Origin of the sequence: Streptomyces sp. NBC_01549 (assembly GCF_026339955.1) — a bacterium.
Classification (GTDB): domain Bacteria; phylum Actinomycetota; class Actinomycetes; order Streptomycetales; family Streptomycetaceae; genus Streptomyces.
Genome location: NZ_JAPEPW010000001.1, coordinates 5,405,423 through 5,463,093, shown reverse-complemented (window position 1 = coordinate 5,463,093; position 57,671 = coordinate 5,405,423). Strand labels below are relative to the sequence as shown.

45 protein-coding genes, 1 tRNA gene and 3 pseudogenes (1 of these 49 cut by a window edge) are annotated in these 57,671 nt (G+C 70.4%); 18 read left to right on the top strand and 31 right to left on the bottom strand.

The window, feature by feature from the left end; genetic code table 11:
- The first annotated feature begins 4 nt into the window (after window positions 1-4).
- Window positions 5-1,942, top strand: a complete 1,938-nt coding sequence (locus OG819_RS24275) for an ABC transporter ATP-binding protein (RefSeq protein WP_266634240.1) — start codon at window positions 5-7, stop codon at window positions 1,940-1,942.
- A gap of 12 nt (window positions 1,943-1,954) precedes the next feature.
- Here the strand turns inward: OG819_RS24275 and OG819_RS24270 are convergent, their stop codons facing one another.
- From OG819_RS24270 to OG819_RS24230, 9 genes and pseudogenes are all read right to left on the bottom strand, one after another.
- Window positions 1,955-2,128, bottom strand: a complete 174-nt coding sequence (locus OG819_RS24270) for a hypothetical protein (protein ID WP_095855250.1) — start codon at window positions 2,126-2,128, stop codon at window positions 1,955-1,957.
- Between the two features lie 197 nt (window positions 2,129-2,325).
- Window positions 2,326-3,015, bottom strand: a complete 690-nt coding sequence (locus tag OG819_RS24265) for a DUF899 domain-containing protein (RefSeq protein WP_266623932.1) — start codon at window positions 3,013-3,015, stop codon at window positions 2,326-2,328.
- Between the two features lie 85 nt (window positions 3,016-3,100).
- Window positions 3,101-4,273, bottom strand: a complete 1,173-nt coding sequence (locus OG819_RS24260; protein ID WP_266623934.1) for a cytochrome P450 — start codon at window positions 4,271-4,273, stop codon at window positions 3,101-3,103.
- 81 nt (window positions 4,274-4,354) lie between these two features.
- Window positions 4,355-4,504, bottom strand: a pseudogene (locus OG819_RS24255) (amidohydrolase); the annotation flags it as partial.
- A gap of 16 nt (window positions 4,505-4,520) precedes the next feature.
- Window positions 4,521-6,398 carry an FUSC family protein gene (locus OG819_RS24250; protein WP_266651150.1) on the bottom strand — a complete coding sequence of 626 codons (1,878 nt, stop codon included), beginning with the start codon at window positions 6,396-6,398 and terminating at the stop codon, window positions 4,521-4,523.
- A 610-nt stretch (window positions 6,399-7,008) separates the two neighbouring features.
- On the bottom strand, window positions 7,009-7,740 hold the full coding sequence (locus OG819_RS24245; RefSeq protein WP_054235966.1) for a hypothetical protein: 732 nt from the start codon (window positions 7,738-7,740) through the stop codon (window positions 7,009-7,011).
- 41 nt (window positions 7,741-7,781) lie between these two features.
- Window positions 7,782-8,588 carry a nucleotidyltransferase domain-containing protein gene (locus OG819_RS24240; RefSeq protein ID WP_266651149.1) on the bottom strand — a complete coding sequence of 269 codons (807 nt, stop codon included), beginning with the start codon at window positions 8,586-8,588 and terminating at the stop codon, window positions 7,782-7,784.
- A 123-nt stretch (window positions 8,589-8,711) separates the two neighbouring features.
- Window positions 8,712-9,673, bottom strand: a pseudogene (gene pip / locus OG819_RS24235) (prolyl aminopeptidase).
- A 9-nt stretch (window positions 9,674-9,682) separates the two neighbouring features.
- Entirely contained in the window at window positions 9,683-10,504 is an 822-nt protein-coding gene (locus OG819_RS24230; RefSeq protein WP_266651148.1) for a uracil-DNA glycosylase, read from the bottom strand.
- 234 nt (window positions 10,505-10,738) lie between these two features.
- Between OG819_RS24230 and OG819_RS24225 the strand changes: the two genes are divergently transcribed.
- Window positions 10,739-11,212: an RNA-binding S4 domain-containing protein gene (locus OG819_RS24225; protein WP_266415122.1), complete on the top strand. Its 474-nt coding sequence runs from the start codon at window positions 10,739-10,741 to the stop codon at window positions 11,210-11,212.
- 206 nt (window positions 11,213-11,418) lie between these two features.
- Here the strand turns inward: OG819_RS24225 and OG819_RS24220 are convergent, their stop codons facing one another.
- Complete coding sequence (locus tag OG819_RS24220) at window positions 11,419-12,318, bottom strand: acyltransferase domain-containing protein (protein WP_266634242.1); 900 nt, start codon at window positions 12,316-12,318, stop codon at window positions 11,419-11,421.
- Window positions 12,319-12,526: 208 nt separating this feature from the next.
- On the opposite strand from OG819_RS24220, the gene OG819_RS24215 reads away from it, so the two are divergent.
- Entirely contained in the window at window positions 12,527-12,793 is a 267-nt protein-coding gene (locus tag OG819_RS24215) for a DUF6343 family protein (RefSeq protein ID WP_266651147.1), read from the top strand.
- A 31-nt stretch (window positions 12,794-12,824) separates the two neighbouring features.
- Here OG819_RS24215 and OG819_RS24210 read toward each other — a convergent pair whose 3' ends face one another.
- The 5 genes from OG819_RS24210 to rpsA form a co-directional block, all read right to left on the bottom strand.
- Window positions 12,825-13,205, bottom strand: a complete 381-nt coding sequence (locus OG819_RS24210) for a tetratricopeptide repeat protein (RefSeq protein ID WP_266415119.1) — start codon at window positions 13,203-13,205, stop codon at window positions 12,825-12,827.
- Between the two features lie 50 nt (window positions 13,206-13,255).
- A complete protein-coding gene (gene coaE / locus OG819_RS24205; RefSeq protein WP_266623951.1) occupies window positions 13,256-13,864 on the bottom strand; it encodes a dephospho-CoA kinase in 609 nt (202 codons plus the stop codon).
- 87 nt (window positions 13,865-13,951) lie between these two features.
- Window positions 13,952-14,890 (bottom strand): PAC2 family protein, encoded by a 939-nt coding sequence (locus tag OG819_RS24200; RefSeq protein WP_266415115.1) that lies wholly within the window; start codon window positions 14,888-14,890, stop codon window positions 13,952-13,954.
- Window positions 14,891-15,055: 165 nt separating this feature from the next.
- Complete coding sequence (locus OG819_RS24195) at window positions 15,056-16,582, bottom strand: flavin monoamine oxidase family protein (RefSeq protein ID WP_266634244.1); 1,527 nt, start codon at window positions 16,580-16,582, stop codon at window positions 15,056-15,058.
- A 341-nt stretch (window positions 16,583-16,923) separates the two neighbouring features.
- Window positions 16,924-18,423, bottom strand: coding sequence for a 30S ribosomal protein S1 (gene rpsA / locus OG819_RS24190; RefSeq protein WP_266415113.1), 1,500 nt, complete (start codon window positions 18,421-18,423; stop codon window positions 16,924-16,926).
- Window positions 18,424-18,789: 366 nt separating this feature from the next.
- Between rpsA and OG819_RS24185 the strand changes: the two genes are divergently transcribed.
- Complete coding sequence (locus tag OG819_RS24185; RefSeq protein ID WP_266652830.1) at window positions 18,790-19,641, top strand: class I SAM-dependent methyltransferase; 852 nt, start codon at window positions 18,790-18,792, stop codon at window positions 19,639-19,641.
- Window positions 19,642-19,645: 4 nt separating this feature from the next.
- Window positions 19,646-22,207 (top strand): ATP-dependent helicase HrpB, encoded by a 2,562-nt coding sequence (gene hrpB, locus OG819_RS24180; protein ID WP_266651146.1) that lies wholly within the window; start codon window positions 19,646-19,648, stop codon window positions 22,205-22,207.
- Here hrpB and OG819_RS24175 read toward each other — a convergent pair.
- From OG819_RS24175 to OG819_RS24165, 3 genes are all read right to left on the bottom strand, one after another.
- Window positions 22,197-23,189: a DUF3068 domain-containing protein gene (locus OG819_RS24175; protein WP_266651145.1), complete on the bottom strand. Its 993-nt coding sequence runs from the start codon at window positions 23,187-23,189 to the stop codon at window positions 22,197-22,199. The genes hrpB and OG819_RS24175 overlap by 11 nt on opposite strands.
- 39 nt (window positions 23,190-23,228) lie before the next feature.
- Window positions 23,229-23,363 carry an SPW_0924 family protein gene (locus tag OG819_RS24170; protein WP_107096558.1) on the bottom strand — a complete coding sequence of 45 codons (135 nt, stop codon included), beginning with the start codon at window positions 23,361-23,363 and terminating at the stop codon, window positions 23,229-23,231.
- Between the two features lie 153 nt (window positions 23,364-23,516).
- A complete protein-coding gene (locus OG819_RS24165) occupies window positions 23,517-25,244 on the bottom strand; it encodes a lytic murein transglycosylase (protein WP_266651144.1) in 1,728 nt (575 codons plus the stop codon).
- Between the two features lie 256 nt (window positions 25,245-25,500).
- Here OG819_RS24165 and OG819_RS24160 point away from each other — a divergent pair, with 256 nt between their 5' ends.
- Window positions 25,501-26,355 (top strand): DUF4184 family protein, encoded by an 855-nt coding sequence (locus OG819_RS24160; RefSeq protein WP_266651143.1) that lies wholly within the window; start codon window positions 25,501-25,503, stop codon window positions 26,353-26,355.
- On the opposite strand, the gene OG819_RS24155 is transcribed toward OG819_RS24160, so the two are convergent.
- Both OG819_RS24155 and polA read right to left on the bottom strand, forming a co-directional pair.
- Window positions 26,276-27,238, bottom strand: a complete 963-nt coding sequence (locus OG819_RS24155; protein WP_266581892.1) for a serine hydrolase — start codon at window positions 27,236-27,238, stop codon at window positions 26,276-26,278. The genes OG819_RS24160 and OG819_RS24155 overlap by 80 nt on opposite strands.
- A 1,070-nt stretch (window positions 27,239-28,308) precedes the next feature.
- A complete protein-coding gene (polA, locus tag OG819_RS24150) occupies window positions 28,309-31,038 on the bottom strand; it encodes a DNA polymerase I (RefSeq protein ID WP_266651142.1) in 2,730 nt (909 codons plus the stop codon).
- 122 nt (window positions 31,039-31,160) lie between these two features.
- Here polA and OG819_RS24145 point away from each other — a divergent pair, with 122 nt between their 5' ends.
- The 7 genes from OG819_RS24145 (at window position 31,161) to OG819_RS24115 (ending at window position 40,701) form a co-directional block, all read left to right on the top strand.
- A complete protein-coding gene (locus OG819_RS24145; RefSeq protein WP_266623962.1) occupies window positions 31,161-33,440 on the top strand; it encodes an FdhF/YdeP family oxidoreductase in 2,280 nt (759 codons plus the stop codon).
- Between the two features lie 50 nt (window positions 33,441-33,490).
- Window positions 33,491-33,976: a PaaI family thioesterase gene (locus tag OG819_RS24140; protein ID WP_266623963.1), complete on the top strand. Its 486-nt coding sequence runs from the start codon at window positions 33,491-33,493 to the stop codon at window positions 33,974-33,976.
- Window positions 33,977-34,824: 848 nt separating this feature from the next.
- Window positions 34,825-36,045, top strand: coding sequence for a branched-chain amino acid ABC transporter substrate-binding protein (locus OG819_RS24135; protein WP_266651141.1), 1,221 nt, complete (start codon window positions 34,825-34,827; stop codon window positions 36,043-36,045).
- 174 nt (window positions 36,046-36,219) lie between these two features.
- Entirely contained in the window at window positions 36,220-37,152 is a 933-nt protein-coding gene (locus OG819_RS24130) for a branched-chain amino acid ABC transporter permease (protein WP_266651140.1), read from the top strand.
- A gap of 5 nt (window positions 37,153-37,157) precedes the next feature.
- Window positions 37,158-38,954: a branched-chain amino acid ABC transporter permease gene (locus tag OG819_RS24125; protein WP_266651139.1), complete on the top strand. Its 1,797-nt coding sequence runs from the start codon at window positions 37,158-37,160 to the stop codon at window positions 38,952-38,954.
- Window positions 38,951-39,988 carry an ABC transporter ATP-binding protein gene (locus OG819_RS24120; protein ID WP_266651138.1) on the top strand — a complete coding sequence of 346 codons (1,038 nt, stop codon included), beginning with the start codon at window positions 38,951-38,953 and terminating at the stop codon, window positions 39,986-39,988. The genes OG819_RS24125 and OG819_RS24120 overlap by 4 nt, the downstream gene beginning before the upstream one ends.
- Complete coding sequence (locus OG819_RS24115) at window positions 39,985-40,701, top strand: ABC transporter ATP-binding protein (RefSeq protein WP_266415080.1); 717 nt, start codon at window positions 39,985-39,987, stop codon at window positions 40,699-40,701. Before OG819_RS24120 ends, OG819_RS24115 begins: the two co-directional genes overlap by 4 nt.
- A 105-nt stretch (window positions 40,702-40,806) precedes the next feature.
- Here OG819_RS24115 and OG819_RS24110 read toward each other — a convergent pair whose 3' ends face one another.
- Entirely contained in the window at window positions 40,807-41,190 is a 384-nt protein-coding gene (locus OG819_RS24110) for a DUF2267 domain-containing protein (RefSeq protein WP_266651137.1), read from the bottom strand.
- Window positions 41,191-41,309: 119 nt separating this feature from the next.
- Entirely contained in the window at window positions 41,310-41,960 is a 651-nt protein-coding gene (locus tag OG819_RS24105; RefSeq protein ID WP_266651136.1) for a response regulator, read from the bottom strand.
- A gap of 100 nt (window positions 41,961-42,060) precedes the next feature.
- Between OG819_RS24105 and OG819_RS24100 the strand changes: the two genes are divergently transcribed.
- Window positions 42,061-42,133 (top strand) — tRNA-Leu (locus OG819_RS24100).
- 107 nt (window positions 42,134-42,240) lie between these two features.
- Entirely contained in the window at window positions 42,241-43,017 is a 777-nt protein-coding gene (locus OG819_RS24095) for a transcriptional regulator (protein WP_266651135.1), read from the top strand.
- Between the two features lie 17 nt (window positions 43,018-43,034).
- Here the strand turns inward: OG819_RS24095 and pyk are convergent, their stop codons facing one another.
- Window positions 43,035-44,471 carry a pyruvate kinase gene (pyk, locus tag OG819_RS24090; RefSeq protein ID WP_266651134.1) on the bottom strand — a complete coding sequence of 479 codons (1,437 nt, stop codon included), beginning with the start codon at window positions 44,469-44,471 and terminating at the stop codon, window positions 43,035-43,037.
- Between the two features lie 150 nt (window positions 44,472-44,621).
- Entirely contained in the window at window positions 44,622-45,335 is a 714-nt protein-coding gene (locus OG819_RS24085) for an SIMPL domain-containing protein (RefSeq protein WP_266651133.1), read from the bottom strand.
- 138 nt (window positions 45,336-45,473) lie between these two features.
- Here OG819_RS24085 and OG819_RS24080 point away from each other — a divergent pair, with 138 nt between their 5' ends.
- Window positions 45,474-47,288, top strand: coding sequence for a 5'-nucleotidase C-terminal domain-containing protein (locus OG819_RS24080; protein WP_266651132.1), 1,815 nt, complete (start codon window positions 45,474-45,476; stop codon window positions 47,286-47,288).
- Window positions 47,289-47,381: 93 nt separating this feature from the next.
- Here the strand turns inward: OG819_RS24080 and OG819_RS24075 are convergent, their stop codons facing one another.
- The 7 genes and pseudogenes from OG819_RS24075 to OG819_RS24045 all read right to left on the bottom strand — a co-directional run bounded on the left by OG819_RS24075 (window position 47,382) and on the right by OG819_RS24045 (window position 56,077).
- Window positions 47,382-48,803, bottom strand: coding sequence for a lysine N(6)-hydroxylase/L-ornithine N(5)-oxygenase family protein (locus tag OG819_RS24075; protein ID WP_266623978.1), 1,422 nt, complete (start codon window positions 48,801-48,803; stop codon window positions 47,382-47,384).
- Window positions 48,800-50,227, bottom strand: a complete 1,428-nt coding sequence (locus OG819_RS24070) for a pyridoxal-dependent decarboxylase (RefSeq protein WP_266651131.1) — start codon at window positions 50,225-50,227, stop codon at window positions 48,800-48,802. Before OG819_RS24070 ends, OG819_RS24075 begins: the two co-directional genes overlap by 4 nt.
- Before the next feature lie 437 nt (window positions 50,228-50,664).
- Entirely contained in the window at window positions 50,665-53,253 is a 2,589-nt protein-coding gene (gene pepN / locus OG819_RS24065) for an aminopeptidase N (RefSeq protein WP_266651130.1), read from the bottom strand.
- 115 nt (window positions 53,254-53,368) lie between these two features.
- Window positions 53,369-53,872, bottom strand: a complete 504-nt coding sequence (locus OG819_RS24060) for a response regulator (RefSeq protein ID WP_266651129.1) — start codon at window positions 53,870-53,872, stop codon at window positions 53,369-53,371.
- A 173-nt stretch (window positions 53,873-54,045) separates the two neighbouring features.
- Complete coding sequence (locus tag OG819_RS24055) at window positions 54,046-54,441, bottom strand: chorismate mutase (RefSeq protein ID WP_266634250.1); 396 nt, start codon at window positions 54,439-54,441, stop codon at window positions 54,046-54,048.
- An 11-nt stretch (window positions 54,442-54,452) separates the two neighbouring features.
- Window positions 54,453-54,791 (bottom strand): annotated as a pseudogene (locus OG819_RS24050) (helix-turn-helix domain-containing protein); the annotation flags it as partial.
- A 503-nt stretch (window positions 54,792-55,294) separates the two neighbouring features.
- Window positions 55,295-56,077, bottom strand: coding sequence for a serine protease (locus OG819_RS24045; RefSeq protein ID WP_323136966.1), 783 nt, complete (start codon window positions 56,075-56,077; stop codon window positions 55,295-55,297).
- 230 nt (window positions 56,078-56,307) lie between these two features.
- Between OG819_RS24045 and OG819_RS24040 the strand changes: the two genes are divergently transcribed.
- Both OG819_RS24040 and OG819_RS24035 read left to right on the top strand, forming a co-directional pair.
- Window positions 56,308-57,204, top strand: a complete 897-nt coding sequence (locus OG819_RS24040; RefSeq protein WP_266651127.1) for a hypothetical protein — start codon at window positions 56,308-56,310, stop codon at window positions 57,202-57,204.
- A gap of 71 nt (window positions 57,205-57,275) precedes the next feature.
- Window positions 57,276-57,671, top strand: partial view of an ankyrin repeat domain-containing protein gene (locus tag OG819_RS24035; RefSeq protein WP_266623988.1) — the 5' end (the start) only. Its footprint extends 648 nt past the window's final position; only the first 396 of its 1,044 coding nucleotides appear in the window; its start codon is at window positions 57,276-57,278; its stop codon lies off the right edge, out of view.

The window sequence follows — 57,671 nt, the reverse complement described above, 5'->3', positions numbered from 1 at the left end:
CGACATGGGCTGGTCGCAGCACTCCGAAGCGTTCCTGGAGTTGAACTTCCGCGCGATGGTGACACGGCTGCCGTCCCTGCTCGCGTCCAGTTTCCGGCTCGCCTGGACCGCGGACCGCCGCGCCGCCCGGATCGTGATGTCCGCCGAACTGGCCAGGGGCGCCGCGCAGGCGGTGAGCCTGCTGGCCGTCAACAGCGTGCTGGGCCGGCTGATGACGAGCGGTCCCGTCGCGGACCGGATGCGCGGCGCGGTCCCGGCGCTGATCACGGTCGCCGCCGTCATGCTGCTCGGCGCGCTGCTGAGGGCGGCCTCGACGTACGCCACCGGGCGCCTGGAGCCCAAGGTGGAGCGCGTCGCCACCGAGCTGTATCTGGAGCGCGCGGCGGCCGTCGAACTGTCCGCGATCGAGGACGACGCCTTCCACAAACTGCTGGACACCGCGCAGTACGGTGCCTCCTCGGCCCGCCGCATGATCGCGATCGCCACCCGCGTGGTGAACGCGATGATCTCGCTGATCGCGGCCGCGGGCGTGCTGACCGTGCTGCACCCCGCCCTGCTGCCGCTGCTCGTGACGATGACCCTGCCGAGCGCCTGGAGCTCCCTGACCATCGCCCGGCGCCGCTACGAGTCCTTCCACACCTGGGTGCAGCACGCCCGCGCCGGGCACCTGATCAGCAACCTGCTCACCGAGCCCGCGGCGGCACCGGAGATCCGCGTGCACGGCGTCGGCCCGTTCCTGCTGCGCCACTTCCGCTCGATGTCGGAGACCGCCGAGGCCGAACAGGCCCGGCTGGCCCGGCTCTCCGCCCGCACCGGCCTGATCGCGGCGGCCTGGACCGGCATCGCCACCGTGGCGACGTACGCGACGCTCGGCGTGCTGCTGCTCACCGGTGCGATGGCGCTCTCCGTCGCCGGTACGGCCGTGATCGCGATCCGCACCGGCTCCGCGAGCCTGGACACACTCGTCCTGGAGGTCAACTCCCTCCATGAGGAGGCCCTGTTCGTGGGCGATCTGCAGCGCCTGTACGTGGAGGCGGCCGAGCGCGCGATCCCGGTGGGCGGCGAGCCGCTCCCTGACGATCCGAGCGAGATCCGCTTCGAGAACGTCACGTTCACCTATCCGGGCGCCTCGACCCGGCCGGCGCTCGCGGACGTCACCCTGCGCCTGCCGCTCGGCAAGATCGTGGCGCTCGTCGGTGAGAACGGCTCGGGCAAGACGACCCTGGTGAAGCTGCTCGCGGGCCTGTACGCGCCCGAGCGGGGCCGGATCCTGTGGGACGGCGTCGACGCGGCGGCCGCGGATCGGCAGCAACTCGCCGAACGCATCGCGATGGTGGCGCAGGACTTCAAACGCTGGCCGTTCACGGCCCGCGTCAATGTCGCGGTCGGCCGCGCCTCGGCGCCGCTGACGGACGAGCGCGTCAACTCGTCGGTGGCGGAGGCCGGTGCCGAGGACGTGGTCGCCGACCTGCCCCGCGGCCTGGACACGCTGCTGGCCCGCGGGTTCAGCGGCGGGCACGAGCTGTCGGGCGGGCAGTGGCAGCGGCTGGGCATCGCGCGGGCCGCGTACCGCCGTGGTCGCATCCTGATCGTGGACGAGCCGACCGCGGCGCTCGACGCCCGGGCCGAGCTGGAGGTCTTCGACAAGATCAGGGCCCTGGCGGGCAGCGGCCAGACGGTCGTCCTCATCACCCACCGGCTGGCCTCGGTCCGCCACGCCGATCTGGTGCACGTCCTTGATCAGGGCCGCCTGGTGGAGTCCGGCAGTCCGGACGAACTGCTGGCCAAGGGCGGCGTCTACGCGGAGCTGTACTCCTTGCAGGCCGAGCAGTTCACGACGAAGGTGTCCACGAAGGCGCCTACAAAGGCGCCTACGAGTGTGCCCACAAAAGCGTCCACGAAAGTGCCCGCTCCGAAGGCATCCGCTCCGAAGGCGGGCTGACCTCGGCGGGCCTCACTCGACGAGCTCCCCGGCACGCACGATCACCAGGAACGCGTCCGAGGCGAGGTCCATGACGACCTCGGCGGCCTGTCCCTGAAGGCGGCACGCCTGCGCGAACTCCTCGGCGGGCCACGAACCGCGCGGCCCACCGGCGGGAAAGCGCTCCAGCACCATTCGCCCGTTCACCCTGCACCTCCATGTAGCGCCGTACTCATGACGCGTACTCATAGAGTTAAACGCCAAAGGCGGGGTGAAGGGCTCGGTCAGTGACGGTACTGAGACATAGTCAACACTCGGTCACCACTCTGGTGTGGGGGAACTCTCGGCCGGTGCGCGTTTCATTCCGTGAGTTTTCGTGAGTTTTCCTTTCCCGCATTTTCTTGTCAGTCCTCGTACTCGTCGTGGTACCGGATCCGCTCGCTGCCCGCCGGCGCCCCGAGCGCCGAGGCGCGCCCTCGCGGCTCCTCCCACGCCTCCTGCCGGCCGAGTGCCGTGAGATCCAGCAGGGTGGTCGTCGAGCCGAGCCCGTCGAGGCCGCGCTCGTACGTCGAGTAGGTGTGGAAGACCCGGTCGCGGTCCCGCAGGAAGCAGCTCACGCCCGGCCGCTCGTAGGGCTCGTCGTCGACCTCGACGGACACCCGGAAGTCGTGGTTGAAGTCGCTGTCGTACGACGAGTACCAGGGCACCGTCCAGCCCATCCGGGCCTTGAAGGGCAGGATCTTCGTGTACGGCGCCCGGGACACGGCGGCGAACTCCGTATCCCGGGCCCGTAGATGGGCGAGGTGGCCGATCTGGTCGAGGAAGGCCGAGCAGCTGCGGCAGCCCGCCTCCCACTCCGGCGCGAACATGAAGTGGTGGACGACGAGTTGGTGGCGCCCCTCGAAGAGGTCGAGCAGCGTCGCCTTGCCGTCGCCACCCTCGAACACGTACTCCTTGTCGATCTCGACCATCGGCAGCCCGCGCCGCTCCGCGTTGAGCGCGTCCCGCGCGCGGGTCGCCGTCTTCTCCTTGATCAGCAGTTTCGCGCGCGCGGCGCGCCACTCCTCGCTCGAGACGATCTGCGGAAGCGTCATGTGCCCCTCCTACGGAACGGTGTCTTCGCAGTGGTGACCGGGCGTGGGAGGGGAACTCATCGGTGCCGGCGGAGAATTTCCGGATTCAGTACGTCACCGGGAGCGCGAGCAGGCCGCGGGCGCGCAGGGAGGGCCGCCACCGCAGCTCGGCCGGGTCGGCGTCGAGCGCGAGGTCCGGAAGGCGTTCCAGGAGCGCGGACAGGGCGATCTCCGTCTCCAAGCGGGCCAGCGGCGCGCCCACGCAGTAGTGGATTCCGCGGCCGAGGGCGAGATGGCCGGAGGCGTCCCGGTCGAGGTCGAGGCGCTCGGGGTCGAGGAAGCGGGCCGGGTCCCGGTTGGCCGCGGCCAGGGACAGCAGGACGGTCTCGCCCGCGGGCACGGTGACCGCGCCGATCGTCACGTCCTCGACGGGGAAGCGCCGGATGGCGAGCAGCGCGGGTCCTTCGTGGCGTGCGAACTCCTCGACCGCGTGGGGGAATCGCTCCGGGTGCGCGCGCAGGGCGGTCAGCTGGTCGGGGTGGGTGAGCAGCCCCAGGATGGCGTTGCCGATGAGCTGCACGGTGTTCTCGTAGCCCGCGAAGAGGATGAGGAAGGCGAGTGACATCAGCTCGTCCTCGGTGAGCCGGTCGCCCTCGTCGCGCACCGCGATCAGGTCGGAGAGCAGGTCGTCCGCCGGTGTCTTCCGTTTTTCCGCGAGGAGTTGGGTGAGGAACCCGAGCATGGCCACGACCGCCTCCTTGGCGGCCCCGGGACGCGTCGGGTCCGGCGCGACGAGCACGTCGGTCCAGGCCCGGAAGTCGCGGCGGTGCTCCACCGGAATGCCGAGCAGGTCGCAGATGACGGTGATCGGCAGGGGCGCGGCGTACGCGGCGATCAGGTCGGCGTTGCCGTGCGGTCCGAGGGCGTCGAGGAGTCGGTCGGCGGTTTCCCGTACGGGAGTGCGCAGTTGTTCGACGCGGCGCGGTGTGAAGGCGCGGACCACCAGGCGTCGGATGCGGGTATGGTCGGGCGCCTCCATGTTGAGGAGGTTGGCGTCGAGGGCGGGCGGCAGCGATAACCCCTGGTAACTCCCGGGCAGCGCGTGCCTCTTGTCCACCGAGAGCAGTGGGTTGGCGAGCGCCTCGCGGACGTCGTCGTACCGTGTGACGAGCCAGGCGGGGTTGCCGTCGGTACCGGCGACGCGATGTACGGGCGCGGTGTCGCGCAGGCGGTCGTAGACGGCGTACGGGTGGTCGATGAGGCCTTCTGCGGGGTCCATGCCCTCCACCCTAGGCAGAGTGGATCAGGTGTCGTACTCCTGAATCCGTCTGTCGTGGTCCCGGTCGACGAGCGCGGGCAGTCACTCCCCCAGCTTCCTGACCGTGGCGGGCAGATCGAGCGTCAGCAGCGCGCGGTCGCGCATCAGGACGCGTCCGTCGACGATCGTCGTCGTCACGTCCGCGGAGCGGGCGCTGTGGACGAGGGTGGCGGCCAGATCGTGCACGGGCTGGTCGGGCTCCCGGTGCTCAGCCCGCGAGCGGGACCGTGGGCTCCTGCCCCTCCTTCGCCACCAGCCCCGCCCGTTCACGTGCCTCGGCCAGTTCGTCGAGGAGTTCGGCGATGCGTTCGGTGTGCTGGGGGGTGAGCCGTCCGTTGTCGTCGAGCTGTACGGCGCACGCGGTCGTGGTGTCGACGAGGCGTTCGAGGGTGGCCGCGACCTCGTCCGTGCCCTCGGCGTGCCGGGCCAGTGCGGGGAGTTCGGCGGCGGCCAGGTCGATCGCGGCGCGGGCCTCGGCGAGCGCGCGGTAGGCCTCGCGGCGCAGGGCCCAGCGGCCGGCCCGGTCGTCGGTCGTGCCGTCGTCCAGTACGTGGGCGAGGTACGTGTGCGCGGCCTCGGTGGCGCGGGTGAGGCGGGCCCGTACCCCTCCCCCGCGCTGCCCGAGTGCCGGCAGGTGTCCGACGAGCAGCACGATCGCGCAGGCCAGCAGCGTCTCCCCGATCCGGCTCCAGGAGGCCCCCGGCTCGCCGCCCACCATCACGAGGGAGAGTACGAGGACGGTGACGACAGCGGTCTGCGCCGCGAAGTGCCGGGTGGCGACGGGGATCAGGGCGCCGCACAGCGCGACCAGGGCGACCAGTCCGGCGGGGCGCGGCAGCAGCGCCGCGAACCCGGCGAAGAGGACGGCGCCGAGCACGGTCCCCGCCGCCCGGCAGATCACGCGCGAGACGAGCGGCCCGAGGTCCGGCTTGACCAGGAAGACGGCGGTCGCGGGGAGCCAGTACCAGTGGGAGTGGTTGCCGTACCAGCGGGCGTGGTGCAGGGCCTGCGCCACGGCCACGGCGGCGCCGAAGCAGAGGGCGACGCGCAGCCCGTACTCGCGCCCTCCGGAGCCGAGGGCCGTGCGGGCGAGGGGCGCGGCGGTACGCCGCCGCGTGTGCAGTGCGTTGTCGTCGCCACCTCCGTCGAAGGCGTCGGCAGCGTGCAGGAGTGCGTCGTCGAGGGCTCGCAGGGCTGGTGCCGAGCGGGCGGGCGCGGGCAGCGGCCCGGTGTGCGTGCTGGTCCATACGGCGACGGCGAGCCGCCGCGGCCCTTCGGCGGCCCTCGCGGGCACCGCCTCGCCCGCCCAGGCGAGCGCGGTGGCGGCTTCGGCGAGCGGGAGCGCGGCGGCGTACTGCGCGTGCAGTCGCCGCTCGGCCGCGGAGCTGGCGTAGCGCCGCAGCCGGGGCCCGCCGAGCGCGTCCTGGGCGTGGTCGAGCGCGGCGGTGAGGGCGACCCGGCGAGCGGGCGCGTCCGACCCCCCGACCGCTTCGAGCAGCGCGGCGACGGCGTCGTACACACCCCCGACGGCGTCCCGCTCCCCGTCGAAGCGGTAGTCCCCGGCGGTGGCCCCGGGGGTGGGCAGCGCGAGCCGCAGCACGAGCAGCCAGCCGGCCCCGCCGACGAAGAAGAGCGCACGCTGCCAGCCGGGCTCGGGCAGCGGCATCCCGGCCCCGATGGAGGCGGCGACGAGCAGTTGCGTACCCGCTCCGCTCGCGACGGGCCCGACGGCGCTGACGGCTCCGGCGAGCAGCCCGAGCACGGTGAGAAGGAGGGTGAGCGTCACCGCGCCGACCTGCTGTCCCGCGTACGACCCCACGAGCAGCCCACCGGCTCCCGCGAGCGCCGGCACCCCGAGCCGCCTGACCGCGGCCCTGCGACTGCCCGGCCGGTCGTTGACCCCGGCGAGCATGGCCCCCAGAGCGGCGACGACACCGACGGACGTGCGCCCGCTCAGTACGGCCACGAGCAGCAGCGGCCCGGCGGCCAGGGCGCCCCGCACGACCGCGCTCCAGGGCACGGGGCCGCGCTGTGCGCGCAGGGCATGGGCGAGCCAGGGCGGTACGGCGGCGCTGAGGCGGGACACGGGGCTCCTGTCGGGCGAGGGCGGGGCGCCTTCGGGCGACGTCGGCCGGGCGGTGTACTGCCTACGGTAGATCGCGTTGCTGGAGGAAATGGAACGTATGTATTTCCGGAAGGTGACGCATCACGGGGATGCCGCGTTCTTTATGAACGCAACTGCCGGCCGGGGATGAACTGTCGGCCGGGAATGAAAGGGAGCGGGTCCGAGGGCGTAGCCGGCCCCCGGACCCTTGTGATGCCACCCATGTCACACGCCGGCACGCTTGAGAACCCAGGTCAGTCGTTATGTCGCCGCGTCCTGCCTTTGGACCACCACGCATCGAGCTGCGCGGACTGGACTTGAACCAGCATTTCGGCGTCCCGGGGCCTGGGCCCGGTCGATCCGGCGATCGGCGGCGAATGCTGAGTCTGGAGCAAGAGTCTGAGATTGATCACGGTCTGCCTCTGCCGAATTGGGCTACCGCGGCGCGTGGGCACTCGGTGGAGTGCCGTGTGGTGCCGCGGGGAGGACTCGAACCTCCACTGGAACCGTGCATTCACGACAAGCTTCAGGTTCAGCTTGCGCTCCTCGCGCACCCCGGCCGTGGTGCGTTGTGGCCGGGGAGTTCTTGAGGCTACCCGAACAGGTAGCCGAACACGGAGTCTCCGACTCGCTGGTCGACGACGTCCACGCCGTTCGCCTCTTCCCGGGCGAACTTGACGGCCTGCTGCAGCTTCTCGACCCGGTCGAGCAGCTCGTTCACACGCCGCGCGGGCAGGGCGCCGGAGAACTTCACGGTCGTCCAGTACCCGACGGGAATGTCCTCGTAGTACACCTCGACCTGGGCGGGATGCTTCTCGGTGGCCTCGGCCTTGACGTGGTTGCGCGGCACTTTCTTCGTCCGCAGCGTCCGCACGGGCTCGGTCTTCCACGCGTCCGTCGACGGGTCCTGCACCCACGACTCTGAGGCGTCGAGGACGGGCAGCTTCCGCACGAAGGTGTTGAGATCGGTGAGCTGCTTCTCGAGAAAGAGCAGATACGACACGGGCACGTCAGCGACGAGGACCCGTCCGTCCACCTTCACATCCGCCCGGGCCGTGCAGTTCGCCCAGTCCTTGGTGGCGGTCACGTCGAACAGCCGGGTGAGCGTCCCCGCGGTCTCCCGCAGCACGTCCTCGGCCTGCACCTGCACCCGCGTCGACTCGGGGGGCAACTGCTCGCCCTCCTCGTCCTTCGGCTGATAGGTCCGCGAGATGCCGGCCAGCAATGCGGGCTTCTGCAGCCCGTGATGAGCGGCCGTCAGGTCCTGATGGGACTTGGACTTGATGCCCTTCTCCACTGCGATGATCTGATTGAGTTTCGCCACGTCGGTGACGGTAGCAGTGACAACAGGCGCTTTTCGAAGGGTTATTCGGCGCCGGATTCCCGGGCCCGGGCGACCGCGGCGTCCAGGACCTCCGCCGCCCGCCCGAGCATGTGCACCAGCCCTTCCGGCTCGTTCACCCCGCCGCGCACGACCTCGTCGATCCCTCTCAACCCGGCCCGCTCCAGCAGCCGCTTCTCGTTCGTCACCCACTCCCCGCGCGCCGCGAGCACCGCGTGACCGGTCTGCAGGGCGGCGGTCGCCAGTGCTCCCACGACCTCGGTGAGGCGACCGGCGAGTGCGTGGTTGGCCTTGGCGTAGGCGAGAGTGGCGTGGGCGGTGCCGTGCCAGTGGGCGGTGGCGGAGGCGCGGAGTTTCGCCGGATAGGCGGCGGGGCGGGGCAGTTCACCGCGCAGGACACGGTTGACGGCGAGCTCGGCGACGACGAGGTAGCTCGGGATGCCGACGAGATGGAAGAGGAGCGGCTCCACATGGAACCGTCCCTGCTCCGCCCTCGCCAACTCCCTTTCCAGCACGTCGAGATCGCGATAGTGGACGTCGACACGACGCTCTTCGACGGTCAGCCAGGCCCCGCCGTTGAACACACCGCCGCCCCAGCCGCCGATCTCCGAGACCTCACCCTGCCAGCCGACGGCCCGCAGGTCGTCAGGGTCGAAGGCGCCCCGGTAGTAGATCGCCACGTCCCAGTCACTGCCGGGACCGTGCGTGCCTTGCGCGCGGGAGCCACCGAGGGCGACGGCCCGGACGGCGGGGAGGGCGGCCAGGCGGTCGGCGACCTGGTCGAGGAACTTCTCGTCGTCGATGTGCGGCGGTCGGGTCGGTGTGGGCATGGGGTGAGGATGCAGTGGAGTGGCGGGGCTGTCGAGCCGATATCCCGCGGTGGGGGGTCCACCTACCGGTCGACCGTGCGGCACCTCTTCGGCGAAACAGAGGCTCACCGAACCTGAAGTTGCCTAGCGCAAGGCGTACTTGTCCGTCGCCGCCACCAACGCGTCCACCACACCACTCGCCCCCATGGTGTGCCCCACGTCGTCCACGACGACCAACTCGCTGTCGGACCAGCCGTGGTGGAGCCGCCACACCGTGCCCAGCAGGTTGCCGAAGTCGAGACTGCCCTGGACGAGGGTGCCGGGGATCCCCTTCAGCAGGGGCGCGTCGCGGATCACGACGCCCTCGTCGTTGTCCTCCCCCAGGAAGTGGTCGTTGCCGAAGTAGTGGGTGACGGTCCGCGCGAAGCCCATGCGGAACTCCGGGTTCTCATAGCGCTCCACCGACCTCGGCGGCGCCGGAACGATCGCCGTCTCCCAGTCGGTCCAGGCCCGCGCCGCCCGCGCCCGTACCTCGGGGTCGGGCGATTCGAGCAGCCGGTTGCAGGCGGCCGCGAGGTTCCCGTCCCGCTCCCCGTCGGGCAGTTCGGCGAGGAACCGCTCGAAGGCCTCGGGGAAGAACTGCCCAAGCCCCCTGGTCAGCAGGGCCACTTCGGCGTTCGAGCCGGTGGCCACCGCGGTCAGCACCAGTTCGGAGACGACGTCCGGATGCGTCTGCGCGTACCGCAGCCCCAGCACCGACCCCCACGACACGCCCCACACCAGCCACCGCCGGATGCCCAGGTGCTCTCGCAGCAGCTCCAGGTCGCCGATCACATGCGCCGTCGTGTTGACGGCCATGTCCGTCCCGTACACGGCGGCGTGCGGCGTGGAGCGTCCGCAGCCGCGCTGGTCGAGCAGCACGATCCGTACTTGGCGGGGTCGCAGTAGCGCCGGAACCAAGGACCGCAGCCGGACCCCGGGCCGCCGTGCAGCATGACGGCGGGCTTGCCGTCGGGGTTCCCGCAGACCTCCCAGTACACGCGGTTGCCGTCGCCGACGTCGAGCATGCCGTGGTCGTACGGTTCGATCTCCGGATACAGGCCCATCGGGCGAGGTTAACCGTCGTACGGTCGTGTCGTCAGCCCCGCCGCCCCGGCCGCCGTACGCAGCACGTCCCGCAGCATGGCGGGCGTCAGCCGTCCGGTGAACGTGTTCCGCTGGCTGACGTGGAAGCACCCGAAGAGCTCGAGGGAGCCCGACACCGGACCGTCCTGCGACTCCAGAGAGGCCCTCGCCCCGTGTGCGAACACCGGCCTGGGCCGGGGCACCGTCCACCCCGCCGCGGCGAAGGCCGGCAGTGCGGCCTGCCAGCCGAAGGCTCCCAGCACGATCACCGCCCGCAGCGTGGGCCGCATCAGCTCCAACTCCCGTACGAGCCACGGTCGGCAGGTGTCCCGCTCGCCGGGTGTCGGCTTGTTGGCGGGCGGGGCGCAGCGCACGGGCGAGGTGAGGCGTACGCCGTACAGCTCCAGTCCGTCGTCCGCGCTCACCGAGGTCCCGCGTGAGGCGAGCCCCACGTCGTGCAGCGCCGCGTAGAGCACGTCTCCGGAGCGGTCCCCGGTGAACATCCGCCCGGTGCGGTTCGCGCCGTGCGCGGCGGGTGCGAGCCCGACGATGAGCAGCGAGGCGTCGGCGGGTCCGTAGCCGGGGACCGGGCGGCCCCAGTACGTCTGGTCGGCGAAGGCCGCGCGCTTGGTGTGGGCGACCTCCTCGCGCCAGGCGACCAGTCGCGGACAGGCCCGGCACCCGGCGATCCGTGCGTCCAGATCATTCAGTGCGCCCACCGCACCCAGGTCGTCACGATCACCGGATGCACCCGGGTCGTCCAGGCCGCCGTCGATACTGGGATCGCTCCTGCCGGCCGAGCTGTTGTCCATGCCCCCACCGTACGAGCCTCGGCGCTCACCAGGGCGGTCGCGTCCGGCGTGGGCTGTTCGGCGGGGCGCGGCCCGGCGTCGAAAGCGTGCCGCATACCGATGTAGAGCGTGCCGCACACCGAGGGTGCGGGCGGTGACTCCCACCCCGATGCCGACGCTCTCTGTCGCAGCTTCAACCGGTTCGCAGTACAGCCACCGGGACATGTCGGGCCGGGACTCTTCTAGAGTCGAGGCATGGCTTCTGAGGGTGCGGACGTCGAGCGCGACGACGACAAGATCGACGAGGAGAGGGCGGTGGCGACCGCCGAGGCCGCCCGTCCGGCGGGCGGCGAGAGCGTACGGGTCGACAGCTGGATCTGGTCCGTACGTCTGGTCAAGACCCGCTCGATGGGCGCGACCGCCTGCCGGGGCGGACACGTCCGGGTGAACGGGGAGCGTGTCAAGCCCGCGTACGCTGTGCGGGTCGGTGACGAGGTGCGCCTGCGCCAGGGGATCCGGGAGCGGGTCGTCGTCGTGAAGCGGGTGATCCGCAAGCGGGTCGGCGCGCCCGCCGCCGTCGAATGCTACGTCGACAACAGCCCGCCGCCCCCGCCGCGCGAGGCGGTCGCCCCGGCCGGCGTCCGCGACCGTGGAGCGGGCCGCCCGACCAAGCGCGACCGCCGCGAGATGGAACGCCTGCGGGGCCTCGGCGGCCCCGAGACCCCCTGAACCCGGGTCCCCCGAGCCCGAGGGCGTCGCGTACGGCGTCGAGGGCTCCCCGTGTCACTCGGGGAGCCCTCGACGCCGCAGGGCCGTCATGCGCGGTCATCGGTCATGCCTGTCGCCGCAACCGCCGGACCAGAGCGGTACGCGTTGCTGTCGCAGGGGTGGACCGGGGGCGCGTCCGGGACTCATCGCCGTGGACCGGAAACGGGCTACAGCGCGAACCAGCCGTGCCCGACGTACCAGTGCCCGCCCCCGCGCAGATGGTCCCCCACCGCACGCTCCACCGCGCTCCGCCGCGGCAGTGCCCGCGTGGGCAGCTCCGGATCGCCGAAGACGAAGCCGACCGGCACCCCGTCGTCCGGGGTCGTCTCCTGGTACGCGATCCGGAAGCGTTCCTGGAAGCGGACGATGTTCGAGTCCGCCGGGAGATACCGCCCGAGCTGTGGATCGAGCAGCCAGGAGTGGCAGACGGCGATTTCGTAGCGCTCGTCGGGATAGTGCCGGGCGAAGAACTCCCGGGCCAGCGCGAGCGACCGTTCGCAGGCGGCGGGCGACAGCGGCCCGCGGAAGTCGGGTATGTGCAGGCTCAGACAGGGGTCGCCGGGGCCCGCGTCGAGGCCCGCCGCCGCGACGGCCCGCCCCGTGCGCCGGCCGAGCCGCGACCGCTGGAACTGCAGCCGGCCCAGCTGGAACAGCTCTCCGTGGAAGTGCAGGGCGATCCACCAGGGGAACAGCAGCCCCGGCGTCCCGAGCCGTCTGTGGTGCACGGACACATGCCGTCCGAGGTCGGCCAGGGTGCGTCGGGACACCTCGTCGGGGATGCCGCGCCCGCGGTGGTAGGCCCGGACGTACGGAAGCGCCGCGACGAAGACGTACAGGTGGAAGCAGCGCCCGAGCGGCCCCGCCGACTCGGGGAAGGCGGGCGGCTCCCAGCCCTTCCCGATCTCCCCCATGTCCCGTACGAAGCGGCCGACGCACCGGGCGAGAAGCGTCATCGCCTCCGGGTCGGCCACCAGCCGGTCGCGCAGCGCGACGAGTTCGTTGATGTGCTCGTGGGCCACGGTCAGGTCGAGCAGGACGTCCGGCAGCTCGTCCGCGTCCGGGAGCACCGCCTCCAGCCGGGGAGCGCCCTCGCTCTCCAGGTCCCTCAGCCACTCGGCGAGCCTCGCGTCCGCCCGCAGCGCCTCCAGCAGCACCCGCGCCTCCCGTCGGTCCGGCCGCTGCCCGCTCGCGGCCCCTTGGTCAACGTGCACGACGAAGAGTACGTTTCCCGTAGGAGCGATGGTCACGGATCGGCGTCACGGAGTAGTGATCCGTATGCGTACAGGCAGTGAACCGACGACGGCGCGCAGCGCGCTGCGCATGCGCTTCTGGCTGAGTGTCTGGGGCCTGGTCTGGACGATCTTCGGTACGGCCGCGTTCGCGCTGGTCGGACGCCCCGGCTGGGCGGCCGCGTGCGGGGTGCTGTGGCTGGTCGTCACCTTCGACATGGCCATGATCCTGCGCCACATCCATCAGGGGCCGCACTACCAGCCGGGCCGCGACGTCCCGCCGTACCGGCCTCCGGAGCACCGTCACCCGTAGCGGACCGGCGACGGCCACGACGAGCCACGCGTCACGAGTCGAAGCGCGCCGCTTCCAGGTACTCAGGGTTGGGGTCGAGCGCGGCGGCCAGCCGGAAGTGCCGCTTGGCCTGGTCGGGGCGGAGCTGGCGCTGATAGGTGCGGGCGAGCGCGAAGTGCGCGAACGCGTTGTCCGGCTCGCGCTCCAGGACGATCGTGAACTCCAGCTCGGCGGGCCGCAGTTGCGCGGCGGCAAAGAAGGCACGCGCGCGCAGCAGCCGGGCGGCGGTGTTCTCCGGATGCGCGGCGATCACTGAGTCGAGGAGCTTCACCGCACCCCGCGGGTCCCGCGCGGCGAGCAGTTGCTCGGCGGCGCGGAAGTCGATGACATGCGTCTCCGGAGTACGTCCGGTCGATCCGCTGGTCTCGGGCACGGCAGAGTCCTTCCCTCACTGAAAGGGTTCAACGCGCCCGCCGAGGGCGGCTATTCCTTTCGAGCGTGCGCCCGGCGGACAAGATCCGCCCAAACCTCCCGTACCCGCCCCTCGAGCTCTTCCAGAGGTACGTCGTTGTCGATGACGACGTCCGCGATGCGCAGTCGCTTCTCGCGGGTGGCCTGGGCGGCCATGCGGGCGCGGGCGTCCGCCTCCGCCATGCCGCGCAGCCTCACGAGACGGTCGAGCTGGGTCTCGGGGCTGACGTCGACGACGACCACGAGGTCGTACAGCGGTCCGAGGGCGTTCTCGGCGAGCAGCGGGACGTCGTGGATCACGACGTCGTCCTCGGCCGCGGCGCTCTCGAGCTCGCGGGAGCGGGCACCCACCAGGGGGTGCACGATCGAGTTCAGGACGGCGAGCTTCTCGGGGTCGGCGAAGACGACCGAGCCCAGTTTGGGGCGGTCCAGGCCCCCGTCGGCTGTGAGCACGTCCGGTCCGAAGGCCTCCACGACGGCCTCGAGCCCGGGAGTGCCGGGGGCGACGACCTCCCGCGCGATCAGATCCGCGTCGATCAGCACCGCGCCGTGCCGCACGAGCAGCCGTGACACCTCGCTCTTGCCGGCGCCGATACCGCCGGTCAGGCCAACCCTCAGCATGACCGAGAGCTTAGGGCCTGCCGATGACAAGCCCCCCACGGCCCCCGAAAGGGCCACGCCTCACCCTCGCCTCATGCGTCGCTCGCCCTAGGCGTCGCCCTCGCGCTCGGCCAGGAATCGCTCGAACTCCAGCCCGATCTCGTCCGCCGACGGGATGTCCACCGGTTCCGCGAGCATGTTGCCCCGCGTCTCGGCGCCCGCGGCGGCGTCGTACTGGTGCTCGAGGCCCTGGACCAGGGCCACGAGCTCCTCGTCGCCCTCCTGGATCTGCCGGTCGATCTCCGTCTGGGTGCGGTGCGCCTCGGTGCGCAGGGAGTGCGCGATGCCGGGGAGCACCAGGCCGGTGGCGCCCGTGATGGACTCCAGGACGGTCAGCGCGGCGTCCGGGTACGGAGAGCGGGCGATGTAGTGCGGGACGTGCGCGGCGACGCCCAGGACGTCATGCCCCGCCTCCATGAGACGGTACTCGACGAGAGCCTCGGCGCTGCCGGGGACCTGCGCCTCGTCGAAGGGGCTGCGGTGGCCCGGCACCAGGTCGGTGCGGTTGCCGTGCGGGGTGACGCCCACGGGGCGGGTGTGCGGGACACCCATGGGGATGCCGTGGAAGGTCACGGACAGCCGTACGCCGAGCCGCTCCACGATCTGCTGGACCGCGGCGGCGAAGCGCTCCCACTCGACGTCCGGCTCGGGTCCCGACAGCAGCAGGAAGGGCGCGCCCGTGGCGTCCTGGACGAGCCGCACGTCGAGCGTGGGCTCCTCGTAGTCGGTCCAGCGGTCGCGTTTGAATGTCAGCAGCGGGCGGCGCGCCCGGTAGTCCACGAGCCGGTCGTGGTCGAAACGGGCCACGACCTGGTGGGGCAGTGAGTCGAGCAGGCGGTCGACGATCTGGTCGCCCGTTTCGCCCGCGTCGATGTATCCGTCGAAGTGGTAGAGCATGACCAGACCGGCCGACTCCTGGGCGAGTGCCATGTCCACCACGGCCAGGCCCTTCGGCTCCCATGCGTACAAACCCTGCGGATCAAGCACTGTGACCGCTCCTCCTCGTGTTCGTACTCCACAACGTGGTGCGGAGCGCGGGCATTCCCCACCCGCGCTCGATCACCAGTGCTTTTTGCCGAAGTGCTTCTTACCGGTCTCCCGGCCCCTCAGCCACCGGCAGAAGCCTGTTCGCACACAAGGAGCATGCTCGTTCTACGCCGACAGCACGCGTGTGTGCAGCGCGCTGACCGCCTTGCGGGCTGAGGTGAACGCGCCGTGCTGCCAGGCGTCGGTGTAGCTGAGCCAGTCGCCCGCGAAGTAGACGCGCCCCGTGGGCTCGTTCAGCGGTTTGTAGCGGACGTCGTCGGGGCCGCCGGGGGTACTGTGCCAGGCGGCCTCCAGGTGCGGCGTCTGACGCCAGTGGTGCGAGAAGGAGGACGCGAGTTCCGTGCGGTACTTCTCGCCGTAGATCTTCACTCCGGCCGCCACGGCGCGCTTCTCGCGGTCCTTGGGGGTGAGCTCGGCGTACGAGTCGGCGTCGTCGCCATAGTTGTAGTAGCCGATCATCACGCCGCGCGTGCCGTGGAAGCCGTACGAGGGGTGCCAGATGTGCGTGACATCCTGGTCGGTCTCGGTGATACCGCCGTAGATGTGGTGATCGAGCTCCCACCAGCGGGAACGGTATTCGAGCCCGATCTTCGCCGCCGACGAGGGAGTGATCGCCTCCAGGGCGCTCTGCACTCCGGAGCCGAGGTTGTGCGGGATCCTGGCGAGGATGTTGGGGGGGAGGGCGCCGATGCAGTAGTCGGCGTCGATCACCTTCGTACGGCCCGACTGGGTGTAGGTGACCGAAACACCGCTCCCCTTGTCGGTGATTTTGGAGACCACGGCCCCTGTACGGATGCGGTGGGCGCCTATCGCCTTGGTGAGCGCGTGCGGTATCCGGTCCATGCCGCCCACCGGCTGGAACATCAGCATCGCCTGGTCGAAGCCGAACTCGAAGGAGAAGTAGCGGCCGACACCGGACGCGAGGACGTCGGAGGCCGAGGGGATGTCGCCGAGGAGCACTCCGGGGGTGCCCGCGGCGGCCGGGACGGTCGTGTACCCGCGGCGCTCGCCGCCCTCGTATGTCAGTTTGTCGCCCAGTTCCCCCCAGTCCTTGAGGAACTCGACGAGCTTCTCCTGGTCGGTGGTGGTCAATTCCTTGTCCAGGGCGCCCTTGTCGGTGGCCTTGGCCAGCAACTCGGAGACATAGCCGTACACATCGGCCTTCGCGGTGCGGTACCGCACGGGCTTCTTCATCCCGGTGGACTCGTTGAAGAGGTACGCGTCCGCGTTGACGTTGGTGAACACCTCGATGGGGACGCCGAGTTCGCGACAGTAGTCGAGGGTGATCATCCACTGGGGGATGCGGGCGGGGCCGCAGTTCATGTACTGGCCGTCGCTGAAGCGGGCCGTCTGTGTGGTGCCGTGGAGGTCGGTGGTGGTGTCGCCGCCGCGGACCGTGAAGTTGCGGCCACCGGTGCGGCCTCTGGCTTCCAGGACCGTACAGTCGTAGCCCGCTTTGCCGAGTTCGTACGCGGAGGCCAGGCCGGCGATGCCGCCGCCGACGATGACCACCTTGGCGGCGCCACGGCCGGTGAGGGTGAAGTCGCCCGGCCGCGGGGCGCGGAAGGGCTGTTCACGCTGGGCCGCCTCGGCCGTGGGCGCGAGGCCGAGGGCTCCCATGGTGGCGAGCATGGTGCCCGCGCCGCCCGTGAGACCCACGTTGCGCAGGAAGGAACGCCGACTCGTGCCAGGACCGCTCTGAGGTTGTGCCATGACGGGGGGCTCCCCTTTCGATCTTGAACGACCGGGGAAGCCTCCCAACTACGGGTTACGGCCCGTCAGTTACTCGTGTATCCCGCACGTTTCTGCAACCGCACACGTGCAGCCCGCTGGACGCCCAAGGGGACGACGGGGAACGACTGGGGACGATGGGGGAGGAAACGCGCTGAGGGCCCGCACCCAGACGGGTGCGGGCCCTCAGTCATGCACTACTGCCCGGCAGTCACGTTCGACTGCCTAGCGGTGAGCTGCGTTCAGCTCTGGCCGCCGGCGAGCTTCTCGCGAAGCGCAGCCAGGGCCTCGTCCGACGCCAGGGCGCCGGAGGTGTCGTCCGACTCCGAGGAGTACGAACCGCCACCGGAGGCGGCCGGAGCCGCACCCGTGGAGGTGGCACCCTCGGCCTCGGCCTGAGCGTCGGCCTCGCGGGACTTGATGACCTGAGCCTGGTGCTGCTCGAAGCGCGACTGCGCCTCGGCGTACTGGTGCTCCCACGCCTCGCGCTGCGTCTCGTAGCCCTCGAGCCAGTCGTTGGTCTCGGGGTCGAAGCCCTCGGGGTAGATGTAGTTGCCCTGGTCGTCGTAGGACGCGGCCATGCCGTACAGGGTCGGGTCGAACTCGACCGAGGCCGGGTCGGCACCGAAGGACTCGTTGGCCTGCTTCAGCGAGAGGCTGATGCGGCGGCGCTCGAGGTCGATGTCGATGACCTTGACGAAGATCTCGTCGTTGACCTGGACGACCTGCTCCGGGATCTCCACGTGGCGCTCGGCCAGCTCGGAGATGTGGACCAGACCCTCGATGCCCTCGTCCACGCGGACGAACGCACCGAACGGAACGAGCTTGGTGACCTTACCCGGGACGACCTGACCGATCTGGTGCGTACGGGCGAACTGCTGCCACGGGTCTTCCTGCGTCGCCTTGAGCGACAGGGAGACGCGCTCGCGGTCCATGTCGACGTCGAGGACCTCGACGGTGACTTCCTGGCCGACCTCGACAACCTCGGAGGGGTGGTCGATGTGCTTCCAGGAGAGCTCGGAGACGTGCACGAGACCGTCGACGCCACCCAGGTCCACGAAGGCACCGAAGTTGACGATCGAGGAGACGACGCCGGAGCGGACCTGACCCTTCTGGAGGGTGGTGAGGAACGTCTGGCGGACCTCGGACTGGGTCTGCTCGAGCCAGGCACGGCGGGACAGGACCACGTTGTTGCGGTTCTTGTCCAGCTCGATGATCTTGGCCTCGAGCTCCTTGCCCACGTACGGCTGGAGGTCGCGGACGCGGCGCATCTCGACGAGGGAGGCCGGCAGGAAGCCACGGAGGCCGATGTCGAGGATGAGACCACCCTTGACGACCTCGATGACGGTACCGGTGACGATGCCGTCTTCTTCCTTGATCTTCTCGATCGTGCCCCAGGCACGCTCGTACTGAGCGCGCTTCTTGGACAGGATCAGGCGGCCTTCCTTGTCCTCCTTCTGGAGAACCAGGGCCTCGATCTCGTCGCCGACGGCGACGACCTCGTTCGGGTCGACGTCGTGCTTGATCGAGAGTTCGCGGCTCGGGATCACGCCTTCGGTCTTGTAACCGATGTCGAGCAGGACCTCGTCCCGGTCGACCTTCACGATGACGCCGTCGACGATGTCGCCGTCGTTGAAGTACTTGATCGTCTCGTCGATCGCGGCGAGGAAGGCTTCCTCGTTACCGATGTCGTTGACCGCTACCTGCGGCGTGGTAGAGGTGGTCTCGGTGCTGCTCGTCATGTGGGAAAGGGCTCCGGTACGGACAGTGAGTCGTAGGTACTGCTTACGCCGGGAGCCCGTTTCGCCCTGTAGAAGCCGGACAGCCAAGGAAGCGTCGATCCGGTGACCCGGAGGCGCCTCGAAAACCGAGGGGACATACATACAGATGCGAGCGCAGCCTGCTACGTCTGAGGAGCGCAGGCCCGCAGCGCAACTTGTAGCATACGGGGGCAGCCGGGCAGGGTCAATGCGCGAAGGCGCACACCCGGGGCGGATCGCCGCATACCCGGCACAAAACCTGTCTCACGAGGCCACGCGCGCCATAGGCAACCCCTGCCGTGACACTCCCGAGACCGGTTGGAGCCGCAGACTAATACGAGGGAGCCGATCATCCAAGAGCCCCAGATCCAAGAACCGGACCACTCCGAGGACCAGAAGCCGGATTCCGCCGAACCGGAGGCGACACGGCGTGTCGCGGGCGCCACGGAGAGCTCCCGCGCCAACCGCGGCTGGTGGGACCGGAACGCGGACGACTACCAGACGGAGCACGGCACGTTCCTCGGGGACGACCGTTTCGTGTGGGGCCCCGAGGGCCTCGACGAGGTGGAGGCCGAGCTGCTCGGCCCGCCGGAGGACCTCAAGGGCAAGGACGTCCTGGAGATCGGCGCCGGCGCGGCCCAGTGCTCGCGCTGGCTGGCCGCCCAGGGGGCCCGTCCGGTCGCCCTGGACCTCTCCCACCGCCAGCTCCAGCACGCGCTGCGCATAGGCGGCCGGGTGCCCCTCGTGGAGGCCGACGCGGGCGCCCTGCCCTTCGCGGACGGCTCCTTCGACCTCGCGTGCTCGGCGTACGGCGCGCTGCCGTTCGTCGCCGACCCGGTGCGCGTCCTGAAGGAGGTCCACCGGGTGCTGCGCCCCGGCGGCCGCTTCGTCTTCTCCGTGACACACCCCATCCGCTGGGCCTTCCCGGACGAGCCCGGCCCCGAGGGGCTGTCCGTCTCCTCCTCGTACTTCGACCGCACTCCCTACGTCGAGCAGGACGAGGAGGGCCGCGCGGTCTACGTCGAGCACCACAGGACGGTCGGCGACCGGGTGCGGGACGTGGTGGCCGGGGGCTTCCGGCTGCTCGACCTGGTCGAGCCGCAGTGGCCCGCCTGGAACACCCAGGAGTGGGGCGGCTGGTCCCCGCTGCGCGGAAACCTGATCCCCGGTACGGCGATCTTCGTGTGCGTACGAGACTGAACGGGTGATCCGTTACGACGCCCTGGACGCGCTGCCCGTACGCGGCGCCCTGCCCGCCCTGGACGACGCCCTGGAGGGCGGCGGCAGCGCCGTGCTCGTGGCGCCGCCCGGGACCGGCAAGACGACCCTCGTGCCGCTGGCGCTCGCCGGGCTCCTGGACGACGCACGGCCGGGGCGCGGGGTCGTGGTCGCCGAGCCGCGGCGGATCGCCGCCCGGGCCGCCGCACGGCGGATGGCGTGGCTGCTCGGCGAGAAGGTCGGCGAGAGCGTCGGGTTCACCGTGCGCGGGGAGCGGGTGGTGGGGCCACGCGCGCGTGTGGAGGTCGTCACGACGGGCGTCCTCCTCCAGCGGCTCCAGCGGGACCAGGAGCTCGCGGGCGTCGACGTGGTGGTGCTTGACGAGTGCCACGAACGTCATCTGGACGCCGACACCGTCGCCGCGTTCCTCCTGGACGTACGGGCCGCGCTCCGTCCCGAGCTGCGGCTCCTGGCCGCGTCGGCGACGACGGACGCGGCGGGGTGGGCGCGGCTGCTCGACGACGCGCCCGTCGTCGCGGCGGAGGGCGTCTCGTATCCGGTGGAGGTGGAGTGGGCGCCACCGGCACGTCCGGTACGGCCGCCGCACGGCATGCGTGTCGATCCGGCGCTGCTGACGCATGTCGCGTCGGTGGTGCGGCGCGCGCTGGCGGAGTGCGAGGGGGACGTCCTGTGTTTCCTCCCCGGGGTCGGGGAGATCGCGCGGGTGGCGGGTCTGCTGGGAGATCCGGGCGGCCGGGTCGACGTGCTCCAGGTGCACGGGCGGGCGCCCGCCGCCGTCCAGGACGCGGTGCTGTCACCGGGGACCGGGGACCGGCGCCGGGTGGTCCTGGCGACCTCCGTGGCGGAGTCGTCGCTGACGGTTCCGGGGGTACGGGTGGTCGTCGACTCCGGGCTGGCGCGGGAGCCGCGGGTGGACCACGCGCGCGGGCTGAGCGCGCTGACGACGGTACGGGCCTCGCAGGCGGCCGGGCGGCAGCGGGCGGGGCGGGCCGGGCGTGAGGCGCCGGGACGGGTGTACCGCTGCTGGGCGGAGGCCGAGGACGCCCGTCTGCCGCGTTTCCCCGCTCCGGAGATCAAAGTGGCCGACCTGACGGCGTTCGCCCTGCAGGCGGCCTGCTGGGGCGATCCTGGGGCGACGGGGCTGGCACTGCTGGACCCGCCGCCGGGCGGGGCGATGGCGGCGGCGCGGTCCGTCCTGTCGGCGGTGGGTGCCGTGGACGCGGCCGGCCGGGCCACGGAACGCGGTGTCCGCATGTCCCGGCTGGGTCTGCACCCCCGGCTGGCCCGCGCGCTGCTGGACGCGGCCCCCGTGGTGGGCGCCGACCGCGCCGCCGAAGTGGTCGCCCTGCTGAGCGAGGAGCCGCCCCGCGAGTACGGCGACGACCTGGCCGGGGCCTGGCGCCTGGCCCGACGCGGCGGCGACCCCTACACGGCCCGCTGGCGCACCGAGTCCCGGCGCCTGCGCTCGGCGGCGACGGGACTCTCCAGCCCGTCCGCCCTGGACAGCGCCCGCGGTGGCGGGGTCGAGGGTGGTCCGTGGCCCGCCGGTGGCGGCGATGATCGCGTGGTCGGGCTTGTGGCTGCCCTGGCGTACCCCGAGCGGCTCGCGCGGGCCCAGGGCGGCTCCTGCCTCATGCTCAACGGCACCCGTGCCGACATCGGCGACGGCTCGGCGCTGCGCGGCGCGCCCTGGCTGGCGGTCGCCGTGGCCGATCGGCCCGTCGGGGCCGGGCACGCGCGCGTGCGGCTTGCCGCCGTGGTCGACGAGGAGACGGCACGGCGGGCCGCGGCGCCCCTGCACAGCGAGGGCGACGAGGTCCACTGGGCCGACGGCGACGTCGTCGCGCGGCGGGTCGAACGGCTCGGGGCCGTGGAACTGGCGGTGCGTCCGCTGAAGAACGCCGCCCCCGGGCTCGTACGGGAGGCGTTGCTCGAGGGGCTGCGGGAGCACGGGTTCGGGCTGTTGCGGTGGTCCCCGGATGCCGAGGGGCTGCGTCGGCGGCTCGGGTTTCTGCGGCTGCACCTGGGTGAACCCTGGCCCGACGTGTCCGACGACGCGCTCCACGCGCGCGTGGACGAGTGGCTGGAGCCGGAGCTCGGCCGTGCCCGGCGGCGGGCCGATCTGGCGCGGATCGACGCCGGGCAGGCGCTGAACCGGCTGCTGCCGTGGGCCACGGGAGACGCGGCCCGGCTGGACGAGCTCGCGCCCGAGCGGATCGAGGTGCCCAGCGGGTCCAGGATCCGGATCGACTACGCCGACCCCGAGCAGCCGGTGCTCGCCGTCAAGCTGCAGGAGATGTTCGGGCTGCACGAGTCACCGACGGTCGCGGGTGTGCCCGTGCTCGTCCATCTGCTCTCGCCCGCCGGGCGCCCCGCCGCCGTCACCGCCGACCTCGCCTCCTTCTGGAAGGACGGGTACAGGGCGGTGCGGGCGGAGCTGCGGGGCCGCTACCCCAAGCATCCGTGGCCCGAGGACCCGGCGATGGCCGAGCCGACCCGGCACACCAACGCGCGGCTCAGGCGCTGACCGGCTCCGGTTCCGCCGCCTCCGTGGGGGCCGGGTCGCCCGGGCGGCGGCTGCGCGCCTCCAGGTAGAGGGAGAGGGACAGCAGAGCCGCGCCCAGGAGCAGGAAGCCCCACGGCAGATACGACGTCAGCAGCAGGATCAGGGTGCGGTTGGACTTGACGAGGGCGACGGTGTGCTTGATGTAGTCCTCGCGCATCTTCACGTGTCCGGCGAAGGCGGTCACCTTGTCGCGGTCCCCGAGGAGGGTGCCGCCCCGCAGTTCCTCCTTGTGGATCTCCTCGCCGTAGACCGGCGCCCCGGTGACCGGTTCCACCCAGAACTTGCGGACGGTCGTGTACCAGCGTGTCGTGCCCGTCTTGGCGACCGACTCCGCAGTGATGCCCTGGACCGGCATGACCTTGGGGAACTTGACCTTCGTCCAGGGGATGGTCTGCTCGAAGTAGTACACCTTGACGCCACGGAAGGTCTGGGTGCCCTTGTAGTGGATGGGGGCCGAGGTGCGGGTCTGCGCGTCGAAGTACTCGTAGTCCCGCTTCTCCGTGTGGAAGGGCCACTTGAACTCGATGCCCTCGCGTGTGACGGGGTCGCCGTCGACGGACTCGCCGGTGGCGTGGACGGGGTCCTGGCTGTGCGCGTCGAAGATGTAGCGCTCGGGGAGCTTGGAGACCATCTTCCCGTCGGGGCCCTGTACGTAGGAGAGGCTGTCCCAGACGACGACGTCACGGCCCGCGGTCTTCTCGATGCGATCGGAGGCCTCGACGTTGCCCTTGAGGGTCTGCACGATGGTGACCTTGGGGACCTTCTTGGCCTGCATGGTGCCGTAGTCGAGCAGGGTCGCGTCCTTCGCCTCCAGGACCATGTCCTGGTACTGGTTGGCGGGGATCTTCGCCAGCCGCGGGAAGGCGTACCAGCGCAGCAGCGGGGACAGCGCCGCGAAGAACACGGCGAAGGCGAGCAGGATCAGGCTGGCCTTGCGACGCATCTCGGCGTCCCTCCCTGAGAGTTACGGCTGCCCTGCGGGCTACGGGTGCGCGGGCACGGTCGTCAGCAGCGGCTTGGGCGAGGTCTTGCCGGCCGGTGAGCCCATGGCCGTGATGGTGAGCACCAGGGCGAACGCCACGGCGAGACCGGTCGCGGCGGCGATGAGGGCGCGCATGCGGGGCCTCCCGGGGGACGGCGGATCGAGAACTGATACCTCGTCAGATCCGGCACCGTAGCAACGGCGGGGCGAGATGAGAACACCTTGCGCACACAGACGAGGGCGCCCCTCCGCCGGGAAGCGGAGGGGCGCCCTGGACGCGTGTACGGCCTACGAGGCGGCCTCGGCGACCTTCAGCTCGACCGTCAGTGCCGCGCCGCCCGTGGTGTTGATGCGCAGCAGGAACGTGCCGGTCGCGTCGTCCGCGTACAGCTTGGGGAGCTTGAGCACGCCGTCGGCGTCCGTCGTGAGGTCCGTGAGGGTGCGGATCACCTTGCCGTCCGCGTCCTTGAAGTACGGGCCCTTGTCGTCCTCGGTCGCGTCGTCCGCCGACTTCACGAGCGTCGCGGTGGCCGCGACCTTGCCGGCGACGGCGCCCTTGTAGGTGGCCTTCACCTCGACCTGGTCGGCGAACTCGCCGCCCGGCACGCAGGTCAGCTCGGTGTCGCCGGTGCGGGTGAGGGTGTCGGCCTGGCGCGGGGTGACGGTGGCCGTGTAGTCGAGGCCGCCCAGGACGCGGCCCACGACGGTGGCGCGGACGGTGAAGTCACCGGTCTTCTCGCCCGCCACGAGTGCGGGTGCGGTGGCCGTGCCCGTGCTGCCGGTGACGACCGTGGCGACGTTCTCGCCGCCACTGAAGGTGGCGTCCGTGTCGCCGATGATCGTGAACCGTACCCGGACCTTCGCCACGGCCTTGTCCGCCTTGGACTCGGCCCGCACGGCGACCTTGGCGTCGAAGGCGCCGCCCGCGGTCGCCGTGAGCTTCCCGGTGTTCGCGTCCTCCAGATGGTCCACCGTCTGGGTGGGCGTGGGCGGCGTCGGGGTGGACGAACTCGGCGGGGACGACGGCGGGCTGGGGCTCGTCGAGCCGCCGCTGCCCGGCTTGGGGGTGCCCGGCTTGGACGTGCTCGGCGCGCTCGGCGTACTCGGCGTGCTCGGCGCACTCGGCGTCGAGGTCGCGGGCGCGGACGGACTCGGGTTCGCCCCGGAGTCGTTGCCGCTGCTGTGCGAGGGCAGCGTGCCCGTACCGTCCGGGACCTCGTGGGTGCCCTTGCGGTAGTACTCCAGCCACGACAGAACCGTGTTGAGGTACGCCGTCGAGTTGTTGTAGTTCAGGATCGCGGCGTTCATCTGCGACTGCACGGACAGGTCCCGGTCGAACCGGCACAGGTAATGGCCGGCCGCGAGCGCCGCGTCGTAGACGTTGTTGGGGTCCTTCTTGCCGTCGCCGTTGCCGTCGCGGCCCGCCCACTCCCAGGTGGACGGGATGAACTGCATGGGGCCCACGGCCCGGTCGTACGCCGGGTCGCCGTCGTACGCGCCGTTGTCGGTGTCGGCGATCAGAGCGAAGCCGTTGCCGTCGAGCTTGGGGCCGAGGATCGGCGAGTACGTCGTGCCGCTCGCGTCGACCCGGCCCCCGCGGGCCTGACCGGACTCGACCTTGCCGATGGCGGCGAGGAGTTGCCAGGGCAGGTTGCAGCCCGGCTTGGAGGCGCGCAGCTCCGCCTCGGCCTTCTTGTAGGCATCGAGGACGGTCGCGGGTATGCCGGCCTCGGTCTCGCCCACCGAGACGGGCGTGCCCGTGGTCGGGCTCGCCGACGGGCTCGGGTTGGGGCTCTTCAGCGGCGGAAGGTCGGTGTAGTACGGCGAGTCGCCCGTCGCGCCGCCGCCTTCGCCGCCGGTGCTCGCATCCGCGGAGGGCTGGGCGCCGGCGGCCTGTCTGCCGAGGTCGTCGGTGGTCACTCCGGGTGCCTGGGAAGCGGACAGGGCCGCCACCGCGGCCGCGGCCACGGCGGTGGTCGCCGCTCCCTTGCGCAGTCTGCCGAAATGCGCCGCCATTGAGTGAACCCCTCCCGTGGACGACCGTCCGCGCTCCGCGCGTTCGCTGGCTCTGTGACCCAGGCGACCCTACGACAACTTCCGTCGCCCGGGCACCCGTTCGTGCCCGTTTTTCACCGGTTGGCCATGTGGGATTGTCCGAGAGAACACGCACCCCGGGGTGGAGCCCGCGGACATTTTCACGCGTCCCTCATACTGGGCGTCGGCGATCAACGAGGCCGACATATCCGACCAACGTCTGCCACAGGGGGATGCTTTGCCCTTCACCCTCAGCCACGCGGCGGCCGTACTGCCCGCCCTGCGCGGCGACGGAAGCGGCCGTGGCCGACTGGTTCCCGCGGCACTTGTGGCCGGTTCCTTCGCCCCCGACATGACCTACTACGCGGCGAGTGTGGTCCCCGGAGCGATGGAGTTCGGCGATTTCACGCACTCCTTCACAGGTGTCTTCACCTTCGACGTGCTCGTCGCCTGGGCGTTGGTGGGTGCCTGGCTGATACTGCGTGAACCCTTGGTGGCGCTGCTGCCGCGGACCCGTCAGGGCCGTCCCGCGGCTCTGCTGCGCTGCGGGAGCCCGCGCGGGCAGGCGCGTTCCTCGGCTGCAGCGTGGTGGTACGCCTCCGCGGTGCTCGGCGCGCTGACGCACGTCGTGTGGGACGCGTTCACGCACCACGACCGGTGGGGGGTGCGGCTGATCCCCGTCCTGTCGCGCGACGCCGACGGCACGCCGGTGTTCACCTACGCGCAGTACGGCAGTTCGCTGGTGGGGGCCCTGGTGATCGTGGCCTTCGTGGTCGTCGCGCTGCGCCGGACGCCCTCGGCCGAACCGGTGGGAGTGCCGGTGCTGTCGCGTTCCGACCGGTGGCTGGCGGTCGCCGTCATCGGCGGCTGCGGGCTGATGGGCGCCGTGCAGCGGGCTTCACGCTGGTGGGCCTACTGGGGCACCCGCGCGAAGCCCTGGGAGTTGATCCCGGCACTGTGCTTCGGCGCGGGAGCGGGTCTCGTGCTCGGCCTCGCGCTGTACGCCGTCGGGGTCAGGGTGTGGCGTCCCGCTCCGGCTCGTCCCAGCCCGGCACCGGCCCGTACGGCGCCGAAGCGTCCGACGCCTCGCTGATCCTGTTCTCCGGAGTGGCGCCCTGGACGGCGCCGCGTCCGGGGTTGAGGCCGCGGTGGACCGCCTGGGCGATGCGCTCGATGGTGCGGACCCCGTACGCCATCGTCGGGTTGTCGTGCGACAGGACGACGATGCGGTACGTGCGGTCGGAGCCGGTGAACACGCCGACGCTGTGGACGCGCCAGCCGTGGGTGGACCGGGGCAGCCAGCCGTTCTTGATGTGCGCCTTCAGGCTGCGCGGCATGCCGGCGGGGACGCCCCAGCGCTGGTCGCTGCGGACCTTGCTGAGCAGTTTCAGGCCGAAGGTGCGGCTCTTCAGGAAGGAACCGGCGTCTGTGAGCACGCCCAGCAGCCGCATCTGGTCGGCGGCCGTGGTGCGCGTCAGGCCCCAGTAGCCGGCCGGACCGAGCTCGGTGCGGCGGGTTCCGACGCGGTCCAGGAAACGGCCGAGGCAGGTGCGGCCCAGGTCGTTCCACAGATGCTGGGCCGCGGTGTTGTCCGAGGCGGTGATCATGGGACGTACGTTGGCGAGCTCCCAGTCCGTGAGGGTGCGCTGCAACTCGTCCGCGCGGCGCAGGGCGGCCTCCATGATCGTGACCTTGACGACGCTCGCCGCGTCGTACCGACGCTCGCTCGCGAGGGCGCAGGTCAGGTCGCTGTTGTCGTCGCGCACCGCCACGGCGACGGTGCCCCGGCGTGACGACAGCGCCGCCCTGATGTCGCGGGACATCCGGGCGGCGAGGTCCGGGTTCTGAGTGGAACGGCAGGCCGCGGGCACCTGGGCGGTGCTCGCGCCCGCGGCAACTGCGGGTACCGGCGCGAGCAGCGCCGAGACGACGGCTGTGGCCATGGCTGTACGACGGTTGAGCATGCGTATACCCATGCCCGCATCCTTACGGTCCCCTTGCACGGGGGGCGTCTTTGCGAGGGCCACGCGAGTGAACGGTTCCCTCCGGGGGGCGAGCGGACCCCGCCCCCTGCGCCTCCGGCCCACCGGAGAGGCCTCACGCCTACGGCCACCCGACAAAAAATCTCCGCCCTGCGGACGGCTCGCGAGGCGGGCGGGCGCTGCTTCACGCAAGGCGGGGCAGAGCCCGACTTTCCCCACGGGCGGCGCGCACGGCGAAGCACGGACCAACTTTCCCCGCGGCCGGCGCGCACGGCAGAGCGGGGCCGACTTTCCCCACAGCCGGCGCACAGGGCCGAGCCGGGGGGACCGCTTTCCCTGCGGGCGGCGCGCACGGCAGAGCCATGGGGCGGCTTCCCCGCAAGCGACTGTGAGGCGGGTGCCCTGTGGGCGGGGGCTTCCCCCGAGCGGGGTAGGACGTCGGTCCACACCGCCGCACAAGCCGCCCGCAGGGGACCCGCCGCCGAGCCGGTCGGAGCCGCAAGCAACTCCCCCGGGAACCGAACCGGCCCGAAGCCGGGGCCGGGACGAGAATCCAAGAGGCCCGGGGCCCGAGACCGGGGCCGGGGCCGGGGCCCGAGACCGGGGCCCGAGGCCAGGCCCGAGGCTAGAGACCGGAGCCGGAGGCCGGAGGCCGGGGCCGGGGCCGGAGGCCGGGACCAGAGGCCGGGGCCGGGGCCGGAGGCCGGAGGCCGGGGCCGGGGCCGGAGGCCGGAGGCCGGGGCCGGAGGCCGGGGCCGGGGCCGGAGGCCGGAGGCCGGGGCCGGAGCCCGAGGCCCGGGCCCGAGGCCCGAGGCCCGGGCCCGAGGCCCGAGGCCCGGGCCCGAGGCCCGAGGCCCGGGCCCGAGGCCCGAGGCCCGGGCCCGAGGCCCGAGGCCCGGGCCCGAGGCCCGAGGCCCGGGCCCGAGGCCCGAGGCCCGGGCCCGAGGCCCGAGGCCCGGGCCCGAGGCCCGAGGCCCGGGCCCGAGGCCCGAGGCCCGGGCCCGAGGCCCGAGGCCCGGGATCGGGAGCCGAGGCCCGGGACCGGGGGCCTCGTTCGCCGGGGGCTAGTGGGCTGCGGATTCCCAGTCGGGGCCCGCCCCGACGGACACGTCGAGGGGTGCCCGGAGATGGACGGCGGACGCCATCTCGCGGCGGACGAGTTCCTCGGTCCTCTCGCGCTCCCCAGGGGCGATCTCCAGGACGATTTCGTCGTGGACCTGGAGGAGCATGCGGGACTTGAGGTCCGCCTCCCGCAGCGCCCGGTCCACGTTCAACATCGCGATCTTGACGATGTCCGCCGCCGTGCCCTGGATGGGCGCGTTCAGCGCCATGCGCTCGGCCATCTCGCGGCGCTGACGGTTGTCGCTGTTCAGGTCGGGAAGGTAGCGGCGACGGCCGAAGAGGGTCTCCGTGTAGCCCGTGGCGCGGGCCTCGTCCACGACCCGGCGCAGATAGTCCCGTACGCCTCCGAAACGCTCGAAGTACGTGTCCATCAACGCACGCGCCTCACCCGCGTCGATGTTCAGCTGCTGGGACAGACCGAACGCCGACAGCCCGTAGGCCAGGCCGTACGACATCGCCTTGATCTTGCGGCGCATCTCCGCGTCGACCGCCGAACGCTCGACCGAGAACACCTGCGACGCCACCGTCGTGTGCAGGTCCTCGCCTGACGTGAACGCCTCCAACAGGCCCTCGTCCTCGGACAGATGGGCCATCACGCGCAGTTCGATCTGGCTGTAGTCGGCCGTCATGAGGGACTCGAAGCCCTCGCCGACCACGAAGCCGCGACGGATCGCGCGGCCCTCCTCCGTACGCACCGGGATGTTCTGCAGGTTCGGGTCGACCGACGACAGTCGGCCGGTCGCGGCCACCGTCTGGTTGAACGTGGTGTGGATGCGGCCGTCCGCGGCGATCGTCTTGATCAGGCCCTCGACCGTCACCCGCAGCCTGGCCTGCTCACGGTGGCGCAGCATGATGACCGGCAGCTCGTGGTCGGTCTGCGTGGCCAGCCACGCCAGCGCGTCCGCGTCCGTCGTGAAACCGGTCTTCGTCTTCTTCGTCTTGGGCAGGTCCAGCTCCCCGAAGAAGACCTCCTGGAGCTGCTTGGGCGAGCCGAGGTTGAACTCGTGACCGACGGAGGCATGGGCCTCCTTCACCGCCTGCTGCACGGCGCCCGCGAACATCTGCTCCATGGCTTCCAGGTGCGCCCGGTCCGCCGCGATGCCGTGCCGCTCCAGGCGGGCCAGCAGCGCCGACGTGGGCAGCTCCATGTCACGCAGCAGCTCGGCCGCGCCAACCTCCTCGAGCCTCTCGCCGAACGCCTCGCCCAGGTCGAGGATCGTGCGGGCCTGTACCATCAGCGCCTCGGCCTCGGCCTGGTCGTCCGCGCCGAAGGCCAGCTGACCGTCGGCCGCGGCGGCGGGCCCCAGCTCCCGGCCCAGGTACTCCAGGGACAGCGCGTCCAGCGCGAAGGAACGGCGGCCCGGCTTGACCAGATACGCGGCGAGCGCGGTGTCCATGGACACGCCCTCGATCGTCCACCCGTGCTCGGCGAAGACACGCATCGCGCCCTTGGCGTTGTGCAGCACCTTGGGCTTCTTCGGGTCGGCGAGCCACTTCGCGAACGCGTTCTCATCCGCCTCGTCCAGCTGCGAGGGGTCGAACCACGCCGCCGCACCGTCCGCCGCGGCCAGCGCGACCTCGGCCACCGAGCCCGAACCCAGCGCCCAGGTGTCGACGGTGGCCAGACCCAGCACCGCCTTCCCGTCGTGCTCGGCGAGCCACGGCTTCAGCTCACCCGCACCCAGCACCACCCCGTCCAGCTCGACACCCTCGACGACCGGAGCGGCCGCCTCGGCCTCCTCCGTCCCGGGGTCGACGGCGTAGAGCCGCTCACGCAGGGAGGGGTTGCGGATCTCCAGGGTGTCCAGGACCATCGCGACCGCCGTACGGTCGTACGCCGCGCGCTCCAGGTCGGTGACCGTCTTCGGAAGCTCGACGTCCTTCACCATCTCCGTGAGACGGCGGTTGAGCTTCACCGCCTCCAGGTGGTCGCGGAGGTTCTGCCCGGCCTTGCCCTTCACCTCGTCGACGCGCTCGACGAGGTCCGCGAACGAACCGAACTGGTTGATCCACTTCGCGGCGGTCTTCTCACCGACCCCGGGGATGCCCGGCAGGTTGTCCGACGGGTCGCCGCGCAGCGCCGCGAAGTCGGGGTACTGCGCCGGCGTCAACCCGTACTTCTCGACGACCTTCTCCGGAGTGAACCGGGTCAGCTCCGAGACGCCCTTCGTGGGATACAACACCGTCGTGTGCTCGGACACCAGTTGGAAGGAGTCGCGGTCACCAGTGACGATCAGGACCTCGAAGCCCTCGGCCTCGGCCTGCGTCGCGAGCGTGGCGATGATGTCGTCGGCCTCGAAGCCGTCGACCGCGAACCGCTGCGCGTGCATCGCGTCCAGCAGCTCGCCGATCAGCTCGACCTGCCCCTTGAACTCGTCCGGGGTCTTCGAACGGTTCGCCTTGTACTCGGTGAACTCCTCGGAGCGCCACGTCTTGCGTGAGACGTCGAACGCCACCGCGAAATGCGTGGGCGCCTCGTCGCGCAGCGTGTTCGCCAGCATCGACGCGAAACCATAGATCGCGTTCGTCGGCTGACCCGTCGCGGTCGTGAAATTCTCCGCGGGCAGCGCGAAGAACGCGCGGTACGCCAGCGAGTGCCCATCCATGAGCATCAGCCGCGGACGGCCCGCACCCGTGGTTTTCTCGGTCTTCTTCGATGCTGTTTCTGCCACGCCCCCGATCCTGCCACGCCCCACTGACAGTGCGGACCTCCCGGGACCGGCCACCCTCGCCGTCACCGGCACGTGCGAGGATCGCCGACGTACTTCACACGTATATGCGAGGGGGTCCCCTGATGGCCAGCAAGCCGCCCAAGAGCGATCCGGTCCAGGACACGCCGCAGATCGCCGAGCCGAAACGCGCCGCGGCCGGGCTGCCCGCCATCGGACACACCCTGCGCATCGCACAGCAGCAGATGGGAGTGAAGCGCACCGCGCTGACCCTCCTGCGCGTCAATCAGAAGGACGGCTTCGACTGCCCGGGCTGCGCCTGGCCCGAGCCGGAGCACCGGCACACGGCGGAGTTCTGCGAGAACGGCGCGAAGGCGGTCGCCGAGGAGGCCACCCTGCGCCGGGTCACCCCGGACTTCTTCGCCGCGCACCCGGTCACCGACCTGCACGGCCGCAGCGGCTACTGGCTCGGCCAGCAGGGTCGCCTCACCCACCCCATGTACCTGCCCGAGGGCGCCGACCGCTACGAGCCGGTCTCCTGGGAGCGCGCCTTCGACATCGTCGCCGAGGAGCTCGCCGCCCTCGGCTCCCCCGACGAGGCCCTCTTCTACACCTCGGGGCGCACGAGCAACGAGGCCGCGTTCCTCTACCAGCTCTTCGCCCGCGAACTCGGCACGAACAACCTGCCGGACTGCTCGAACATGTGCCACGAGTCCTCGGGCTCCGCGCTCTCCGAGACCATCGGCATCGGCAAGGGCAGCGTCCTGCTCGAGGACCTCTACAAGGCGGACCTGATCATCGTCGCCGGGCAGAACCCCGGCACCAACCACCCGCGCATGCTCTCCGCCCTGGAGAAGGCCAAGGCCAACGGCGCGAAGATCATCAGCGTCAACCCGCTGCCCGAAGCGGGCCTGGAGCGCTTCAAGAACCCGCAGACCCCCCAGGGCATGATCAAGGGCGCCGCCCTCACCGACCTGTTCCTGCAGATCCGCCTCGGCGGCGACCAGGCCCTCTTCCGCCTCCTCAACAAGCTCATCCTGGAGACCGACGGCGCGGTCGACGAAGACTTCATCGCCGAACACACCCACGGCTACGAGGAGTTCGCGGCCACCGCCCGCGCCGCCGACTGGGACGAGACCCTGACCGCCACCGGCCTCACCCGCGAGAAGATCGATGAGACCCTCCGCCTCGTCCTCTCCTCCCGGCGCACCATCGTCTGCTGGGCCATGGGACTCACCCAGCACAAGCACTCCGTGCCCACGATCCGCGAAGTGGTCAACTTCCTGCTGCTGCGCGGCAACATCGGCCGGCCCGGCGCGGGCGTCTGCCCGGTCCGCGGCCACTCGAACGTGCAGGGCGACCGCACCATGGGCATCTTCGAACGCCCCGCCCCGGCCTTCCTGGACGCCCTGGAGAAGGAGTTCGGCTTCACTCCGCCCCGCGAGCACGGCTACGACGTCGTACGGGCCATCCGTGCCCTGCGCGACGGCGACGCGAAGGTCTTCTTCGCCATGGGCGGCAACTTCGTCTCCGCCTCCCCCGACACCGAGGTCACCGAGGCCGCCATGCGCCGCGCCCGCCTCACCGTGCACGTCTCGACCAAGCTCAACCGCTCCCACGTCGTCACCGGCGCCCGCGCCCTGATCCTGCCCACCCTCGGACGCACCGAGCGCGACCTCCAGGACAGCGGCGAGCAGTTCGTGACCGTCGAGGACTCCATGGGCATGGTCCACGCCTCACGCGGCCGCCTGGAGCCCGCGAGCGAGCACCTCCTGTCCGAGCCCGCCATCGTCTGCCGCCTCGCCCGCCGTGCACTCGGCGAGGCCTCCCGCACCCCCTGGGAGGAGTTCGAGAAGGACTACGCGACGATCCGCGACCGCATCGCGCGCGTGATCCCCGGCTTCGACGACTTCAACGCACGCGTCGCCGACCCTGCCGGCTTCGCCCTCCCCCACGCCCCCCGTGACGAACGACGCTTCCCCACCGCCACCGGCAAGGCCAATTTCACCGCCGCGCCCGTCGAGTACCCGAAGCTCCCCGAAGGCCGCCTCCTCCTCCAGACCCTCCGCTCGCACGACCAGTACAACACCACCATCTACGGCCTTGACGACCGCTACAGGGGCATAAAGAACGGCCGCCGAGTGGTCCTCGTCAACCCCGAGGACGCCCGCGCGCTGAACGTCACCGACGGCTCGTACGTCGACCTCGTCAGCGAATGGCAGGACGGCATCGAGCGGCGCGCCGCCGGCTTCCGCGTCGTGCACTACCCGACCGCCCTCGGCTGCGCCGCCGCGTACTACCCGGAGACCAACGTCCTCGTCCCGCTCGACGCCACCGCGGACACCAGCAACACCCCGGCCAGCAAGTCCGTCGTGGTCCGTCTGGAACAATCGACCACCGACTGAGCGTTTGCTCAGCCAGTCAGAGAGACCGACGACGATCGGAGCCGGGCCCCATGGGCGAGCAGAGCCAAGTGAAGTTCCCGCAAGAGGTCATCGACGAGTACGCCGCACTCGGCGTCGACCTGCCCGCCCTCTTCTCAGCAGGCCACCTCGGCACCCGCATGGGCGTGCAGATCATCGAGGCCTCCGCGGACCGGGTCGTCGGCACCATGCCGGTGGAGGGCAACACCCAGCCGTACGGCCTTCTGCACGGCGGCGCCTCCGCCGTCCTCGCGGAGACCCTCGGATCGGTCGGCTCCATGCTCCACGGCGGCAGCTCCAAGATCGCCGTCGGCGTCGACCTGAACTGCACCCACCACCGCGGCGCCCGCTCCGGCCTCGTCACCGGCGTGGCCACTCCCGTGCACCGCGGGCGCACGACAGCGACGTACGAGATCGTCATCACCGACGAGAACGACAAGCGCGTCTGCACCGCCCGACTCACCTGCTTCCTGCGCGACGTGACCCCCACCGACGCCGACCACGTACGCGAGGCCTGACCCCGCCTCCAGAACGGCCCCCACCCACCACTCACCGGCAGCCGCATACGGCGAGCAAGGGGGCAGGAGACAACTGCCCCCACTCCGCGGCACTCGGGCACGGCGGGCAGGGGACGGGGCGGAGGTGTCCGCCCGCAGCGGCTGGCGCGTCAACACCGGCCCCTTCTGGGACCGACCGATTCCGCGCCTGACCGAGGACGGATACCTCCGCCCCGGCCCCGACCCCACGCGCCCCTTCCACGCACCCCTTCCGCACGCCCCGGCCCCCGCACGCCCCCACCCGCCGCAACCACACTCCAATACGCCGGAGTTACCGGAAACCAGCGGCAACTCAGCACCCTTTCGGGCGACTTAACACGCCTTCACGAGACCGCACGCCCGGACCGCACCTCATGCGCGCCAATACCGCGTACGCCGACCGAACTCCGAGTTCCCTTTTCTCGACGTAACGCTGCGTAACACGCACGCAATACGGCATCAGAGCTCCATCCTTCGACGGCCCGTACTCCCGCGACCTCTCCCGGCTCCTCCACGCGACCTGCGACGGCGTCCGACGGCGACCTTCGCCCACGCGCAACCGGAAGTGCGGATTCTCAACATGTGGAACGAGAAGAATTTCCGCCAAATCGGCTGAGAATACCCGTCCCTGAAGCCCATCAACCGGCACGTCATAACAAGAAAGTCACAAGCCAGCCCACGGCGATGCCCGGGCCCACAGACAGGCTTAGAGTCACGGCCAGTCACCGCGCCGCCGGGCGCGTCTGCAGCACGGCTCGGTTTCACCCAGTACGGCCCGGCGAGACACACGGCAGCTCAGCAGGGCTGCTGCGCCAGGGAGAGGATTCAACGTGCGACAGCGTTCTTTGGTCATACTCACCTCCGTGCTCACCACCGGAGCACTCACGCTGACCGCCTGCGGTTCGCGTGACGACAGCGGGGACAAGAGCAGCGGCAGCAAGACCGAGATCATCATCGGCGTTGACGCTCCGCTGACCGGTCAGAACTCCGCAACCGGCCTCGGCATCCAGGGCGGTGTGCAGATCGCCGTCGACGACGCCAACAAGAACAACACCGTTCCCGGCGTGACCTTCAAGGTCCAGGCGCTCGACGACAAGGCCATCCCGGCCAGCGGCCAGCAGAACGCCACCGCCCTCGTCAACAACGACAAGGTCCTCGGCGTCGTCGGCCCGCTGAACTCCGGTGTGGCCACGCAGATGCAGCAGGTCTTCGCGAAAGCCAACCTGGTCGAGGTCTCGCCCTCCAACACGGCGCCCGAGCTCACCCAGGGCAAGAACTGGCAGACCGCGAAGTCGCGCCCGTTCAAGACGTACTTCCGCACGGCCACCACCGACGCCCTCCAGGGCGGCTTCGCGGCCGAGTACGCGACCAGCACGCTCAAGAAGAAGAACGTCTTCGTCGTCGACGACAAGCAGACCTACGGCGCGGGCCTGGCCAAGCTGTTCAAGGCCGGCTTCACCAAGGGCGGCGGCAAGGTCGCCGGCGAGGACCACGTCAACACCGGCGACACCGACTTCTCCGCCCTCGTCACCAAGATCAAGAACTCGAAGGCCGACCTGGTCTACTACGGTGGCCAGTACGACGAGTCGGAGAAGCTCACCAAGCAGCTCAAGGACGGCGGAGTCAAGGTCCCGCTGTTCGGCGGCGACGGCATGTTCAGCGACACCTACATCCAGACCGCCGGCAAGACCTCCGAGGGTGACCTGGTCACCTCCGTCGGCCAGCCCGTCGACTCCCTGCCCTCCGCCGCGGACTTCATCAAGAAGTACAAGGCCTCCGGCCTCAAGGGCGACTACGGCACCTACGGTGGCTACTCCTACGACGCCGCGACCGCCATCATCAAGGCGATCGCCAACGTCGTGAAGGACGGCAAGGTCCCCGACGACGCCCGCGCCAAGATCGTGGACGAGGTCCAGAAGACGAAGTTCGAAGGCATCGCCGGCCCCGTCTCCTTCGACGAGTACGGCGACACCACGAACAAGCAGCTCACCGTCTACCAGGTCGTGGGCGGCAAGTGGAAGGCCGTCAAGAGCGGCACGTTCAACGGCTGATCCGATCCGATCCCAGCTGTGCTCAGCCGATTCCAGCTAACTCCAGCTGATCCCAGCCGATCCGAGATCCGCCGCTAGCTACACCCCAGGGCCGCGCGGCCAAGACCACACGTCACCGCGCGGCCCCTCCCATCTCCCCCCGTTCACTCTCCCCACCCACATGGAGGCCATGCGGTGAACACCCTGCCGCAGCAGCTGGCCAACGGGCTGTTCCTCGGCTCGATGTACGGGCTGATCGCCATCGGCTACACGATGGTGTACGGCATCGTCCAGCTCATCAACTTCGCCCACGGCGAGATCTTCATGACCGGAGGCTTCGGCGCACTCACGGTCTACCTCTACGTCCTGCCCGACGGCACATCCATGTGGATCGCCCTCCCAGCGATGCTCATCGGCGGCGGACTCGTCGCCGTCCTCATCGCCGTCGGGGCGGAACGGTTCGCCTACCGACCACTGCGCGGCGCGCCACGCCTGGCGCCCCTCATCACCGCCATCGGCCTCTCCCTCGCGCTCCAGCAGGCCGTCTTCAACTGGTACCCGGACGCCAAGACGGACCGCAACTTCCCCCAGATCGACGCCGGCCCCTGGCACATCGGGTCCATCAGCATCAGCAGCGGCTCCCTCTTCGTCATCGTCGCCGCCCCCCTCTGCATGGCGGCCCTCGCCCTCTTCGTCAGCATGTCCCGCACCGGCCGCGCCATGCAGGCCACCGCCCAGGACCCTGACACCGCCCAGCTCATGGGCATCGACACCAACAAGATCATCGTGATCGCCTTCGCCATCGGCGGCTTCTTCGCCGCCGTCGCCGCCGTCTCCTACGGCCTGCGCTACGGCTCGATCCAGTACAACATGGGCTTCCAGATGGGCCTCAAGGCCTTCACCGCCGCCGTCCTCGGCGGCATCGGCAACATCTACGGCGCCATGATCGGCGGCCTCGTCCTCGGCCTCGCCGAAACCATGGCCACCTCCTACATCGACGGCATCCCCGGCATGCAGCAGCTCGGCGGCGGCGGCTGGTCCTCCGTCTGGGCCTTCGTCCTCCTCATCCTCGTACTGCTGTTCAGGCCACAGGGCCTGGTCGGCGAACGCGTCGCGGACAGGGCGTGACCACCATGGCAACCACCGAGAACACCACCGAGAACACCGCCGAGATCACCGCCCCCGCACCCGGCCTGATCGCACTCCCCCAGACCACCGCCCGCGCCCTCATCGCCGTCGGCGCCGTCGCCACCATCGCCAGCACCTTCATGTCGTGGACCTACACGGCCGACTTCCCCGGGGACCTCACCTACTACGGCTCCCCGGCCGGCCTCCAGATCCTCGACCTCGTCGCCGGCGCGATCACCCTGCTCTTCGCGCTCACCCTCTTCGGCGTCCGCGGCCTGCGCTGGCTCAACCCGGCAGGCGCCACCGCGCCCGTCGTCCTCGCCGCCGCCTCCGCGTTCGCCGTCAGCTGGTTCAGCGCCATCGCCATCGCCGTCGACCTCAAGGGCCTCGTCGCCCTCGACCCCGGCGCCTACGTCACCGCCATCGGCTCCCTGATCGCCCTCGTCGGCACCCTCGCCCTCCCGAGCCCCGGCGACACCTTCAAGGACTGGGTCAGCAAGCCCGACCGCATCCCCGCGGCCCAGAAGCTCCCCGGCTGGGCCGAGCGCCTCGTCATCACCGCCGCCACCGCGGTCGCCCTGATCGTCTTCACCTACGGCATCGGCGTCGACCCCGAGGCCAGCGAGACCTTCATCGGCTACCTGCTGCTCGTCATCTTCGGCACCTGGGCACTCCAAGCCGCCGGACTCTTCGACCGGTTCGCCACGCTCAACGCCCGCCACAAGGGATTCGCCACCTCCATGGCGTTCCTCGCCGCGGCGGTCTTCCCCTTCGTCGAGAACAACGAGCACAACGCCAACCTCGGCGTGAACATCCTCGTCGTCGCCACCGTCGCCCTCGGCCTCAACATCGTCGTCGGCCTCACCGGACTCCTCGACCTCGGATACGTCGCCTTCCTCGGCGTCGGCGCCTACGCCGCGGCCCTCGTCTCCGGCTCCGAGTTCTCCCGCTTCTCCGGCGTCCAGTTCCCCTTCTGGGCCGCCATGCTCACCGGCATGGCCGCATCGCTCGTCTTCGGCGTCCTCATCGGCGCCCCCACCCTGCGACTGCGCGGCGACTACCTCGCCATCGTCACCCTCGGCTTCGGAGAGATCTTCCGCATCTCCGTCAACAACCTCGACGGCTCCTCCGGACCGAACCTGACCAACGGCCCCAACGGCATCTCGATGATCCCGGACCTCGACATCTTCGGGTTCAACCTCGGGAACTCGCACGACATCGGCTCGATCACCCTCGGCCGCTTCGCGAACTACTTCCTGCTGATGCTGATCATCACCGGCATCGTCGTGATCGTCTTCAACCGCGCCGCCGACTCCCGTATCGGCCGCTCCTGGATCGCCATCCGCGAGGACGAGACCGCCGCCACCGCCATGGGCATCAACGGCTTCCGCGTCAAGCTCATCGCCTTCGCCCTCGGCGCCTCCCTCGCCGGCCTCGCCGGCACGGTCAGCGCCCACGTCGGCTACAGCGTCAACCCGGCCCCGTACCAGTTCGCCGGCTCCGTACCACCCAACTCCGCCTTCCTGCTCGCCGCGGTCGTCCTCGGCGGCATGGGCACGGTCAACGGCCCCATCCTCGGCGCCACCCTGCTCTACCTCCTCCCCGAGAAGCTCGGCTTCCTGAAGGAGTACCAGCTCTTCGCCTTCGGCATCGCGCTCGTGATCCTCATGCGCTTCCGCCCCGAAGGCATCATCGCCAACCGCCGCCGCCAACTCGAATTCCACGAGTCCGACGACAGCGTCGACATCCCCGAACAAGGCCTGCCCGACTCCACCGTCGGCGTCACCAAGGCAGGGGCGTGACCCACATGACCACCACCACGGCCACCAGCCCCGTACTCGAGGCCAGCGGCGTCACCATGCGCTTCGGCGGCCTCACCGCCGTCCGCAGCGTCGACCTCACCGTCAACTCCGGCGAGATCGTCGGCCTCATCGGCCCCAACGGCGCGGGCAAGACCACCTTCTTCAACTGCCTCACCGGCCTGTACGTGCCGACCGAAGGCAAGGTCTCCTACAAGGGCACCGTCCTCCCGCCCAAGCCCCACCTCGTCACCAGCGCCGGCATCGCCCGCACCTTCCAGAACATCCGGCTCTTCGCCAACATGACCGTCCTGGAAAACGTGCTCGTCGGCCGCCACACCAGGACCAAGGAAGGCCTCTGGTCGGCCCTCCTGCGCGGCCCCGGCTTCCGCAAGGCAGAAGCCGCCTCCCGCGAACGCGCCATGGAACTGCTGGAGTTCATCGGCCTCGACCACAAGGCCGACCACCTCTCCCGCAACCTCCCCTACGGCGAACAGCGCAAGCTCGAAATCGCCCGCGCCATGGCGAGCGAACCGGGACTGCTGCTCCTGGACGAGCCCACGGCCGGCATGAACCCCCAGGAGACGCGCGCGACCGAAGACCTCGTCTTCGCCATCCGCGACAGGGGCATCGCCGTACTCGTCATCGAGCACGACATGCGCTTCATCTTCAACCTGTCCGACCGCGTCGCCTGCCTCGTCCAGGGCGAGAAGCTCGTCGAGGGCACCTCGGACGTCGTCCAGGGCGACGAACGCGTCATCGCCGCCTACCTCGGCACCCCCTTCGAGGGCGCCCCCGGCGCGGAAGAGGTCGCCGAGGTCGAAGCCGCCGAAGCCGCCGAGGCGGCGGTGGCCGCGGTGGCCGCGGAGACCCCCGAGGCCGACGAGACCCCCGAGGCCACGGAGACTCCTGAGCCCACGGAAGCCCCCGAGGCCACCGCCGCTCCCGAGGCTTCTGAGGCCGAGGAAACCCCCGAGGCCGCCGAGAGCGACGCCGCCGCGGAGGGCACCACCAGCAAGGAAGGAAACGCCCAGTGACCGCACTGCTCGAGGTCGAAGACCTCAAGGTCGCCTACGGCAAGATCGAAGCCGTCAAGGGCATCTCCTTCTCCGTCGAAGCCGGCCAGATCGTCACCCTCATCGGCACCAACGGCGCCGGAAAGACGACCACCCTGCGCACCCTCTCCGGGCTCCTCAAGCCCACCTCGGGCCGCATCACCTTCGACGGCAAACCCCTCAGCAACATCCCCGCCCACAAGATCGTCTCCCTGGGCCTCGCCCACTCCCCCGAGGGACGCCACATCTTCCCCCGGCTGACGATCACCGAGAACCTCCAGCTCGGCGCGTTCCTGCGCTCCGACAAGGCAGGCATCGAGAAGGACATCCAGCGCGCCTACGACCTCTTCCCCATCCTGGGTGAACGCCGCAAGCAGGCCGCGGGAACCCTCTCCGGCGGCGAGCAGCAGATGCTGGCCATGGGCCGCGCGCTCATGTCCCAGCCCAAGCTGCTCATGCTCGACGAACCCTCCATGGGCCTCTCGCCGATCATGATGCAGAAGATCATGGCCACCATCGCCGAACTCAAGTCCGACGGCACGACCATCCTCCTCGTCGAGCAGAACGCCCAGGCGGCGCTCTCCCTCGCCGATCAGGGACACGTCATGGAGGTCGGCAACATCGTCCTCTCCGGCACCGGCCAGGACCTGCTGCACGACGAGTCGGTACGCAAGGCCTACCTGGGCGAGGACTGACACCAGGCTCCGGCCGTACGACCGTACGGCCGCTGTACGAAGAGGCCCGCGCCCCCCGGGGGGCGCGGGCCTCTTCGTCACTCACCCATACCGCTCGCCGGGCAATCAGCCGGCGAAATTCTCGATCGGCCTGGTGAAGTCGGCACCGAGTTGCGACATCGCGTGGCCGAACTCCGTCTCACTGATCGCCTCACGGAGCGTGACCAGTACGGCACGGACGCCGCCGTCGGCCTCGTCCGGCTTGAGCACGTTGCGCTGAGCCACACGCCGCACGAGCTCGTCGTAGTCGAAACGCTCGATCTCGGCGGTGGCACCCCGCCGAACAGACTCCGCCAGACCCTCCGGGAGCTCCAGCGCCAGATTCCGCGCCTCACCCGAGCTCAGCCGATGCGCGAGCGTCTCCAGCGTGGCACGCGCGAGGTCGGCCGACTCCTGCCGGGACAGGCCCGTACGTTCCGACACCGCTTGGACGAACGCCTTCTCTTCCACGCGCTGTCTCCTTTGCCGCCCTGCCGGTCCGAAGGCCACCCGGCCCCAAAACCAGCCTGACACGCGGTCGCCGGGCTCGCGCGCGCAAGCGACGGCACCCCGGCACGGGCCGCCCGCACTTACCCCTTGGAGGACTTCTTCTCCTCGGCGTCCGCGATGACCGCCTCGGCGACCTGCTGCATCGACATACGGCGGTCCATGGAGGTCTTCTGGATCCACCGGAACGCGGCGGGCTCCGTCAGCCCGTACTGCGTCTGGAGCACGGACTTGGCCCGGTCCACCAGCTTCCGCGTCTCCAGACGCTGACTGAGGTCCGCGACCTCCCGCTCCAACTGCTTCAACTCCGTGAACCGCGAGACGGCCATCTCGATCGCCGGTACGACGTCGCTCTTGCTGAAGGGCTTCACGAGATACGCCATCGCGCCCGCGTCACGGGCCCGCTCGACGAGGTCGCGCTGCGAGAACGCGGTGAGCATCAGCACGGGGGCGATGCCCTCCTCGGCGATCTTCTCGGCCGCCGAGATCCCGTCCAGCTTGGGCATCTTGACGTCGAGAATCACGAGGTCGGGCTTGTGCTCACGGGCCAGCTCGACGGCCTGTTCCCCGTCCCCCGCCTCGCCCACGACGGCGTAACCCTCTTCCTCGAGCATCTCTTTGAGGTCGAGGCGGATCAGGGCCTCGTCCTCGGCGATGACGACACGGGTCGTCAGCGGAGGCACGTGCGACTTGTCGTCGTCGGCGACGGGCTGGGGCGACTCGGGGGCGGTCACGGGGGCTCCTCGTTCAGGGCGGGGTACTGCTGACAAGAGCCTACCCAGCTGCGGTATGGTGGTGTCACGGCGGGTGACCGCTGACCTTCATTTCGAAGGGGCCCCGGTAGCCCAGCGGTAGAGGCCATGGATTCAAAACCCATACAGCGTCGGTTCGAATCCGACTCGGGGCACTTTTCCTTGGATTCCAAGGTCACCACAGAAAAGCGGATGTTCCCGTTCTCGTGAACATCCGCTTTTTTGCTGCGCACGGCCACGATCACTCGCCCAGAGTTACCACATGTACGACATGGGCACACGCAAGCGAGCTCTGGCTCTGGTTGCTCAAGGACGCAGTCTGAACTCGGTGAGCAAGGAGACCGGGGTGTCGCGCTCCGCGATCCGGTCCTGGCAGATACGCGTCGAGCCCCTCGACCGGAACCGCGCACAGCCCTGTCCACGGTGCTGCGACGCTCCGCACGGACCTTCCGATCCAGCCGCGTACGCCTACCTGTTGGGCCTCTATCTCGGAGACGGCTGCATCAGCCGCCTCCGAAGAGGGGCCTACTTCCTCCGCATCGCATGCGCGGATGCCTGGCCTGGCCTCATCGACGCCTGCGCCGAAGCCATGCAGATCCTGCGCCCCGCGAACAAGGTCTTCCGCGTCCAGCGCCAGGGCTGTCAGTACGTCACGTGCTACAGCAAGCACTGGCCCTGCCTGTTCCCGCAGCACGGCCCCGGCAAGAAGCATGAGCGCGCGATCGTTCTCGAACCCTGGCAACAGGAAATCGTCGACGCTCATCCCTGGGAATTCGTCCGTGGCCTCATCCACTCCGACGGATGCCGGATCATCAACTGGACGACCCGGCCGGTCGACGGTGTGTGCAAGCGTTATGAGTATCCCCGGTATTTCTTCACCAATATGTCCGACGACATCCGCCGGCTCTACACCGAGACACTGGACAAGCTCGGCATTCAGTGGACGCACTGCACCCGCAACGGAAAGCCGTACAACATCTCCGTTGCCAAGAAGGCCTCCGTCGCCCTCATGGACGCCCACGTAGGCCCCAAATTCTGATCCCCTCTCCTTGGGTGCTACTTGGGGCTGTCGTCCTCTCCGATGTGGTGGACGCGGACGAGGTTCGTGGTGCCCGAGACGCCGGGCGGGGAGCCGGCGGTGATGACGACGATGTCGCCCTTTTCGCAGCGGCCGTACCTCAGGAGGAGTTCGTCCACCTGGTCGACCATCGCGTCGGTGGAGCCGACATGCGGCCCCAGGAACGTTTCTACGCCCCAGGTCAGGTTCAGCTGGGAGCGGGTCGCCGGGGTGGGGGTGAAGGCGAGGAGGGGGATCGGGGAGCGGTAGCGGGAGAGGCGGCGGACCGTGTCGCCGGACTGGGTGAAGGCGACGAGGAACTTGGCGCCGAGGAAGTCGCCCATCTCCGCCGCCGCGCGGGCGACCGCGCCGCCCTGGGTGCGGGGTTTGTTGCGGTCGGTGAGGGGCGGGAGGCCCTTGGCGAGGATGTCCTCCTCGGCGGCCTCGACGATGCGGGACATCGTCCGGACGGTTTCCACGGGGTATTTGCCGACGCTCGTCTCGCCGGAGAGCATCACGGCGTCCGTGCCGTCGATGACGGCGTTGGCGACGTCGGAGGCCTCGGCGCGGGTGGGGCGGGAGTTGTCGATCATCGAGTCGAGCATCTGGGTGGCGACGATGACCGGCTTGGCGTTGCGTTTGGCCAGTTTGATGGCGCGCTTCTGGACGATCGGGACCTGTTCGAGGGGCATTTCGACGCCCAGGTCGCCGCGGGCGACCATGATGCCGTCGAAGGCGGCGACGATGTCGTCGATCGCTTCGACCGCCTGGGGCTTCTCGACCTTGGCGATGACGGGGAGGCGGCGGCCTTCCTCGTCCATGATGCGGTGGACGTCTTCGATGTCGCGGCCGCTGCGGACGAAGGAGAGGGCGATGACGTCGAAGCCGGTGCGCAGGGCCCAGCGGAGGTCTGCTTCGTCCTTGTCGGAGAGGGCGGGGACGGAGACGGCGACGCCGGGGAGGTTGAGGCCCTTGTGGTCGGAGACCATGCCGCCTTCGATGACGGTGGTGTGGACGCGGGGGCCGTCGACGGCGGTGACCTCGAGGCAGACCTTGCCGTCGTCGACGAGGATGCGTTCGCCGGGGGTGACGTCGGCCGCGAGGCCCGAGTAGGTGGTGCCGCAGGTGAGGCGGTCGCCTTCGGCGCCTTCTTCGACGGTGATGGTGAAGGTGTCTCCGCGTTCAAGGAGTACGGGGCCTTCGGTGAAGCGGCCGAGTCGGATCTTCGGGCCTTGAAGGTCGGCGAGCAGTCCGACGCTGCGGCCGGTCTCGTCGGAGGCCTTTCGCACGCGCTGGTAGCGCTCCTCGTGTTCGGCGTAGGTGCCGTGGCTGAGGTTGAAGCGGGCTACGTCCATTCCTGCGTCGACCAGGGCTTTGAGCTGGTCGTACGAGTCGGTGGCGGGGCCCAATGTACAGACGATTTTTGCTCGGCGCATGGTTTGAGCCTAGGCCTTACCGGTCGGTAGAGAATTGGTCCAGCGTGACTACTCAACAACCTTTGCGTGAAGCCTTATTGACAACAGTTGAATTGTGCGTGGGGGTGCTCTGATGAGCGGGTCGGTGCTTTATGGCGGCCGGTCCGCGCTTTAGAGTTCCGGCGGTGCCATTGTGAATCGGGCGTTGACCTGGGCGTAGACGTGTTGGCGTTGGGGTTCGAGGTCGAGGGGGGCTGCTTCTTCGGGGGCGGCGCCGGCGAAGGACATGGAGCGCATGGCGCGGCCGGGGGTGGCGGGGTAGGGCTGGGTGTTCTCGGCGCCGATGTCGGCGAGTTCGACGAGGGCGGCGAGGGTGGTGCCGAGGGCGTCGGCGTATTCGCGGGCGCGTTGGACGGCTTCGCGGACCGCTTGTTGGCGGGCTTGGCGGTGGGAGGGCGAGTCGGGGCGCAGGGCCCACCAGGGGCCGTCGACGCTGGTGAGGTCGAGGTCCGCGAGGCGGGTCGTGAGTTCGCCGAGTGCGGTGAAGTCGGTGAGTTCGGCGGTGAGGTGGACGCGGCCGTGGTAGGCCCGGATGCGTTCGCCTCGGCCGTGTTTGGTGAGTTCGGGGCTGATGGAGAAGGCGCCGGTTTCGAGGTGTTCGACGACGTCTCCGTAGGACTTGACGAGGTCCATCGCGGTGGCGTTGCGGCGGGTGAGGTCGGCGAGGGCGTCGCGTCGGTCGGTGCCGCGGGCGCTGACGGTGATGCCGATGCGGGCGATCTCGGGGTCGACTTCGAGGTGGGCTTCGCCGCGGACGGCGATGCGGGGTGCTGCGGGGGTTCCGTAGGGGACTGCGGGTCGGGGTTCCTCTGCGGTGGGGGTCATACGCCCCACTCTGTCACCGGAAGGGTGGTCGTGGTGCCCGGTGGTCACCAGATGGAAACCTCCAGGACCTGTTCTGGTGTGTCATGTTTGGGTCAGAATCTACGCGCGTCGTTGACCATTCCCCAAGGAGCCATAGACATGCCGTTGAACCGCCGGAAGTTCCTGAAGAAGTCCGCCGTGACGGGTGCGGGGGTGGCGTTGACCGGTGCGGTCGCGGCTCCGTCCGCGCAGGCGGCGACCTCGGCGACGGCAGGGGGTGGGAAGAAGCCTGTGAAGCGGTACTCCCTCACCGTCATGGGCACGACGGACCTGCATGGACACGTCTTCAACTGGGACTACTTCAAGGACGCGGAGTACAAGGACACCGCGGGCAACGCGCAGGGTCTGGCGCGGATCTCGACGCTGGTGAACGAGATCCGCAAGGAGAAGGGGCGGTGCAACACGCTCCTTCTGGACGCGGGCGACACGATCCAGGGCACTCCGCTGACGTACTACTACGCGAAGGTGGACCCGATCACCGCCAAGGGTGGTCCGGTGCACCCGATGGCGCAGGCGATGAACGCGATCGGCTATGACGCGGTGGCGCTGGGCAACCATGAGTTCAACTACGGCATCGAGACGCTGCGGAAGTTCGAGTCGCAGTGCCGCTTCCCGCTGCTGGGTGCGAACGCGCTGGACGCGAAGACGCTGAAGCCCGCCTTCCCGCCGTACTTCATGAAGACATTCCATGTGCCGGGTGCCCCGTCGGTGAAGGTGGCGGTGCTCGGTCTGACGAACCCGGGTATCGCGATCTGGGACAAGGCGTACGTCCAGGGGAAGTTGACGTTCCCGGGTCTGGAGGAGCAGGCGGCGAAGTGGGTGCCGAAGCTGCGGTCGATGGGTGCGGACGTGGTGGTGGTGTCGGCGCACTCCGGTTCGTCCGGCACGTCCTCGTACGGTGACCAGCTGCCGTACGTCGAGAACTCGGCGGCGCTCGTCGCCCAGCAGGTGCCGGGGATCGACGCGATTCTCGTCGGGCACGCGCATGTGGAGATCCCCGAGCTGAAGGTCACCAACGCCGAGACCGGCAGGACGGTGGTGCTGTCGGAGCCGCTGGCGTACGCGGAGCGGCTGTCGGTGTTCGACTTCGAGCTGGTCTTCGAGAAGGGGAAGTGGCAGGTCGAGTCGGTGGCGGCGTCCGTCCGCAACTCGAACTCGGTCGCCGACGACCCGAAGATCACCCGGCTGCTGAAGGACGAGCACGATCTGGTGGTGGCGTATGTCAACCAGGTCGTCGGCACGGCCACGGACACGCTGACGACGGTCGAGGCGCGTTACAAGGACGCCCCGATCATCGACCTGATCACCAAGGTGCAGGAGGACGTGGTCAAGGCGGCGCTGGTGGGTACGGAGTACGCGTCGCTGCCGGTGATCGCGCAGGCGTCGCCGTTCTCGCGGACCTCCGAGATCCCGGCGGGCAAGGTGACGATCCGGGATCTGTCGAGCCTGTACGTGTATGACAACACGCTGGTCGCGAAGGTGCTGACGGGGGCGCAGGTGCGGGCGTACCTGGAGTACTCGGCGAACTACTTCGTGCGGACGGCGGCCGGTGCGGTGGTCGACACGGAGAAGCTGACGAACGCGAACAACCGTCCGGACTACAACTACGACTATGTGTCGGGGCTCCGGTACGACATCGACATCGCGCAGGCGGAGGGTTCACGGATCAAGAACCTGACGTACAACGGTGCGGCGCTGGACGACGCGCAGCAGTTCGTGTTCGCGGTGAACAACTACCGGGCGAACGGTGGCGGTGCCTTCCCGCATGTGGCGTCCGCGAAGGAGGTCTGGTCGGAGTCGACGGAGATCCGTACGCGGATCGCCGAGTGGGTGACGGCGAAGGGTGTGCTCGACCCGAAGGAGTTCGCTTCGGTGGACTGGAAGCTCACGCGCGACGGCACGCCGGTTTTCTAGGCCGCCTGTTTTCCAGGCCGCCCGATTTCCAGGCCGCCTGTTTGCTCGCACGCTTGTTTTCTGGACCCCGGACGTGTGTCCGGGGTCTTCTTCTTACCGTCCGTCGACGAGCGGGCTGAGGGTCTGGGCGGTGTGGCGGGCGGGCGGGACCTGGGACTGGGGTTCGAGTCCGAAGGCGGTGAAGGCGGTGCGGCGCGGGAGCGGGTAGGGGTCCTTGCCGGTCAGCGAGTTGAGGATGGTGGCGCTGCGCCAGGCGGCGAGGCCGAGGTCGGGGGCCCCGACGCCGTGGGTGTGGAGTTCGGCGTTCTGGACGTAGACCCGGCCGTTGACGCAGGGGTCGAGAACCAGGCGGAACTGGTCGTCGATGCGGGGGCGTTCGGCGCCGTCGCGGCGCAGGTAGGGGTCGAGTCCGGCGAGGATCTGGCCGAGGGGGCGTTCACGGTAGCCGGTGGCGAGGACGACGGCGTCGGTGAAGAGGCGCGTGCGGGTGCCCTGTTGGCCGTGTTCGAGGTGGAGTTCGACCTGGGTGGCGGCGACGCGGCCCGCGGCGCGGACGGTGACGGCGGGGGTGAGGACGGCGTCGGGCCAGCCGCCGTGAAGGGTGCGGCGGTAGAGCTCGTCGTGGATGGCGGCGATGGTGTCGGCGTCGATGCCCTTGTGGAGCTGCCATTGCGCGGCGACGAGCCGGTCGCGTACGGGCTCGCTGAGGGCGTGGAAGTAGCGGGTGTAGTCGGGGGTGAAGTGTTCGAGGCCCAGCTTGGAGTACTCCATCGGGGCAAAGGCCTCGGTGCGGGCGAGCCAGTGGATCTGCTCGTGTCCGGCGGGCCGGTTGCGCAGGAGGTCGAGGAAGACCTCGGCGCCTGACTGTCCCGCGCCGATGACGGTGATGTGTTCGGCGGTGAGGAACTGCTCGCGGTGGGCGAGGTAGTCCGCGGCGTGGATGACGGGGACGCCGGGGGCTTCGACGAGGGGTTTGAGGGGGTCGGGGATGTGGGGTGCGGTGCCGACGCCGAGGACGATGTTGCGGGTGTACGTCCGGCCGAGGGCCTCGGCTTCTCCCTCGTTGTCGAGTTGGGTGAAGTCGACCTCGAACAGGTTGCGTTCGGGGTTCCAGCGGACGGCGTCGACCTGGTGGCCGAAGTGGAGTCCGGGGAGGCGGCCCGCGACCCAGCGGCAGTAGGCGTCGTATTCGGCGCGCTGCATGTGGAAGCGCTCGGCGAAGTAGAAGGGGAAGAGGCGTTCGCGGTCCTTGAGGTAGTTGAGGAAGGACCAGGGGCTGGCGGGGTCGGCGAGGGTGACCAGGTCGGCGAGGAAGGGGACTTGGAGGGTGGCGCCGTCGATGAGCAGGCCCGGGTGCCAGTCGAAGCCGGGGCGTTGTTCGTAGAAGACGGTGTCGAGTTCGGGGAGGGGGTGGGCGAGGGCGGCGAGGGAGAGGTTGAACGGGCCGATGCCGATGCCCACGAGGTCGCGGGGCGCGTCGGGCTCGTGGGGTGGGGGGAGGGGCGTCGGGCTCATCGGGGTGTGTGTCCTTCCACCAGTTTCAGGAGCGCGGCCAGGTCGCCCGGCCGGGTGTAGGGGTTGAGGAGGGTGGCTTTGAGCCAGAGGCGGTCGTCGAGCAGGGCTCGGCCGAGGACGGCGCGTCCTTCGTGGAGGAGGGTGCGGCGTACGGTGGCGACGGCTTCGTCGGAGGCCTCGGCGGGCCGGAACAGGACGGTGCTGAGGGTGGGCGGGTCGTAGAGCTCGAAGCCGGGGTGTGCCTCGACGAGGTCCGCCAGTTCGACGGCGCGGGCGCAGACCTGGTCGACGAGCGCACCAAGTCCCGCTCGTCCCAGGGTTTTGAGGGTGACGGCGACTTTGAGGATGTCGGGGCGTCGGGAGGTGCGCAGGGAGCGGCCGAGGAGGTCGGGGAGGCCCGCTTCGGTGTCGTCGTCGGCGTTGAGGTAGTCGGCGCGGTGGCTCAGGGCGTCGAGGTCGTGGGGGTCCTTGACGGCGAGGAGGCCTGCGGCGACGGGCTGCCAGCCGAGTTTGTGCAGGTCGAGGGTGACGGTGTGGGCGCGGTCGAGTCCGTCGAGTTTGCCGCGGTGGTGGTCGCTGAAGAGGAGGCCTCCGCCGTAGGCGGCGTCGATGTGGAGGCGGGTGCCGTGGGCTTCGCAGAGGTCGGCGATGTCGGGCAGGGGGTCGATGAGTCCGGCGTCGGTGGTGCCGGCGGTGGCGGCGACGAGGAGGGAGCCGCGGGGGCCCTGCCCGTGGCGGAGCCGCTGATCGCCACAGTCGGTGAGGGCTTCGTCCAGGGCGGCGAGGTCCATGACGCCGGCGGGGGCGGGGACGACGACGGGGTCGGGCAGGCCGAGGAGCCAGGCGGCGCGGAGCAGGGAGTGGTGGGCGTTGGCGCCGCAGATGAGCCGCACACCGGCGTAGGCCTCCCGGGCGAGGAGGAGGGCGAGTTGGTTGGACTCGGTGCCGCCGGTGGTGACGAGGGCTGTGCTCTTGTGCGGCTCGTTGCTCTTGCGCGGCTTGTTCGCCCTTTTGTAGACCTCGGTGGCCAGGGCCTCGGTGACGAGTGCTTCCAGTTCCGAGGCGGCCGGGGCCTGGTCCCAGGAGTCCATGGAGGGGTTGAGGGCGGAGGCGGCGAGGTCGGCGGCGGTGGCGACGGCGAGGGGTGGGCAGTGCAGGTGGGCGACGCACAGGGGGTCGGCGGGGTCTGCGGCGCCCTCCGCGAGGGCCTGTACGAGGACGCGTAGGGCGTCTTCGGTCCCCTGTTCGGGCAGTACGTCGGCGACCGCGTCCCGTAGGCGCCGGGCCACGCTCTCCGGTCCGCCGGCGGGCAGGGGGCCTCCGCGTGCCTCTCGGCCGTCTCGCAGCGCGTCGAGGACGGTGTCGAGCAGCGGCCGCAGCGCGCCGGGATCTTCGGGGCCTGAGGCGAGGGGCGGCGTGCTCATGAGGTGTCCTCCGGTGGGCGCGCGGCAGGGGGTTACCAGCCTGTACGGGGATGGGGTCTGCGCGCCCTGAAAGGTCAACGATCCGACCCGAAAGGGGGTACTGGGGGGTGGAGGAAATGTGGGTGGGGGGTGGAGGTGCTAGACGCCGCGCCGATGCCGGACCGGGTTTCCTCGCCCCCGCCGCCCCTACCCGTCCCATCCCCGGGGGCTCCGCCCCTTCGACCCCACTGGGGGCTGCCGCCCCCAGACCCCCGCATCGGCCTGAACGGCCTCGTCCTCAAACGCCGGACGGGCTGAGAGATGCGCGCCAGCGCCTTTAGGGGCGCGGGGAACTGCGCGACCAGCCCCCACCGGCCCGCGGCCGAAACGAAGCGGGTGGGTGGGGGCGTGGGGAACTGTGTGAGCGGTCTCCGCCGGACTGTGGGTGGAGGTCGTGGTCAGGCGGTTCGTACCTTCAGGGCCCTTGACAGGTCGTCGAGTTGGTCGACGAGTTTGCGGCGGAGGGCGGGGATGGGGTCGGCGTCGCGGAGGCAGGCTTCGCCGAGGGCGAGGGTTTCGGGGGTGACCGCGTGGACGGGGAACGCGTAGCGCCCGGCCGCGTCGGCGATGGCGGGGCCCCGGCGTGCGGCGAGGGCGACGGCGTCGGCCCAGTAGCGCTCGACGTACTCCCGGACGAGGTCGGTCTGTTCGGGCTGCCAGAAGCCCCGGGCGGTGGCGGTGAAGAGGTAGTTGGAGAGGTGGTCGGAGGTGAACATCTCCTCCCAGGCGTGGCGTTTGGCCTCGGGGTCGGGCAGCGCGGCGCGGCAGCGGGCGGCGCCTTCCTGGCCGGTGGCGCTGGGGTCCTGGACGAGTTCGGCGTCGATGACGGCGTCGTCGATGGCGCCGAGGACGGCGAGCCGGCCGAGGATGCGCCAGCGCAGTTCGGGGTCGAGTTCGGGGCCGCCGGGGACGGTTCCTTCGGAGAACCAGGCGCTGATGGTGTCGGGGTGGGCGGCGACGTCGATGAAGTGGCGTACGGCGGTGAGGCGCAGGCCGGGGTTGGAGCCGTCCTCGGTGCGGCGGATGAGGTCGCGGCAGAGGTCGGTGAGGGTAGCGAGGGCGGTGGGTCGGTCCTCGGGGGCGAGGTAGCGGTCGGCGACGTGGGCGGCCGCGAAGGACAGGACGCCTTGGACGAGGGCGAGGTCGGTCTCGTGCGGGAGGTGGGCACGGGTGGCGTCCACGTAGGCCATGGCGGGGAGTTCGCCGTCGCGGACGGCGTCGCGCAGGGCGTTCCAGACGACGGCGCGGGTGAGGGGTTCGGGCAGTCCGGAGAGGCGTGTGCGGACGGCGTCGAGGGACTCGGCGTCGAAGCGGATCTTGGCGTAGGTGAAGTCGCCGTCGTTGAGGAGGACGAGGGCGGGGCGTGGGCCGGCGGCGCTGATGCCGGTGTTGCCGGTGGTGGGGAGGTCCGCCTCCAGGCGATGGCGCGGGGTCAGGAGGCGCGCGTCGTGGAGGTCGTGGTCGTAGACGCCGATGGTGATGCGGTGCGGGCGCTTGCCGCCGAGCGACTCGAGGGTGGTGAGATGGGTGAGGCCGTCGCGGCTCTTGGTGGGGTCGGGCTTGGACCAGACTCCGGGGCTGGGCTCGTGCCGGATGTCGAGGTGCCAGTTCCCGTCCTCGGTTCGGACTTCGGGGGTGAGGGTGTCGACGCCGGTGGTGCGCAGCCAGGAGTCGGCCCAGGCGTGGACGTCGCGTTCGGTGGCGGAGGCGAGGTTGTCGATGAAGTCGGCGAGGGTGGCGTTGGCGAACCGGTGGCGGGCGAAGTGGGTGTTGATGCCGGCCAGGAAGTCCTTCTCGCCGAGCCAGGTGACGAGTTGGCGCAGGGCCGAGGCGCCCTTGGCGTAGGAGATGCCGTCGAAGTTGAGCATGGCGGACGCGGTGTCGGGGACGGCGTCCGGGTCGGGGGCGACGGGGTGGGTGGAGGGGCGCTGGTCGGCGTCGTAGCCCCAGGGTTTGCGGGTGACGCCGAAGTCGGTCCAGGTGTCGGTGAAGCGGGTGGCTTCGGTGAGGGTCTGGTAGCCCATGTACTCGGCGAAGGACTCGTTCAGCCAGATGTCGTCCCACCAGCGCAGGGTGACGAGGTCGCCGAACCACATGTGGGCCATTTCGTGGGCGATGACCATGGCGCGGGTCTGGCGTTCGGTGTCGGTGACGGCGGAGCGGTAGACGAACTCGTCGCGGAAGGTGACGAGGCCGGGGTTCTCCATGGCGCCGGCGTTGAATTCGGGGACGAACGCCTGGTCGTAGGAGTCGAAGGGGTAGGGCTCGTCGAACTTCTCGTGGTAGCGGTCGAAGCAGGCGCGGGTGATGTCGAGGATCTCGTCGGCGTCGGCGTCGAGGTAGGGGGCGAGCGAGCGGCGGCAGTGGATGCCGAAGGGCAGGCCGCGGTGCTCGGTGCGGACGGAGTGCCAGGGGCCGGCGGCGACGGCGACGAGGTAGGTGGAGATCAGCGGGGTGGGGGCGGCCTGCCAGCGGCCCTCGCCGAGGTGTTCGGTGACGCCGTTGGCGAGGACGGTCCAGCCGTCGGGGGCGGTCACGGAGAGTTCGAAGACGGCCTTCAGGTCGGGCTGGTCGAAGGCGGCGAAGACGCGCTGGACGTCCTCCATGAACAGCTGGGTGTAGAGGTAGGTCTCACCGTCGGTGGGGTCGGTGAAGCGGTGCATGCCCTCGCCGGTGCGGGAGTAGCGCATCCGTGTGTCGACGCGCAGTTCGTGCTCGCCCGCGGTGAGGCCCTTGAGGGGCAGCCGGTTCTCGTCGAGGGTCTCGGGGTCGAGGGGTTGTCCGTCGAGGGTGACGGAGCGCAGCTCGGCGGGCTTCAGCTCGACGAAGGTGTCCGCGTCGGCGCGGGCGGTGAAGCGGATGACGGTCAGGGAGTCGAAGGTCTCGTCCCCGCGGGTCACGTCAAGTGCGATCCCGTAGTGGTGGACGTCGAGGAGCTGGGCACGGGTCTGCGCTTCGTCGCGCGTCAGTACGGACATGGGGGACATGCTGCCTGATGGCTCGGGCAGGGCACAGGGGTGGCCCAGTATGCGGCTTTTGCGTGGCGTCGGTGCGGCATCAGTGGGGCGTTGGTTCGACATGGTCACGGTGGGAGCGGCGTGGTCAGGGGGCACTCAGGGGTGCTCGGGGGTGTTCGGGGTGGGGGCGGCTCGGGGCGGGCGGTGCGGCGCGTTTCTTCATCTGGGCGCGTAACTCGCGTACCTCCGCCTCCAGGGCGCGGTGGCGCCGGTGGGTGTCGTACAGGTAGCGGACCTTGGTACGCAGGGTCCAGGGGTCGACGGGTTTCATGACGAGGTCGGCGACGCCGAGGGTGAACGCGGTGGCGGACAGCTCGGTGTCCGGGCCGAAGCCGGTGAGCAGGATGACCGGGATGTGCTGGGTCTGTTCGACGCGGCGCATGTAGCGCACGACGTCGAGGCCGCTGACGCCGGGCATGCGCACGTCGAGGAGGAGCAGTCCGATCTGGCCGCGCAGTACTTCCTTGAGGGCGTCGTCGCCGCTGGTCGCGCGGGTCATGGGGTGGCCCAGCGGGGCGAGGGCGCTTTCGAGCGCGTACAGCGTGTCCTCGTGGTCGTCGACGATGAGGATCTTGGCATCCGACGGCATGGCCCGACGTCCCCTCGATCGGCCACACGCCTGCCCGGGCCGGTACGGGCGGGTGGCGGGTGACACGGAGGGCGGGCGCCCTGGGGCCCGTACGGACGGACGACCGGCATGTGCCATTGGCCTGACACCTGACAGGGAGTGCTCACGCAGGATGCACGCTGGGGCGCCCGGTGTCACTCCCCCGTGGCCGCGGTGCCGCGCCCGGCGCCGTCCGCGATGCTCTCGTGGTGGCGGATGACCTCGGCGATGATGAAATTCAGCAACTTTTCCGCGAAGGCCGGATCCAGCTTGGCGCTCTCGGCGAGGCGCCGCAGCCGGGCGATCTGGTGGGCCTCGCGGGACGGGTCGGCGGGCGGCAGCTGGTGGGCGGCCTTGAGGTGGCCGACCTGTTGGGTGCATTTGAAGCGTTCGGCGAGCATGTGGACGACGGCGGCGTCGATGTTGTCGATGCTGTCGCGCAGCCGGGCGAGTTCCGCGCGCACGGCGGGGTCGACCTCGTCGCCCACCCCGTCGTTCGTGTCGTTCGTGTTGTTCGTGTCGCTGGTGTTGCTGGTGTTGCTGGTGGTCATGGGGACCAACCCTACGTGGCGTTCCGGGGCTCGATCACGGGCGGATCGTCGGGGTCGGGCATGCGGTCGCTCCAGCCGCCGGAGAGGGTGCGGCCCTGCTGTTCGCGGAAGCGGACGGGGGCCATGCCGACACGGCGGGTGAACAGGCGGGAGAAGTAGGCGGGGTCGTCGTAGCCCACGCCTCGGGCGACCGCGGCGACGGGGAGTTCGGTGGCGGCGAGGAGCTCCTTGGCGCGGCCCAGGCGGATCCCGAGGAGGTAGTCCTTGGGGCTGCGGCCCGCGCCGCGGCGGACGGCGGCGCGCAGTCCGGCGAAGGTCATGCCGTGTCGGGCCGCGTGCTCGGCGACGGAATCTGCACGGGGTGCGGGCGCGGGGCTGCGGCTTGACGCGTTCGACGGTGGGGGTGTGGGGCGGGTGCCGTTCGGGGGCCGCCGATGGATGGTGGCCGCGGGCTGTACCGGGGCACCGTAGAGGCGCGTGGCGCCGCGGACGCCCTCCTCAAACTTCCGGGCCGGACACGGGGGTTGGGATCTTCTGCGGTTTGGCTGAGTTCGAGTGAGTTCTGACGCGCATGAGTGAGTATTGGTGTCCCCCCTTGTGCGAGCGTGGGGTGGGTGGGGCATCGGCCTTCGACCTCGTCCTCAAACGCCGGACGGGCTGGAGGGTGCGCGCAGCGCCCCTCCAGGGGCGCGGGGAACTGCGCGCTCAGCCCCCACTGACCGGCAGCCGAACGAAGCGGCCCGGGCGGGGGATCCGGGGCGCAGCCCCGGCCTCAGGGGCGCGGGGAACTGCGCGACCAGCCCCCGCCCGCCCGCGGCCGAAGAACACGCCGGGGATGGCGGGGGCGCAGCCCCTACAGGGTGGACGCCGCTCTGGCTATGTCGGCGGCGAAGGTCGAGACCTCGGAGTACACCCCGGGATACCCCGGCTCCGCACAGCCCTGTCCCCAACTGACGATCCCGACCTGGATGAACGCCCCGGAGTCGTCCTTGCGGAACATCGGGCCGCCGGAGTCACCCTGGCAGGTGTCGACCCCGCCCTGCTGGACGAACCCGGCGCAGATCTCGTCGCCGGGCACGAGATCGCTGCCGTACGCCTGCTGACAGGTGGCGTCGCTCACGAAGGGAACGGTGGCCTTGAGGAGGTAGCGCTGCTGGGCGCCGCCCTCGCGTGCGGCGCCCCACCCGGCGATGGTGAAGTTGCCGTTGTTGTACGCGGTGGTGGTGGCGATCTTCAGTGTGGGCTGGTTGACGGGCGAGGCGAGTTTGATCAGCGCCCAGTCCTTGCCCTTGCCGTTGTAGCCGGGCGCCTGGAGCACCTTGGTCGACTTGACCTTGGTCGCGCTGCTGCTCTGCAGGTCGACGACGCCGGTGGTGGCGGTGATGGAGGTGTTGTTGCCGGAGCCGCTGACACAGTGTGCGGCGGTGAGGACGATCTGCTGGGTGTAGAGCGCGCCGCCGCAGCCCATGGAGAGTCTGACCATGAACGGGAACTCTCCCTGCGCCGCGCGGGTGCCGCCGACGACGGGCGTGGGCGCGGCCTGTGCGGAGACGGGCTGGAGCGAGACGGTGGCGAGGGTGACGGCGCCGAGGGCGAGGACTCTCTTGAGGCCCGTGAACTTCTTCGGAGACTTCAACGTGCTTCCTCTCGTGGGGGGTTGGAAGCCGGGCGGGGTCGCACCGAGGCCGCGTGACGCGACGTCCACCGCACACATCTGGTGACATGCACCCGCCAAGCCTTTGCGAATTATTTAGAGACCGGGGCGCCCCGGCAAGGACCCCGTTTCGGCCAGCCGCACCCCGCCGCCCACCGGAACCGCGCTTAGAGTGGAGTGCAGGAGGGCCGGCGTCTTCAGGGGGTACGGACGTGGCGAACGGCGGACCCGTCGAGCACGGCTTCCCGCATCTGGACACGGTGCGGGCATCGATCACCGCGCTCTACAAGCGGCTCTCGTACGACACCATCCACACCTTCGCGACCAGCGTGGCCCCCGCCGACGTGGCCTTCGGCGACATCGACGACCTGCATCTGGGCGCGCAGCGCGTGGCCCGCGAGATGGTGCGTCACTACCACCTCCCGGACGCCCGGCTGATCATCGGCTTCCGCGAGATGACCCAGGCGGCCAACGTCGAACTCACGGCGGGTCCCGAGTACTTCGTCGAACTGAACGACCGCTTCCGCTCCTACCGCCGGGACATCGGCGCGGCCCTCGCCCATGAGGTGATGCACGTCTATCTGCACCGCCTCGACCTCTACTTCCCCGGCACGCGCGACAACGAGATCCTCACCGACACCGCGGCGACCTACCTCGGCGCGGGCTGGCTGCTTCTCGACGCCTACCGGGAGGACGCCGCCTCCTCGCAGAAGCTCGGCTACCTCACCCCGGAGGAATTCGGCTACGTCCTCGCCAAACGCTCCCTGGTCTTCGGCGAGGACCCCTCGATCTGGTTCACCAGCCCGCAGGCGTACACGGCGTACACGCGGGGCATGGCGCAGGCCCGCCGCGACGAGCAGCAGCCCCCGCTGACCGCGGCCGGCTGGGCGGGCCGCCGCCGCTACGCGAAGGACCGCCGGCACGCCCAGGACCAGCACACCCCGGGCCCGCACGCCGGCGTCCCCTACGCGTTCAGCCCCGACAGCCGCGGCCCCCTCCGCGTCTCCTTCCCCTGCCCGACCTGCCACCAGCGGATCCGGGTACCGGTCCGGGGCCGGGTACGGGCGCGCTGCACCCTGTGCAGGACGGTGCTGGTGTGCGACACGTGAGACGTGGGAGGTGAGACACACCACCCCAAAAGGCTTTGCCTCTCGCGTCCTTCACGAGCGAGGGTCGAAGGATGAGCACGAACGACCCCGCGGCACACCTCTTCACGGCTGTGTACGAGGGGGACCAGGACGCGGTGGTGCGGCTGCTGCGCTCCGGTGTGAGCCCGGACGCGGTGGACGAGGACGGCCAGACGGCGCTGTATCTGGCGGCGGTGAGCGATCGGCCCGGCGTCGTACGACTGCTGCTGGCCGCCGGGGCCGCGCCCGACCGGCTCAGCCAGGGCACGGACGCGCCGCTGTGCGGGGCGGCGTGCGGTGGGCACACGGAGGTCGTACGCGCCCTGCTGGCGGCCGGGGCCGCGCCGGACACGGTGGAGGAGTTCGGGTTCACGGCGCTGACGTGGGCGGTGCGGCTGGGGCGGGTCGCGGTGGTGACGGAGCTCCTCGCGGCCGGTGCGGACCCCGAC

Bases quoted from the DNA above. Each gene is read 5' to 3' on its own strand.
- OG819_RS24275 (WP_266634240.1), top strand. From the start codon at position 5: ATGGGCTGGTCGCAGCACTCCGAAGCGTTCCTGGAGTTGAACTTCCGC.
- OG819_RS24265 (WP_266623932.1), bottom strand. From the start codon at position 3,015: ATGACGCTTCCGCAGATCGTCTCGAGCGAGGAGTGGCGCGCCGCGCGC.
- OG819_RS24260 (WP_266623934.1), bottom strand. From the start codon at position 4,273: ATGGACCCCGCAGAAGGCCTCATCGACCACCCGTACGCCGTCTACGAC.
- OG819_RS24240 (WP_266651149.1), bottom strand. From the start codon at position 8,588: ATGCCCACACCGACCCGACCGCCGCACATCGACGACGAGAAGTTCCTC.
- OG819_RS24230 (WP_266651148.1), bottom strand. From the start codon at position 10,504: ATGGACAACAGCTCGGCCGGCAGGAGCGATCCCAGTATCGACGGCGGC.
- OG819_RS24225 (WP_266415122.1), top strand. From the start codon at position 10,739: ATGGCTTCTGAGGGTGCGGACGTCGAGCGCGACGACGACAAGATCGAC.
- OG819_RS24215 (WP_266651147.1), top strand. From the start codon at position 12,527: ATGCGTACAGGCAGTGAACCGACGACGGCGCGCAGCGCGCTGCGCATG.
- coaE (WP_266623951.1), bottom strand. From the start codon at position 13,864: ATGCTGAGGGTTGGCCTGACCGGCGGTATCGGCGCCGGCAAGAGCGAG.
- OG819_RS24195 (WP_266634244.1), bottom strand. From the start codon at position 16,582: ATGCTCGCCACCATGGGAGCCCTCGGCCTCGCGCCCACGGCCGAGGCG.
- rpsA (WP_266415113.1), bottom strand. From the start codon at position 18,423: ATGACGAGCAGCACCGAGACCACCTCTACCACGCCGCAGGTAGCGGTC.
- OG819_RS24175 (WP_266651145.1), bottom strand. From the start codon at position 23,189: ATGCGTCGCAAGGCCAGCCTGATCCTGCTCGCCTTCGCCGTGTTCTTC.
- OG819_RS24170 (WP_107096558.1), bottom strand. From the start codon at position 23,363: ATGCGCGCCCTCATCGCCGCCGCGACCGGTCTCGCCGTGGCGTTCGCC.
- OG819_RS24165 (WP_266651144.1), bottom strand. From the start codon at position 25,244: ATGGCGGCGCATTTCGGCAGACTGCGCAAGGGAGCGGCGACCACCGCC.
- OG819_RS24155 (WP_266581892.1), bottom strand. From the start codon at position 27,238: ATGGGTATACGCATGCTCAACCGTCGTACAGCCATGGCCACAGCCGTC.
- OG819_RS24145 (WP_266623962.1), top strand. From the start codon at position 31,161: ATGGCCAGCAAGCCGCCCAAGAGCGATCCGGTCCAGGACACGCCGCAG.
- OG819_RS24140 (WP_266623963.1), top strand. From the start codon at position 33,491: ATGGGCGAGCAGAGCCAAGTGAAGTTCCCGCAAGAGGTCATCGACGAG.
- OG819_RS24125 (WP_266651139.1), top strand. From the start codon at position 37,158: ATGGCAACCACCGAGAACACCACCGAGAACACCGCCGAGATCACCGCC.
- OG819_RS24095 (WP_266651135.1), top strand. From the start codon at position 42,241: ATGTACGACATGGGCACACGCAAGCGAGCTCTGGCTCTGGTTGCTCAA.
- pyk (WP_266651134.1), bottom strand. From the start codon at position 44,471: ATGCGCCGAGCAAAAATCGTCTGTACATTGGGCCCCGCCACCGACTCG.
- OG819_RS24085 (WP_266651133.1), bottom strand. From the start codon at position 45,335: ATGACCCCCACCGCAGAGGAACCCCGACCCGCAGTCCCCTACGGAACC.
- OG819_RS24080 (WP_266651132.1), top strand. From the start codon at position 45,474: ATGCCGTTGAACCGCCGGAAGTTCCTGAAGAAGTCCGCCGTGACGGGT.
- OG819_RS24075 (WP_266623978.1), bottom strand. From the start codon at position 48,803: ATGAGCCCGACGCCCCTCCCCCCACCCCACGAGCCCGACGCGCCCCGC.
- OG819_RS24070 (WP_266651131.1), bottom strand. From the start codon at position 50,227: ATGAGCACGCCGCCCCTCGCCTCAGGCCCCGAAGATCCCGGCGCGCTG.
- pepN (WP_266651130.1), bottom strand. From the start codon at position 53,253: ATGTCCCCCATGTCCGTACTGACGCGCGACGAAGCGCAGACCCGTGCC.
- OG819_RS24060 (WP_266651129.1), bottom strand. From the start codon at position 53,872: ATGCCGTCGGATGCCAAGATCCTCATCGTCGACGACCACGAGGACACG.
- OG819_RS24055 (WP_266634250.1), bottom strand. From the start codon at position 54,441: ATGACCACCAGCAACACCAGCAACACCAGCGACACGAACAACACGAAC.